Here is a 43899-nt window from a genome sequence, read left to right as displayed (position 1 = left end):
ACGTTTCATCATCATTCTAATTAATTGTGGTTAAATGATCTAAAAACCCCTCTGTAGACTATTTTCAGGACGATCTACTTACTTAGGATTGGAAAAGCAACAGCACACTTTGTTGGAACTGATTGATTATCATAATACGCATCTTAAAGATAGCCTGGAATGGGGAACGTTGAAAAACTATTTTACTACCCAAAGATATGTGAAAGAGTTTTTAACTGTAAAGCTTCGGAAAAAAGATATTTATCTTTCCCATCTTTCTTATCAGTTCATTACGGAGCTTGAAATGTTTCTAAAAAGCTATCAACCTAAGGATCATCGTAAACCGATGGGGCAGAACACCGTGATGAAGCATATTGAGCGCTTACGGAAGATGATCAACTTAGCTATTAAAAATGAATGGCTTGAAAAGGATCCCTTCCATAAATTTAAACTTAAGTTTGAAAAAAAAGACAGGGGTTGTCTCACACAGGAAGAACTAAGCCGAATTGAAGAAAAAGACTTTAGGCTGGAGCGTCTCAATCAAACCCGTGATATTTTTGTGTTTAGCTGCTATACGGGCCTTTCTTATGCAGAAGTATATGATCTCAAACCAGAACACATAGTCATTGGGCTGGATGGTGAAAGATGGATAAGGGGGCAGCGAAAAAAATCCAAAGAGTGGTTCAAAGTACCGTTACTTCCTAAAGCACTGAAAATTATTGAACGATACAAAGAAAATATTCTTGCCCAGGCCAATGGTAAAGTATTGCCGGTATATACCAATCAGAAGACAAACTCCTATTTAAAAGAGATTGCTTACTTATGCGAGATAGATAAACTGAACAGGGGTGGGACGGAAGTTTCGCAGGGAAGAAACAGCCCATGGGCATGTACATATGGGTGATCAAGGGTACATATACCAGTGGACAACCTCTTCTGGTCCAAGGTAGAAAGTCTGGTATTGTCCGTCTACTTCGCTAATAGAAACCACAAAATCTTTAATTCAGAATAATGATAAATCAACATATTCGCCAATCTTTTGCAGTGATACTGTTTCTCATGGTCTGCATTTCGGCAGCCTGGGCACAGCAGGGAAACTTCTCACTTTATCACCAGACACCTTTTCTGACCAATCCGGCAATGATCAGTACAGTGGAAGATGCTCGTATCTTTGCAAACTACCGTAACCAAACTATCAGCGCAGGTGAGAGCTTTCAGACTTCCATGCTATCAGGTTAAGTGCCTATCCGTGTGGGGCATCACCGCCTGGGGGTAGGTGCGGCCTTCCTCAACGATCGCTCTTCGGACATCGTACAGACCAACAGCGGTATGCTGGGGCTGGCCTACAGCATAAAGGTATTCCCGCGAAGCTCGTTGAGTATGGGCTTCCAGGGAGGCTTCTTTCAGCGTAGTCTCGGATTTAACTTTACTACCGATCAGCAGTATGTAGATGGAGTATTTGACCCTAATGCTGGCACTGGAGAAACTCTGATCAACAACACTACCAGCTACCTTAGCGGCAGCGGCGGGCTGCACTGGCAGTGGAAAGGTACAGATGGACAATTAAGAGCTTTTGCCGGGGCTTCTATCTTCAATTTTAATCAGCCTAATGCTTCCTTCATCACGGACGGACAGGACCAGGTACCTCTTTCCTGGAAACTCACTGCTGGCTACCGAGCTTATAGTCAGGGACGTTTCTCGGTCATGCCTACGTTTCGCTATGTGCAGGAGGCCCAAAATAGCTTTTGGAACGCAGGCTCCTGGCTGGGATATCAAATGAACCGTGAGAGACAGCAACAAGTAGCTCTCGGTTTATGGTACAATACCAACCAGGCAGGAGTGGTATCGCTGGAGTACCAGCAGGAAAACCTTAGCCTGGCTGCCTCTTATGATCAGCCTGTGTCCAATGAGCTCAATACTGCTCTTCAGACTGGTATCTTTGAGATTTCCTTATCGTTGCGAATTCGTAAAATCATGCAACCTGAATCACCTATAGTAGTAGACAAGGACTCGAAGAAAGAGATTGAAATTGAAGAAAAGGAGATGGAAAAAATAGAGGAAGAACTGGACCCTGAACCGGTTCCGCTGACTAAACCTGCTTCAGTAGAAAAGCTCGACAACCGTCCTATGGAAATGTCTAGCGCTAATCTGCCAAAGGTAGAGAAGAAAATGCAGCTAGCCGAGAAGGACAAACTTAACCTGGAAAAGACAGTACGATTTGAGTTCCAGACTGCTGAGCTTGACCAGAGTTCTAAGCAGTTTTTGAACCAGATTGCCGAGATCATGCGGAGTAATGAGTGGTTGAAGGTGGAACTCATCGGTCATACCTGCAATGTTGGTACTGAGGAACGGAATAAGGCTTTATCCATAGAAAGAGCCAAAGTAGTGCAGCAGTTCCTCCTACAGAAAAATGTGGATAGTTCTCGTATACTCATCAGCGGTGCAGGGGAGACTCAGCCTATCACGGAAAATACCACCGAAGAAGGTAGAAGTATCAACCGCAGAGTTGAATTCCGAATTATTGAAAATTAGTAAGATAAAATTTCTTAAAGGACTTTCCTTCCAGGAAACGAAGAAGGAAAGTCTTTTTCTGAGTTCCACATGGAAATTTGATTGCCTCCATCAACATAAATCATGAAAACCTTCATAAATTTTATTTAACAGTTTTTAACTAAGGCGTAATCACTTAACATAATGAAAAACCCTCATCTTACTGCGCTACTGTGGGGCTATTTTAGATAGAGGACAAACTTTAGGTTGCTGAGAGTCGTTTCTAATCGCTGGTCTTTTAGCAATCCAAGACACTTAGCCTTTCTTGATACCTGGTAAAAATAATAAAGTAAAAGAAACAAGTGCCCTTCTGTAGGGGTATCTTAACTAGGGGGTAAAATTTATGCTGTACATATTTTTAACTAACTAGATCAAGGAGATGAACATTGAGCATTTGGATTTTAAAATAGCCCATTTTATGGAACGCTGGGGCAAGCTAGCCCTTCGTATATCTCTTGGCATCATCTTTTTCTGGTTCGGTATTCTGAAGGCTTTTGAAATATCTCCGGCGGCATCTTTGGTAGAGGCTACCATCAATTGGCTGCCTCTGCTGGGAGGGAGCGATTGGGTAAAAATCGTTGGTTGGTGGGAAGTAGTCATTGGCCTGTTTTTTCTTTCCAAAAAGACTATACGTATTGCCATTGCTCTTTTGGCCATACAGATGGTAGGCACGATTTTACCTCTGTTCATTTTTCCAGAGGTCACTTTTCAGCAGGGACGTATTCCTTACGCGCCTACTCTGGAAGGGCAGTACATCATCAAAAACCTGCTGATTATATCTGCTGCACTTGTCATAGGAGGCACTGTAAAGAAGGGACAGGTCACGGTGTAATTCCTTTCAGATGGGACCAGAAAGATGCAGCACAGATATTTGCTGAAACCATTGCCACAGCTGACAAAGAGTATGACCTGGTGTTTAATGATTCGGCGGGCAGGATGGAAGGCACAGGCGTTGAGCTGATCCTGAATGCCTCTGATGTAGTTATCATTCCTTTGATTGCTTCACCTATTGAATCTGGTACGCTACAAAAGGGACCTGAGCACCGTTAGCGATCTTATCACCGCTGAAGATATGATTGACGAGTTCAATATGTATAGCAAAGAATTCAGGAAACTCATCAAGTGATGGCAAAGAAGCAACCCTCCGATAAGCTCCAGCGGATGATGAACATAGCCAACCGCAACAAAGTTGATCAATCAAACCAACCTGATAAAAAGGAAGAACCGCCAGAAGATAAAAGCAGGAGGCAAAGCCGGATCAGGCTGGACCTAAGCGGTCGCCGCTGCGAAAAAATAAAGCACAGTCAAACGATAAAATATTTAGTTCTATGGATGATATGTTGAACAAGCTCAAAGAAGAGAACAAGTCAGAAAGTGAGTATACACAGTTCCGGATGCGGAACACTGTCATTGAGGGTATGAAAGAAATTGCTGATAAAGAGGATATTTCTTCACATGATAAACTCATCCATGAGATTCTGGAAAACTTTATCAGTGCATACCAGGCGCAAAAAGGTAGTTAATTGATGTATGCTTTCATTCCATACATTTTTGTATTGACATTTGCATTAGACCTTGGGTAGGAGATTACCCGCTGTTTTATGTTAATGACCGCTCGGTGTGATGGTCCGGTGGTTTTGTTTTTTTGAAAAGTTTAATATATTTGTAACCTATAACGTAATAAGTTACGTATATAGGATTGTAGCTTGTACAAGCAGTTGGGCCTTCGGGCAAAAACTGAGACTACAAAAAATAAGAAAATGATTAAAAGTTTTCGCCACAAGGGTTTGAAAAAATTCTTTGAAAAAGGCGATTTATCAGGAATCAATCCGACTCACACAAAAAAGGTGAGAAAGATTATGGTTAGACTAAATTCAGCCACAGAGCTGAAAGATTTAAATTACCCAGGTGGCGGGCTACACAAGTTGAAGGGTGACTTAGAGGGTCATCTAGCATTAAAGGTCACCGGAAATTGGCGCATAACTTTTCTTTTTGAAGATGGAGACGTTTATGTAGTCGATTATCAAGATTACCACTAAATAGTTAAGACCGGCACTGAGTAAGCAGGTGCCGGTTAAAAACTTTATACACATTCGCACTATGACAATGATTATGTTCAATCCTCCCCATCCTGGAGAGATACTGAGGGAGGACTATCTTGAGCCGCTACAATTGACTGTAACGAGAACAGCTGAAGCGTTGGGCGTAACTCGTAAAAATCTATCGGAAATTCTAAACGGCCACACTGGCATTAGTCCTGAAATGGCTGTGAGACTGAGCAAAGCCTTTAATACTTCAGCTCAATTTTGGCTAAATTTACAGGTGCAGTATGATTTATGGAAAGCAAACGAAAAAATGAGTGATGTACCTGTTCAAGAACTGTATTCAGAAGAAATAGAGTAGCTGGTAAATAAATACCGGCTATTTTTATCATACAATTAAGTTTCTTGGGACGCTTATATTGCTTGACATAGCTTTGTCTTTACATCTGGAAGGGCATAGGTATACTATTCCTTGTGTACTTTCATATTCCCAGATTACATTAAAAAACAGTCACAACCAGAGCATACTTTATCTTTTACTTTTTTACCTCTTCTCTTTGTTATTTTTAGTTCATCAATCATAATTACAAAAAGCTTAGTGTTAAGTATTTATATAGGAATTCTTTTTTAAAGGTTTTTGATAATTTCTAAATGACCCGTCGTGACCTGAACAAACTAACATTCATTTGCCGAAAGGAGCAAATTAACTTCCATGTAAAAAAGATAGTGGATGGCAACTACTCTATTTTTATCTCTGAGGAAAGAAGATCCATTACACCCAACTTTAAATCTTATTCACTGGCAAAGGAAAAGATTGATCAGATACTATATCTGAGAGAGCACAATATGACTTATGATGAATGGCTGAGGGAAAAAAGTTAAATATAAAAGAAAAACCCGACATAGCCAATACCTATACCGGGCACCCTTCTTTCAATCATCATCAAGTCTAAAAAATGTTCTGTTGTCAGTTGAAAAAATAGTTAAAGAATATGCACTCTAACTATTTCAAAGGTATAGCACGCAGATCGGCTATGAAATAGAGATAAGTGATTGAATTGGCTAAGCAATTAGGGCTAATCATTATAGCCATACTTCCAGGGCAAAAGAAAAGCCCGGGTGGCTATATGGCAGTAGGATCCCCGGGCTTAGCTATACAAAATATATTTATGACTAATCCTTTTTAAAGGACTATGTAAATATCGCCGGTTGAACGTGATTTTCATTACGCAATTTCTCCCTAATCTTACCAGGTAATAAAAAAAAGTAAAGCAGCCCCAACGGAGTTGACATAATGCAGCTGCTCTTCTCAACATAGCATGATTAATAAGTATACCTACGATACAATACTAGAAAGAAGGAATGACATTGAGGTTAAGGCAGGATTACCATACTGTTATGAAAAGAAAAGCCCGGATCTTTATGCGATGGGATACCGGGCTTAACCATGTCCAAAAAAAAACAAAATCTATGTTAGCGTAAAGTACGCTACTGCTGCGATAAAATACCGCTGCAAATGCATGACAATATTACGGTGTAAGAGATTAGCTCTTACCCGACAGATTAATGTGAAATTGAAATTATGGTAAAAACACGGAAAACAATTATTTTGAAATCAAATTCTATGACTATTACCATGATTATGGTGTACATAAAGCAGAAAAAATGGCAAAGGTTGAGATAGATAAAATGCCATTGCCCGAATATATTGATGAGATCAAGGAATTTCTAAAAAGATCATAATTGGAGGACTAAACTGTGCATTAGTATTTTTCAAAGCGGGTTATATTGAAACTTGGGGAAGAGGTATCGCCAAAATTATGAATGCCTGCCAGGAAGCGGGTCTTCCTGCTCCTATCCTGGAAGAGTATGCAGGTGGTTTTTAAATTACCTTTCTTAAGAATATTTACACCAAAGAACATCTACTCAATCTTGACCTGAATGAACGGCAAATCAAAGCCGTATTGTATACAAAAGAGCATGGTCAAGTTACTAATGCGATTTACCAAGAACTGAATAATGTAAAGCAAACGGTATCTTCTAAAGAATTGCAGGATTTAGTGAAGAAAAAGATATTAACACCGAGTGGCAGCAAAGGTCGGGGAGCTAAATATTCACTAGCGAGATAATCGTTCCTGCAATGCTCTGTCAATATCCACCTGGCAAAGGGAGCCTCTATCATCAATACTTCTGTGATGAGGAGCGGGATGAAGCCTTACATTACGGTTAAACAAATGAAGATAATTTCTTAAATCTTCTACAGTCTCCAACGCTAAGTGACCCGAATAGACTATAGGACTTACGTTCATATTAATATAGACTTTGCCATTTTTCTATTTTCCTCTAATTACCAAGGTTTACTTCTGCCAGGTTTAGGGATTGGAGCCTCCACGGTTACTTTTCTTTTTATTAGTAGTCGTTTTTCTTTTGGTAGCTTGATTGAAAGTATTACTGCGCACCTGCCCCCGATCTCGCATTTCTTTTTGCTTCTGAAGCTGCTGCATCCTCTGAGTATTTTCTCTGCTGACAGGTTTCCATGATCGGGGCTCTCTCTTATGCCATTGGCCAGTCTGATCACGTCTATAAATATTCCCTTGCCGGTCAGTGTATACATTATTGGATGTCTTGGGGGAAGGTATAGCCTGCCGCCTTGTCCTATCGGCTGTACCATAGGTTTGTCGGTTACTTCTAACAATTGATGTGCCTTGTTGACTTCTTCCCCCGGAAGGAAGAATATATACTCTGTTAGATCTACGGGTAATATCTCTGGTATAGGTATCCCGGCGATAGCGGTATAAATTAGTGGGATAGTAGTACCTTCTCTGAATGGGAGAAACTCTCAGTCCAGTTCTGCTGGCCCGGTAAGATTCATAACGGGGAGGACGATATCTGGGAGGCCCCCACCATCCATAATACCGGTATGGACTTATCCAGTAATATCACCCCAGATCAAACCCCAGGCTTATGCTCCATCCTGTCCATGTATCGTAGAGCATACCAAAACCCCAGGTCAGCGGACGTGGATAGTAGTATCTTCTGTACCAGGGCCGATAGTAATAACCCGTGCCATACACAATGGTAGGGCCCCAAACGTAACACCCCAGATATGCAGGTGTGTACCCCATATAGATGAAATCAGGTGTAACATCATAAATATGAACATACCGTACATTGTATGCTGAACTACTTGGAGGAATTCTATCTATATCCGAAGGACGATCAACAGATAGTTCCCAAGGGCCAGTGGCATGTTCTGAAACAAACCATACACCATTTTCCACACAAAAATACCTTTCATTGTCTCTAAGTACAGTAGTTGATGCATTTATAGCTAATTCAAGACGAGTTCCTTCAATAGGCTCAAATTGAGGACTGCCGTCATATACTACACTGCATTGAGCTGCATGCCGGTCTACTCGCGCTGTTTGCGGAAATTGGGCATCCATTACTGCTTCTTCGGCTGCTTGTGTACCCGCTACATAAATCAGCACATTACCCTTTTCAGAATCTTCAGGTATCATAGCAAAATCTTCCGGTAAGGTATTGGAAGAATGATAGGACCATGGACCTTCCAAAGACTTAGCAGTATACCATCTTCCAGATAATACCACAAAATATTGCTGACTATCAATGTCCAGGAAAATCTCATTGTCAGTATTGCTAATATACAAAAGTCCTGTACCCTCTATGGAAACAAACTCGGGTTCACCCTTTGACTGTAAGAGTTCGGCTGGCATAGTGCTGACAAGAATTTCAGGAGGTAATGCATCTTCATAGAAGACATATTGAGAAACAGGAGTGTTCTCTTGCTGCTTTTCTATTTTCTTATTTAACTTTTTTATTCTTTTGGGAAGCTTTTCTATTGCCTTCCAACCCTGTGTGAGATTAGCCGACTGATACCAGAATTGGTCCCCATACAAATAGTAAAGCTGGTCGTCAGGGTTCAGGGCAATCAAAAAAGGAGTATTAATAATTCTATCTATAGAAAGTTCTTCATCAAAGGTATGGATAGGTTCACCATCTATCAGTACCAGCATCGTAGGCTGAGATCTGTAGAAAATTCTGGGAGGCGCGTTGTTAAATTCAGTTGAGGGGCTGATATTTGTTGTCCCCAGCGTAGCCAGTAAATCATCAAGAGCGATGTCTAAGTGCCATTGTGGAATCTGCTGTTCCAGAGATGTTTTCAGCGCACTTAGTTGACTTTCTTCTGTAGTGTCGGAAAATCGTATATGGGTAATGACAATATTTTCTAATGTAGCCATGCGTTCGTCTCTCTCTGTCAGCAATCGTGCTTCCATCCATAACACACCAAATAGAGGTTCATCATTATCATGCTGTCTGATTGAGATGGCAGCCCTTGATTTAAGCAGGTTGCCTTCCAGCGCCTTCGGTTGTAGCTGGTAGATAATTACTTTCTCCTCCTGCTCCAGTTGTATTTCTTTAGGCCATATACTCTGGGCTTCAGCGCTAGTAAATATTACAAAAAGCAATAAAAAGATCAGGCGTGTATTTATGTGTTTCATGACCTGAATAGATTTAATTAACACATTCTTTTAAGTTAGAAGTAAGCAGAATGGCCCTTCGTGAATGCATTAATTTAAAAGATAGAATTCCCCTAATCGCTAATCTTGATCAGCAGTAGCCATGATCTTAATCAGTGAAAATGAAATAGTATCTTCATAACTCACCTGCCCAATATAACTGAGTTTGTAATTACCATGAAAACGATATTGGTTCTCACTGACTTTTCTGGTGCTGCAAAAAATGCCGCTATGTATACCTGTCAGCTAGCTTCCCTGCTTGGAGGAAAAGTTTTACTCGTGCATGCTTTTCCCTTCCCCCTTCCTGTTACTGTTAAACCCATCACAGAGGTGCAACTGGAAGAAGCAAAAAAAGAACGTATGAAACAGTTAAAAATCCTGGCACATGAGCTGCATGAAAGTTACCCACTTTTGATTAAGCGTCGGATGATAGAAGGCTTCCTGATAGAGGAAGTGAATAAGCTTGTTGAACAAAATGAGGTTGATCTGGTAGTGATGGGATTGAGGAAAGAGGGCAAACTTAGCAGGGGAATCTTTGGAAGCGTGGCAAGCTTTGTCATAGAAAGGTCCACTTTTCCCGTGTTGGTTATTCCTGAAGGTGTTTGTTTCAAAATTGCAGAAAACATTGTCCTGGCAACGGATTTTCTCAATCTGGAAGATCCTCTCCACTTAAAACCTGTCAGGGAACTGGCAGAAATATTCAATGCTGAAATCAAGGTGCTACATGTGATAACAAAGATACATTCCCTTGACACTCATTTTGCCATTGCCAGGCTTCAGATGGATAGGTACTTCTATCCTTCCCCTTGTTCTTATCATCTTGAAGAGGGAGAGGATATACTGGAAAGTATAGAGAAGTTTCTGGACAAAGAGAGAGCAGGATTAGTCGCTTTGATTTCTCACCGGCATAGCTTCTGGGAAAAGCTGCTGAGAGGCACGCACACCAGAAAGCTGTTATTTGAAACAAACATACCCTTATTAGTAATTCATGATCCCCAAAAAGACAGGTAAACCTACTGCTTACTTTATTTTATTGCTTAAAGTTGATTTGTGAAATGTAAATAGTAAGAAAACTTTCTGTTCAGCTAAAATTTATAAATACCGCCACAGACCTTGGCAGTAGTAAATACGTATTGCTGTAGATAACTTCTTCTCCCTGTGCAATGAAGTCCTGAGGAGCAGTAAGGCCGGTATTAATGATCCTATGCCAGGGACCTTCAAGCTGAAAATTGAAAGTCAACGCTTCCCAATAAGCATTGACCATCACATACAGATCATGATCTTCCTGAGATTTACCGCGCAGAAAAAAAGCCAGTGATCTGGAATGGTAAGCAAGGTCAGGCTTATCGTTGATGCCAAACCACTGTACATCTTCTCTCCAGAATCTACTGCGGCAAAGTGATGGGTGAGCTTTCCTAAAGGCAATCATTTTTTGATAAAACTTAAAAAAATCACCATGCTTTTCCATCATGCTCCAGTTGACCCAGGAGGTTTCGTTATCCTGATTGTAAGGATTATTATTACCTTTCTGCGTCCGTAGAAATTCATCACCTGCCAATATCAAAGGCGTACCATTGGAGAGCATAAGTAGGACTATAAAGTTTTTTGCCTGTTGAATTCTCAATTTCAGTACGCTTTCAGTGAGCACTTCATCTCCTTCAATTCCACAGTTCCAGCTGTAGTTTTCGTTCTGACCATCAGCATTATGCCCTCCATTGGCAAAATTATGTTTGTAGTTAAAAGAAACCAGGTCATAAAGTGTAAAACCATCATGTGAAGTGATAAAATTGATACTTTGATAAGCGTGGTAAGCATGAGGAAGTGTATCTGAAAACAAATCATCACTACCGTATAGCCTGCTCATTAAGTGAGGGACCATACCCATATCTCCTTTGACAAACTTTCTTACTTCGTCACGATAAGCACCATTCCATTGCATCCACTGTAAGCCAGGAAACTTACTGCCCAATTGAAAGGTCCCCGATGCTTCCCAGGGTTCGGCAATGAATCGTACCTGCACAAGCAGAGGGTCAGATTGTATATCAGCAAAGATAGGAGGTTCTTCAAAACTGAGATTGCCATCTACTCCTCTGGAAAAGATAGAAGCCAGATCAAAGCGAAAACCATCTACATGCATTTCTTTTACCCAATATCGCAGGCTGTCAATGATCATGGATTTAACGTGATTATTTCGGGTATGCATGGTATTACCCGTGCCGGTATAATCACAATAAGGTTCAGGTTGTTCCTCACTGATCAAATAATAGGTACTGTTGTCAATTCCTTTGAAACTGTAGATAGGCCCAAAACGATCACCTTCAGTAGTGTGGTTATAGACCACATCCAGAATCACCTCTATACCGGCCTTATGCAGAGCTTTGACCATCTGCTTAAATTCTTTTACCTGCCCGCCTTCTTCTGTCTGACTCGCATAAGCATGATGAGGGGAAAAGAAATTGAGGGTTGAATAACCCCAGTAGTCACCATTTTGAGGGTCAAACTGGTGGACTGGCATTAACTCTACTGCCGTAATTCCTAGTTTTTTGAGGTAAGGGATCTTTTCTATTACACCAGCAAAAGTGCCTCTTTTGTCCTCTGTCACCCCTGAGCTTGGATGGAAAGTAAACCCTTTCACATGAAGTTCATAAATGATCAGGTCATGCTCATGAAAAGGCCTGATATCATCCTGCCAGTCAAAATGGTTGGTATCCTTGATAATCATGCCCAGTGGAGCCTGACCATCATTCATGCCAGGTAGGCTTGCAGCTGTACGGTCAAATGCCGGAGGAAAAAAGACAGCACGGGCATAAGGGTCAAGCAACACCTTATCTTTATCAAAAGTGTGCCATTCAAACTGTCCGGCAGGCTCGGGCCCATCAATTTTATAGGCATAGTATTTCCCTTCACGAAGCGCAGCGGCTTTGATGCGACAATGCCATATTCTATGGGATTTGTTATGCAGGTACTGCAAATGATAGCTTAACAATGGGGTAATAAAATTCTGACTGCTATAAATCAGTAAAGTCACACTGCTAGCATGTTTGGAATAGAGGGCAAAATTATAAGCATCTTCCTGAGGGATATAAGAAACGCCTAATGGGTGAGGTGAGCCTTCTGTTGCTGTCCAGGATAGCATAGATACATATGTCAATGTGATGACCTAAGGTGCAATAAGTTCATGTAATAAACGATGATGAGCATTAGTCTTAAGAATGATTTAGATCATCCCTCCTGAAGTAAATAAACCATATCTTAATTCATACATAGAATCAAATTTATCTGGTTTGGCAATTAAATAAGGGCTATCCGAGTAAAGATATCATACTAGAAAATCAATATTCTTCCACCTTCAAATTAAGAATTATGGATACGATGAGTAATACCATGGACGAATTACGAAAACATGGATATGTTGAAGATTTTAATCTGAATAGGCATGGCTTAACGCACACGAATGGCAATCTGCAATTATGGCCAGAGGAATTTGTCATTGATGATGTGTATAGATTTGAAGGTATGACAGACCCTGATGATGAAGCAGTACTTTATGCTATTTCTTCAGATAAGTATCATCTAAAAGGCATACTGGTCAATGGATATGGAATATACTCCGATGCATTCACAGATCAATTGCTGGAAAAACTAAGACATAGGAGAACACTGCTAACTGGATAAACCACATATTATCCAAAACGTACGATTACTTTTTACACTCAATGAAAATATAAGAAAATCAATGACAAACATTAGCAGTATCAGTGACCTACATCATTAACTTTATTTGAACCATAAGCTAAATTATGTTTCTTATTTGGTGACATAGATAGCTTGTCTGATTATAGAAGATCCCATATGTTGATAATAGACATGCTTAAGAACACATTGAATCATCATTAGTATTTTAATCACCCCGGTAACAGGAATATGGCTAAATGTAACTCAGCCGTAATTTAATAGAGCCCTCATGACACCTAACCTGGCGGATTATAGTAAAAGTTATAAAACCTTCTCTTGGGAGCAGGCACAACAAGAGCTGAACGGCTTGCCAGGGGGGAATGGTATTAATATCGCACATGAAGCTGTAGGTCGGCATGCTGGATCAGAAGGCATAGCCTTTCGCTGGCTAAGCAAGCAAGGTGAAGTTCGTGATATAAGTTATCGGGAGTTAGATAGGCAAAGCAATCGCTTCGCCAATGTATTGCAGCATTTGGGAGTAGGTAAGCGTGATACTGTTTTTTTACTTACCGGTAGAATTCCTGAATTATACATTGCTGCGTTGGGCACATGGAAAAATACCAGTGTATTCTGTCCTTTATTTTCTGCTTTTGGTCCCGAACCTCTGCTGCAGCGGTTGAGCAAAGGAGAAGCAAAAGTACTGGTGACCACTGAACGTTTTTACCAGAAAAAAATACAGGCGCTACACAGTCAACTTCCAGGTTTGCAGTATGTGCTGTTGGTAGATGCTAAAAAAGATATCAATCCCAATGTGCTTTCCCTGGACAAGCATATGAAAAAGGCATCTGATCGCTTCGCCATTCCTCCTACCAATCCAGAGGGTATGGCGACCCTGCACTTTACCAGTGGGACCACCGGAATGCCTAAAGGCGCTGTACACGTTCATCAGGCAGTCATAACCCATTATATTACTGGTAAATATGTGCTGGATCTGCATCCTGATGATATATTCTGGTGTACGGCTGATCCTGGCTGGGTGACCGGTACCTCTTATGGCATTATTGCCCCACTGACATTGGGTGTTACCAGCATTATTGACGAGTCGGATTTTGATGCAGAACGTTGGTATAGCATTCTGGAGAAACAGAAGGTCAGTGTATGGTACACAGCACCTACTGCCATTCGTATGCTGATGCGCCTGGATATCAAACCGCAAGAAAAATATGATTTATCGCATTTGCGCTTAATTCATAGTGTAGGAGAACCGCTTAACCCTGAAGCTATAGCCTGGGCAGAAAAAGTCCTGGGTATGCCTATTTATGATAACTGGTGGCAGACAGAGACTGGAGGAATTATGATCTCAAATTTTGCTGCTCTCCCTATCAAACCTGGTTCTATGGGGCGCCCTCTGCCCGGCATTGAAGCAGCAGTAGTGCAAAGGGTAAATGAGCATGAAGTAAAAGTCTTAGCTGATGGAGAAATAGGTGAGCTTGCTTTAAAACCTGGCTGGCCCTCCATGTTTCGTGGATATATCCATGAAGAAGAACGGTATCAAAAATGTTTCGTGGGAGGATGGTACATTAGTGGCGACCTGGCAAAAAAAGATAAAGATGGATATTTCTGGTTTGTAGGAAGAGCAGATGATATCATAAAAACCTCAGGACACATGGTAGGCCCTTTTGAAGTGGAAAGTGTACTGATGGAACATCCGGCAGTGGCAGAAGCAGCAGTGATCGGCATTCCTGATCCGGTGATAGGTGAAGTCGTTAGAGCGTATATCCTCTTAAAATCAGGTAGGCAAGCCAGTGAAGAACTATCGCTGGAAATCAAAGGCTTCGCCCGCCAGAAGTTGGGATCGGCTGTCGCTCCAAAAGAGATAGAATTCAGAGACCAGCTCCCTCACACACGCAGTGGGAAAATTATGCGCAGGCTGCTGAAAACCCAGGCTTTGGGTCTCCCTGAAGGAGATACCTCTACACTTGAAAAGAATTGATAAAAAAAGTTCAAATTCAAAACATTGTTACCATGAATACAAAGCGCATTTTCATCATTTTATGGTCTGCTTTTTTACTTTATAGTTGTGAGAAAAATGTGCAGGAAGAAAGTAGCACTCTTATCAGCGAATTAGAGGAAAGAGAGCAGCAGCTGTCGCAACAGCTTGAAGAAAAGGATACGGAATTCAAATCATTTGTAAATTCTGTAGCAGAGGTTGAAAATCAACTCCGACAAATTCATGATGCAGAAATTTCAATAGGTAATCAACTACCAGATGCATCACCACAGGAACTGAGCGAAAGGCTTAGCGATGATGTGAGTAGGATAGAAGATCTGATCGGCTCAAATCAGCAAATTATCAGTAACCTGAGGGCAGGTTTGAGAAACGTAGGCCGAGAAAAAGATACGTTGGTGCAGGAGAGACTGAAAGAAAAAGAAGTACTTGAAGAACAGATCAGGGTAAGGGAGCAGACCATTTCACAACTGAAAAAGCAGTTGGAAGAAACTCAGTCAACTTTAAAAAGTATGCAGACTGATTTTGAAACACTCACGCGTTCCAGTGAAGAGCAATGGGAGGCCTTAAATACAGCCTATTATGTCATGGGGGATTACAAAGATCTTAAAGATGAGCAAATTCTGGATAAGAAGGGGAAGTTTCTGGGACTTTTCGGTGGTGCCAAAATACTGAGACCTGATTTTAATCATCAAAAATTTATTCGTATCAATATCAGGGAGAAGGACAGTTTTCCGGTAGAAGGAAAAGAGCTTACCCTGGTTTCGGTGCATCCTTCCGACTCTTATTCTATTGAAAAAGAAACATCAGGGGATAAGTTAAATCTGGTGGTCTCTGACCCTGACAAATTCTGGGAGTCTTCCAAATACATGGTGATGCTGGTAAAATAGGAGCGGCTATGGATATTCAAAAAATACCGGAGAAGGAGTCTAAACCAAAAAAATCTAAGGGAAATCAAGAACATGCTTTGCATTTGCTCCGTCAGATGTTATTGATCAGGCGGTTTGAAGAGAAGGCAGGAGAATTGTATACCACCCTAAAAATAAGAGGTTTTCTGCATCTTTACATTGGTGAAGAGGCAGTAGCCGTTGGAGTGATGGAAGCATTGGCGCCGGAAGATGCAGTGGTGGCTACCTACCGGGAGCATGGTCAGGCGCTGGCCAGAGGGGTTGCTGCTAATTCAATCATGGCTGAAATGTATGGTAAGCAGGAGGGGTGCAGCCGGGGCCGAGGAGGTTCCATGCATTTATTTGATACCAGTACCAGATTTTATGGTGGTAATGCTATTGTAGGCGGGGGACTACCTCTGGCTGCCGGCTTGGCTTTGGCCGATAAGATGCAGCATAAGCATCAGGTCACGTGCTGTTTCTTTGGGGAAGGAGCCATTGCCGAAGGAGAGTTTCATGAGACCATGAATCTGGCAGTATTATGGCAACTGCCGGTACTTTTTGTCTGTGAGAATAATCTTTATGCCATGGGGACAGCCTTAGAAAGATCTGAATCCGTGACTAATTTGACTGAGAAATCCAAAAGCTATGGTGTTGAAGCAGATTCAGTAGATGGAATGGATATAATTGTGGTGGAAGAAACTGCAAAAAAAGCGGTCAATTATGTGCGTAGCCAGCAGAAACCTTATTTTTTGGAATGCAGGACTTACCGGTTTAGAGCGCACTCCATGTTTGATGCAGAGCTGTACAGAAGTAAGTCAGAAGTAGAAGAGTGGAAGAAAAAAGATCCGATTATCACCTTCATTCAGCAGATGAAAGAGCAGCAGTTGATCACTGAAAGTGACGTCAAGAGCCTAGAGAAGGCAGTAAAACAGGAAATACAACACGCAGTTGACTTTGCTGAGCAAGGAAACTGGGAGCCTGTTGAAGACCTTACCCGATTTGTTTATTCAGAACTGGAATCAAAATGACTACAGAAACTCTTGTAAACTCTCAGACCACCACCTATCGCGAAGCGATGAGGTCAGCTATACGAGAAGCCATGCTTCAGGATGAGCGAGTCTTTTTGATGGGAGAGGATGTAGGCAAATATGGAGGTAGTTTTGCTGTTAGCCGGGGATTACTGGAAGAATTCGGACCGGAACGCATCCGGGACACTCCTCTGTCCGAATCCGTATTTGTAGGAGCAGGGATAGGAGCTGCTCTGGGAGGTATGCGTCCCATTGTAGAAATCATGACTGTCAACTTCAGCCTGCTGGCACTAGATCAGATCATGAACAATGCCGCAACTTTACTGCACATGTCGGGTGGGCAATTCAATGTGCCCCTTGTCATCAGGATGGCTACTGGCGGTGGCAAACAACTGGCTGCGCAACATTCGCATAGTCTGGAAGGCTGGTATGCCCATATTCCCGGTATCAAGATATTGACACCCGCAAACCTGGAAGATGCACGCTGGATGTTGGAAAAGGCATTGGCAGATCCTGACCCCGTACTCATTTTTGAAAATTCTACTCTATATAATAGAGAGGGTATTTTGACTGAAGAAAAGGATAACATTGATATTGAACACAGCAAAGTGATGAGAACAGGGAAAGATGTCAGCATACTCACCTATGGCGCTAGCCTGTATAAAGCTTTAGATGCAGCTGAGCTTTTGGCCAGCGAAGGTATTGATGCAGAGGTGCTTGACCTGCGGGTACTGCGTCCTTTGGATGAGGAAACCATACTAGACTGTGTAAGCAAAACCCATAGGGCTATTATAGTGGATGAAGGCTGGCGAAGTGGAAGTATTTCCGCGGAGATCAGTGCCAGGATTACCGAAAAAAAATTCTATGAGCTGGATGCGCCGGTAGAGCGTATCTGCAGTGCAGAAGTGCCTATCCCTTACGCGGCTCATTTGGAAACGGCAGCGCTTCCGCAAACGGAAGTAATCATAGAGACCACCAAAAAATACATGCAGCGCTATGGGTGAGTTTAGAATGCCAAGTCTGGGTGCAGATATGAAATCAGCTATCCTGATGGGATGGCATGTGAAGGAAGGAGCGCATGTCAGTAGGGGAGATATCATTGCCGATGTAGAAACTGAAAAAGGAGATATAGATGTGGAAGTCTATGAAGATGGTATACTTGAAAAAATTCTGGTGCAACCCGGAGAGAAACTACCTGTGGGTACCCTGATGGCCTATTTTCGCTCAGAGGGTGAACCTTCCTGGGAACAGCTACAAATGAAACATGGAGAACACCTCATGAAGGTCGCGCCAGACATGGAACAGATAGAATTATCAGAAGATGCTACACCGGTAAGTACGAAGTCTAAGGCAAAACCGAAAGTGGAACCTGCTTTAGTGCAATCCATAAAAACTATGGACCGTATCAAAGCTTCGCCACTGGCAAGGATGATTGCCGCAGAAAACAATATTGACCTGCATGAAGTACATGGTACTAGGCCTAATGGAGCGATCGGACGTGCTGATGTAGAACGCTTTATGCATCAGAAAACCGAAAAAGCTCCATCTGAAAAGCCAGAAACCGTTGCACATGCACAGGCTTATTCTACCAACATTAGAAAGGCGATTGCCGCTGCCATGGCAAAGTCAAACCGAGAGATACCTCACTACTACTTGGATACCCACATAGACATGCGTCATGCTTTAGATTGGATGGAAGCAGAAAATCGTAAGCGTACTGTGAAAGAGCGGTTATTGATATCTGTTCTACTCGTCAAAGCAGTAGCAAAAGCCCTAACAGAAGTCCCTGAGTTGAATGGCTATTGGATTGAAAATGAACTGAGGATACAGGAAGCTATCCACATAGGTTTTGCCATAGCATTACGAAAGGGAGGATTGATCACCCCGGCCATTCATCATGCGGATACCAAAAGTCTGGATGAACTGATGGAAAATCTGAAAGATCTTACCCAAAGAACCCGCGAGGGAAGGTTGAGGAGCTCAGAGCTTACTGATGCCACCATAACCCTTACAAGCCTTGGCGACAGGGGTGTAGAAACCGTGTATGGCGTCATTTATCCCCCGCAAGTGGCTTTGGTCGGGTTTGGGAAAATCCTGGATCAGGTCTGGGTCGCCAATGGGATGATGGGCATACGGCCATTGGTACATGCCACTCTGGCTGCCGATCACCGTGCTTCGGACGGTCATCAGGGAGCGCTCTTTCTGGAAGCCCTGGCACATTATTTACAGGATATCCCCCAGTTGATAAGCTAATGACTTATGAAAGAAAAGATATTACAATTACTAAAAAAAACTGCCCCTGAAGCTGATTTAAGCAGTTTGGACCCCAAGGCTAACCTTAGAGAAGAGCTGGACATAGACTCAATTGACTGGCTTAACCTGATCGTGGCCATAGACGAAGAACTGGGCATAGATATTCCTGAATCTGATTATGATCAGCTTAGCAGTCTGGATGATCTGCTACAGTATTTATCACGGGTAAAGCATCAATAATCTTGAAGCTTAGCAGCATGGGAAATGATGAGCCAGTATCTTTGGAATGAAAATAAGGCTGTCTTCCTGAGCAAGAATGCCCAACAGGTACTGGAAAGCAGGTATCTGAGAAGGGATGAAAAAGGGAAGCTACTGGAAACTCCTGATAAAATGTTCAGACGGGTAGCCAAAGCCGTTGCACAGGCTGAGTTGAAGTACGGCACAGAAAGCGATGCAGCCTATTGGGAAGAAAGATTTTACCACCTGTTGAGCAGCTTATTGTTTCTACCCAATTCTCCCACCCTGATGAACGCTGGCAATCCCTCAGGACAATTAAGTGCCTGTTTTGTACTACCCATTGAAGATAGCCTGGACTCCATATTTACTACACTCAAACAGGCGGCTCTGATCCAGCAGAGTGGAGGAGGTACCGGCTTTAATTTTTCCAAACTGCGCCCTAAGGGAGATTTGATTCGCTCAACCGGTGGTACTTCTTCCGGTCCGGTATCCTTTATGAAGATATTTGATGCTTCTACAGAACATATCAAGCAGGGAGGCAAAAGACGAGGTGCCAATATGGGTATGATCAATATTGATCATCCTGATGTGGAGGAATTCATTCAGGCCAAAACGGATGAAGATGTGCTGCATAACTTTAATCTTTCCATAGGCATGCGAGATGCTTTTATGCAGGCAGTTGAAAAAGATGAGGTGTGGTCTTTGGTCCACCCTGTTTCAGGTAAAACGGTAAAGAGAGTCAAAGCGAAGCGTATTTGGCAACAGATTGTACAAAGTGCCTGGGAAAAGGGAGATCCGGGACTGGTATTTCTGGACAGCATACAAAGAAGTAACCCACTTAGTTCTTTGGGAGAAATTGATGCTACTAACCCCTGTGGGGAAATGCCACTGCTGCCTTACGAATCCTGCAATTTAGGTTCTATCAACCTTTCCCGCATGCTGATTAAAAAAAACGATGTTATTGCCATTGATTGGGAAGAGATAGCGCATTCAGTAGAAGTAGCTGTGAGATTTCTGGATAATGTGATTGATGTAAATCATTATGTTATTCCACAGGTAGAAGAAACTACTTTAGGCAGCCGAAAAATTGGATTAGGGGTGATGGGCTGGGCTGAGATGCTCATCCAATTGGGCATACCCTACCAATCTGTAAAAGCCTTACGGTTGGGCGGTCGCCTGATGAAATTTATCAATCAATATAGTCTTAAAACATCCATTCAACTGTCTGAGGAAAGGGGAACATTTGAATATTGGAACAAGAGCAAATATTTTCGTCAGAATATTTTTGTAAGAAATGCCACCCGAACCAGTATTGCCCCTACGGGTAGTATTTCTATCATTGCACATACTTCTTCCTCAATTGAACCGCTCTTTGCATTGGTCTTTCAACGTGAAAATGTCCTGAATGAACAAACGCTTCTGGAGATCAATCCGCATATTATTGAACACTTACAGCATCATCATTTGGATGATGTGTCATTACTAAAGCAAATCAGGCTATGCGGCAATCTCAGTGAAATAGAAGAGATACCTCAATCCACAAAAAAGCTCTTCAAAACTTCGCTGGAGATCCCTTCTCTTTATCACCTTAAACATCAGCAGGTTTTCCAGAATCATACTGACAATGCTGTTTCCAAGACGATCAATTTGCCGCATGAGGCTAGCGTAGAAGATGTAGATGCTATTTATAAAACGGCCTGGCAAATGGGCCTGAAAGGCATAACTATTTATCGCTATGGCTCCAGGAAAAAGCAGGTACTCACTACCGCCGTGGCTCAGAAAAGGCACCCGCAGATAGTTAAACAAAGTTGTAAGGTCTGTATAGATTGATATGCATATGAAAATAAAAATAACGATGATCTGGGTCATCGCTATACCTTACCGAAGTCATGGGTTACTCCAGACAATTCTATTTATCTTAAGGATGAGCGTGGATGTCAGAAAGATTTGATAATAAGGTTCTAATATTGTTAAAAGTATGAAAACTAATGATATGCTACCGCAGCTTTCTAGTGAAGAAACAGAAATTCCCTATGTCTCAATAGTAATTCCGCTAGAAAAAACCTTACCCGCCAGAAATCAAAATGAGGTGAGAATAAAGAACATGATTCACCGGGCAAAGACTCAATTGACAAAAAAATATGTTAAAAAAGATGTGTTTGACTTATTAATTGCAATTGAACATTTGCATGAACAAATTGATCCACACCATCATGTGGAAGGAGTAGGATTGTATGTGAGTAAGCATAGAAGTCAAATCTTATATTTTCCATTTCCGGTAGAAGAGAAAGTGCTGATTGATGATACTTTTGAAGTGCGGAATCTGATCTTAAATGCCTCCCAGCTTTTTAATTACTGGGTACTGGTCCTGAGCAATAATCATACACGTTTGTTAAAGGGTAAAGGAAAATCTCTTGAAGAAATTCAGGATGAGCATTTTCCATTAAAATATGAAGAACAGTTTGAATATCCGGGACGTCAGAAGCCCAGAATGGTCGGTTCTGTGGTATATGGTAGTGAGGAATCTCAACTAAAAGAAGAAAGACAACGCGAATACTTTCGCCATGTAGAAAAGCTATTGCATCCGTATTTAATGGAGCGGAGCTGTCCTTTGTTTGTAATGGGAGAGGCATGGTATCAGCCTCTTTTTAGCAAAGTGATCCATCATGCCAAGACTATTAGTGGCTTCATTGAAGGAAATTATGATCACTTAACAGCTGGAGTACTGGTGAATAAGGTATGGTCGGCTGTAGAAGCTTATCAAAAAAAAGAACAGGTAAGTATACTGAAAGATATAGAAGAGAAGATAGGTCAAAAAAGAGGATATATATCAGGGTGGAAGTCAGTTTTAGAGGCTGCTCAACAAGGAAAAGGAGCAAGGTTGATTGTAGAAAAAGATTATGTGCAACCGGCATTTTATCATGCAACTACTGGAAATATTAGTGTTGAAGGAGAGGATATCGTGGAGGAAATCATGAAAGTAGTTTTGAACAAGAAAGGTGAAATTACTTTTCTGGAGCATGGTCAATTAGAAAAATACCAACGTATGGCCCTCTTGACAAGATTTTAATACGGAATGATAAGGTTCTATACTTGATAAGCAATCAATAAGTTGTATGGTGGTTAGTTTGGTATTGTTAGGAAAAGTAAACCCTGAAGACTAAAGTAATTCAGGGTTTCTTTTTGGATCCCACTTATTGCTCTCGTCAATTATCCAGTATAATCCTTCTGATTTGCACATTAGAATGACTGATGACTTTGAGGTAGTAGATCCCTTTACGGTAAGCACTCAGATCCAGTTGCTCCTGTGTTTTCACAGCTTTGGTAAGGAGTATCTGTCCGGAGAAGTCTATTAGATTCAATTCTGCTTCCTCTACCTTCCCCTGGTAGTGTACATCAATCAGACCGGAAGTAGGGATAGGATATACTGCCAGAAGGGCATTACTTTCTTCTTCTGCCACAGTAAAATAGATATCCAAAGGTAGCCCTTCTTCCCCCTGGGCATGGGCTTTGGTATAAGGAGTAGCTTTGAGATGATAGTCACCGGCAGGAAAAACTCTTCCATAGAAATCCTGACCCTCGTTTCTGAATAAAGCATATGGTTGAGTATTTTCAATCTGAGTGTGGTTGATTGGGCCATATAGTTCCATTTTCACACTGCCTACAAACTCAGGATGAGTGAGCGCCAGTACAGAAAGAGAGCGATTAGCTAAGTCAGCTAAATTAATTACACTAGCCTGCTCAAGTGACATAAGCTGCTCATCGTTTGTGGCATCATAGAGCATAAAGGCGGTGACAGCCTCCTCCATTGCATCAGAATTGATGATAGAGAAATGAATACTAAGAGATTGTCCGGCATTCCCTTGGAGATTGACCGATGTATATGGAGTAGCAGTCAAATGATAATCCCCTACTGCTAATAATTCTCCCTGGATATTCCCTCTGGGATTATCTCCAAATAATACATGAGGAGCAAAGTTTTCGGTTTGTTTGTGGTTGAGAGGCCCCTGCAAATCAAAAGCAATGCTGCCCACATTTTCAGCAAGGGCGGCTATGCTCAGGCTTCGGGTAGGTAGCATAGCCAGATCAATAATATCTCCATCCTGAAGGAGTTGTAGCTCTTCATCATCATGTGCATTAACCAAGTTGAAACTTTGTACACTTAAACTACTGTATACCTGGAATGAGATGGTTTGGACATTACCAGCCTGTCCATTCAGGTAAGGGGTAGCGGATAGGGTATATTGCCCGGGCTCCAGGTGTTTTCCCCGATAATCTCTTGCAGTACTCCCAGGGATGGGATCATCTCCAAACAGAGCGTAAGGCAGTTTTCGTTCTGTCTGCACAGTGCTAGTAGTGATGGGGCCGTTGTAGATCAATTCTTCATTACAGAAGCTTTGCAAAGCAAAACTAGCACCTGTAGCTCCGGTAAAACCAAAATAGACTTGAGACGCTCCTTGAAAAATAGTGTTAACGATGTCTTCTGTGTGGGATAATACTAGCAATCCTTCTAAATAAATATTTAATTGTTTTGTTGAGCTATTCCAGACCACTCTGAATAGACGATCTTCTCCATTATTTAAAATAGGGTCAATATTTACAGGGCCATTAATAGGTACCGGATCTGCGTTTTTTACTAATGCAATATGACTTGGTGAAGGATCGTTAAATACTCCGAAGCCAGAATTGTAGATATCTAATTCTATACCTATAGAAGGAGTGATAACAGGATTACCTGGTTCTATAATAGTATAATAGTTTAAATCACTCCCTCCACTCTCACTTGAAACTGCTAATCCTGACCGCTGTAGAACAAACATCATTCCATCAGCCTCTCCCTCTTGATGAGTAGTAAAGTTAAAGTCAAAGCTATAGTTAAGATCAATTTGTTGTTTGTTCCAGCCGGCCCCCAATACGCCATATTCATAGGGAGTAATTGTGTAACAACCCTCTCCAGTAAAGAATGCATCTCCTACTACTTGATAATCATTAAAATTGTTAGCTGAAGAGGCAGGAGCATGGAATTCAAAGAGTACACTATCCACCTTTTCAGGAGAAGTATTGGCCCGGATGCTGAGCAACTGACAGTCTACTTCAGCCAGGTTGATCACATCACCTTCTTTCAATTCCTGAATATCTTCATCCGTCTGTGCATTGACCAAAGTGAGACTGGCAACCCTGGCATCCACTCCAGTACTGTCTTCTCCTTTTAGCTTTACGATCCAGTAGTCTACGCCTCCCTTGTCATCCTCACTCTTATCTCCTGAATCATCTGAACCAGAGGAGCCTGCTAATAAGTAACCGCCGTCCAGAGCGGAAATAGCATTTGCTAACCCATCGCTACTATTTCCCCCAATGGTTTTGTCCCAATGTTTGTTCCCCTGTGCATCAATTTTGACTATCCAGTAGTCTTCATAAGAATTCCCTTTAGTATCCTCACTTTTATCTCCTGAGGCATCAGATCGTGAAGTGCCTGCTAAGAGATATCCTTCATCTGGTGTAGTGATGATACTACTAAGCTCCTCATAACTCCTTCCTCCAATAGTCTTATCCCATTGCTTGTTGCCTTGAGCGTCAATCTTTACAACCCAATAATCAAATTCTCCTCTGGTATTTTCGCTTTTATCACCAGAAGACTCAGAGCCAGAGACTCCTCCAAGCAGATAACCTCCATCAGGTGTCTGTGTTGTACTATTGAGTTGGTCGTAACTATTTCCTCCAATAGTCTTATCCCATTGCTTGTTCCCTAAATTATCAATCTTTACTATCCAATAGTCAAACACACCCTTACTATTCTCGCTTTTATCCCCTGAAGCTTGAGATAAGGAAGAACCTGCCAGTAAATATCCTCCATCAGAAGTAGAGAGTATACTTTGGAGGAGATCGGTTTCGTCACCCCCTAAGGTTTTGTCCCACAGTTTATTCCCCTGAGCATCTATTTTGACTATCCAATAATCATGATTACATGCTCTTAATTCTTCATCTTCACAGGTTCCTTTATAATCCTCACTTTTATCCCCTGAAGAAGAAGACTGAGAGGATCCTGCTAACAAATATCCGCCGTCAGGAGTGGAAAGTATGCAGCGAAGTATTTCACCTCCACTTCCTCCGATAGTTTTATCCCACTGTTTATTACCAATGGAATCTATCTTGACGATCCAATAGTCATTCTCTTCATAAGGGTAATTGCTCTTATTATTCTCGCTTTTATCCCCTGAAGCATTAGAATCAGAAGTCCCTCCAAGCAGATACCCTCCATCAGGTGTCTGTATTGTACTATTGAGTTGGTCGTAACTATTTCCTCCAATAGTCTTATCCCATTGTTTATTGCCTTGGGCATCAACCTTTATCACCCAATAATCTGAATAGCCTTTGCTGGCCTCACTTTTATCTCCGGATTCATTAGACCATGATGTGCCTCCTAATAGGTACCCTCCATCGGTTGTTAAAATTGCCTTACTATGCCCGTCACCATCACTACCTCCAATAGTCTTGTCCCACTCAATAACAGGTGGAGCCGAAACATTTTCTACCATTTCAAAAGATACTGAAAGTACCATACCCTGTTGTCCATCAGTATAAGGAACAACAGTCAGTGTATACTCGCCTGGCAGCCACTTTTTCTCATCAAATCCTCCTGAATCATCTCCAAAGAGTGTGTAAGGCAAAATACTATCCATTTGAAGATGTATGACTGGACCATCAAGTGCAAATTGTACAGAATCCACTTCTTCAGGATAGGTATGAGCATGTATGTTTAGTGAGCCATTCCCTACTTCTGCCAGATTGATAAAATCATTATCTCTCAACCTTCTAATCTCCTCACCAGTTTGAGTGTTTATTAGGGTAAGACTAGTCACTACCGGAGCATTTAGAGGTTTGAGTTTTACAATCCACATGTCGCTATAACCATCACTATCCTCACTTTTATCTCCTGTAGCGCTGGAACTGGATTGACCTCCTAACAAGTAACCTCCGTCTGTCGTTGGGATTACATTGCTTAAATAATCATAATTATCCCCTCCAATGGTTTTGTCCCATTGTTTATTACCCTGTACATCTACTTTAACCACCCAATAATCATCAATTCCTTTCCTATCTTCACTTTTATCTGCAGAAGCATTAGAATCAGAATGCCCTGCTAATAGGTATCCTCCTTCAGGGGCAGAAACTACACTTTGTAGATAATCATTTTGATTGCCTCCCAAAGTTTTATCCCACTCTTTATTCCCATTAACATCAATTTTTACGATCCAGTAATCCCAATTCAGATCTTCACTATCCTCACTTTTATCTCCAGAGGAAGGAGAATTGGAATATCCAGCTAATAAATAACCTCCCTCTGAGGTGGTGATGAGATCTGAAAACACCTCATCTTCGTTACCTCCAAAAGTTTTGTCCCATTGCTTATTTCCATGATTATCAATTTTCACGATCCAATAGTCACTACTCCAACCTATACCTCTATTATCCTCACTTTTATCTCCTGAGGTACCAGATCGTGAAGTGCCTGCCAAGAGATATCCTCCATCTGGTGTTGAGATGATACTACCAAGCTCCTCAAAACTACTTCCTCCAAAGGTCATATCCCAGATTTTGTTACCCTGCTTATCTACTTTGACAACCCAGTAGTCCCTAGGTCCTCTACTATCTTCACTTTTATCTCCTGAAGCAGGAGAACGAGAAGTACCTGCCAAGAGATAACCTCCATCAGGTGTCTGTGTTGTACTATTGAGTTGGTCGTAACTACTTCCTCCGATAGTTTTATCCCAGATTTTGTTACCCTGTTCATCAATCTTTATTATCCAATAGTCACCGCCACCCTTATCATTCTCGCTTTTATCCCCTGAAGCATTAGAATCAGAAGTCCCTCCAAGCAGATACCCTCCATCAGGTGTCTGTATTGTACTATTGAGTTGGTCGTAACTATTTCCTCCAATGGTTTTATCCCACTGTTTATTACCTTGACTATCGATTTTTACAATCCAGTAGTCTGAAGCGTTGTAATCTAAAGTTTCCCCTCTACTATCCTCACTTTTATCTCCTGATTTATCGGAATTAGAAGTGCCTGTTAACAGATAGCCTCCATCAGGGGTAGAGATAACGTCTCTAAGGTAATCATCAATGCTTCCTCCCAAAGTTTTATCCCATTGTACTACTACTTGAGCGGTGGCAGTAGAAGTACAAATCAATAAGCTAAGGCTTACAGAAAGGATTGAAATGTAAAATAAATGTTTCATGGTCTTTTGAGTTTTTTGATGCAAGGAGAAATGTATGTATGGTCGTTGATCCAGGGAGTCAAAGAAACCCTGAAGATTCTCTTCAGGGTTTATCTTTTGCTTCATTCATCCTTCAGAATATTAAGGTTAGTATTCTAACACAATGCGTTTTACCTGTACGTCTTCAGCACTGGTTATTTTGAGATAATAAATACCTTTCCTGAATGAGGTCAGGTCCAATTTATCCTGAGTTTTCACAGGCCTTGCCAGCAGTAGCTATCCGGAAATATCCTGCAGACTTAGCTCCGCTGTCTCTATGCTACCTTGGTAGTAGATGTCGACCAAACCAGAAGTAGGTACCGGATAGACTGACAAGCGTGCATTACTTTCATCTTCCACTAGGGTAAAGTCAATTTCCAGGGAGGTTCCTTCTTCACCCTGGGCATGGGCTTTAGAGTAAGGAGTGGCTTTGAGATAGTAGTTACCGGCAGGAAAAGCGCGGCCAAAGAAATCCAGCCCCTTGTTTCTAAAAAGGGCATAAGGTTGAGTGTTCTCAATCTGTGTATGGCTCAGAGGTCCCTTTAGTTCTATCTTTACACTGCCCACAAACTCAGGGTGGGTATGTGCCAGTATATTGAGCGGATGATGATTCATTTCAGATAAGTTGACTATGCTGCCTTGCTCAAGTGTCATAAGGGAATCATCAGTAGTGGCATCATACAGCTCAAAGGCAGTCACCGATTGCTCCAAACTATCGGTGTTGATGAGGGTAAAGTGAATGCTTAGAGAAGGACCTATATTACCTTCTTTGTTTCTTAGTTCATAAGGAGTAGCGGTCAACTGATAGTCTCCTACGGGTAGTAATTTTCCTTGAACATCTCCTCTGGGATTGTCTCCAAACAGGACATGAGGAGCAAAATTTTCAGTTTGTTTATGGTTAAGAGGACCTTGCAGATGAAAAGCGATACTACCTACAGCATCGGTAAGGGCAGCGATGCTTAAGATGCGGGTAGGCAGCATAGCCAGGTCTATGTTATCACCATTATGAATAGTTTGTAGTTCTTCATTGTTGGCTGCATTAACCAACGCAAAACTTTGAATGGAAAAAGTGGCATCAGTTTCTTTTATCTTAACGACCCAGTAATCAGAACCTCCTCTGCTATCCTCACTTTTATCTCCTGAGGCATTGGAAAAAGATGATCCTGCCAATAAATATCCTCCATCCTCTGTCTGCATGACATTAGAAATACTTTGACTACTACTTCCCCCCAATGTTTTATCCCAGAGTTTATTACCCTGAGCATCTATTTTAGTTAAGGTATAATCTGGACCACTACCCAAAATATAACCTCCATCAAGAGTATTGATTGCTATCTTAGCACTTATAGGTTTTTCCCACTGTTTATTACCATCCTTATCTGTTTTTACAAGGAAATTTCCTGCCAGCAGAAAGCCACCATCAGCTGTGGAAATGGCATCATTGATTCTGTCTTCCCCACTACCTCCAAAGGTTTTATCCCACAGTATATTACCCTGTGCATCTATCTTAACAATCCAATAGTCCAAATGAAAAGCTTCCGACCCATATATTCCTGCTAAAATAAATCCGTCATCGGTTGTTGGAACTACACTGGAGAGAAATTCTTCACTACTTCTCCCAATTGTTTTATCCCAAAGCTTATTACCCTGAGCATCTATCTTAACAATCCAATAATCAAAACCACCTTTATTATCCTCGCTTTTATCTCCTGAAATATTTGAAATGGAATGACCTGCAAGTAAATAACCTCCATCTCTGGTGGGGATTGCATCTGAAATTTCTTCAGCTACATTCCCTCCCAATGTTTTATCCCATTGTTTATTACCTTGGGCATCAATTTTTACTATCCAGTAATCAAAATCGCAATCTGAAAACTCAATACAGTCTGTATTATTCTCCTCACTTTTATCCCCGGAGGCATTTGAATAAGAATTTCCTACTAATAAATAACCTCCATCCTCTGTAGGGATTGCAGAGCTAAGATAATCATTAAACTCTCCCCCAAAGGTTTTATCCCATTGTTTATTACCTTGGGCATCAATTTTTACTATCCAATAATCCGCACCCCCTCTGCTATTCTGGCTTTTATCTCCTGAAGCATTAGAAGAAGTACTACCAGCTAATAAATAACCTCCATCACCAGTAGGAATTGAGGTAGCAAGATTGTCATCAAGCCCTCCACCAAAAGTTTTATCCCATTGAATTTTGAAGCTGACCGATTCATTTTCATCTTCAACCACACTAAAGCTTATTTCTAGAGCTTCTCCTGCTTCTCCTTGCGCATCAGGTTCTGTGTAAGGAGTGGCTTTTAGGATATATTCTCCAAGACGAAAAACTTCTCCTACCAAGTCATTGCTATTGTTTCTAAACAAAACATAAGGCTTGGTATTTTCAATTCGGCTAAGGCTGAGGGGACCCTCTAGTTCTACTTTTACACTTCCAACAAAATCAGGGAGAGTATGAATAAGAACGGTAAACGCTTCTAATGCCTGTTCATCAACAACGATCACGGTGCTATCAATAAGATCCATGACCTTCTGATCTGTAACTGGATTATAAAGATCAAAGCCAGTGACTTGTGGATTCTTGATCTCTTCACTATGGATAATGGTGAAGTGGATGGTCAAAGAGGCACCTGCTGAACTTTGTTTCGTTCTATCAATGTAAGGAGTCGCAGTTAATTGATATTGACCAGGAGGTAGAAATCTTCCATAAAAATTACCTGCTGGGTTGTCACCAAACAGGGCAAAGGGGGGGGTGTTTTCTTCCTGACTATGATTGAAAGGGCCATTCAAATGAAATTCTATGCTGGCAACCCGTTCAGATCCTGGGATAGCTTGAATATTATATGTAGTGCTTGAAAGTGTTGCAAGATCAATAACATCACCATTATTAATCTTTTGTAGTTCTTCATTTGTCTCAGCATCAATTAAGGTAAAGCTTTTAATGCTTATATTTTCTTGTACTTTAACCAACCAAACATCAGTAGGGAATCCTGCCCATTCATTTTTATGATTATTCTCGCTCTTTTCTCCAGAAGCTTCAGAATCAGAATCTCCTGCCAACAGGTACCCTCCATCAGGATTGACAATAATATTTACCAATAAATCATCCCTATTGCCTCCTACGGTTTTATCCCAAAGTATATTACCTTCTTCATTTATCTCGACTATCCAATAATCAGTAAGTCCCCTGCTATTTTCACTCTTATCGCCTGAAGCATGGGAGTATGACCATCCGGCTACTATATAATTACCATCAGAGGTAGAAACAATACTTTTAAGTTCTTCATGACTATTGCCTCCCAGCGTTTTGTCCCACTGCTTATTTCCCTCTTCATCAATTTTTACTACCCAGTAATCACTTCCTCCTTTACTATTTTCGCTTTTGTCTCCTGATGTATTGGAAGAGGAAAATCCTGATAATAAATACCCTCCATCTGTTGTAGATATCTGGTCATTTAGCACATCCTGCCCATCACCTCCTACTATTTTTTCCCATAGATGATTGCCTTGCTCATCGGTTTTGAGAATCTGATAATCTGAACCATTCTCAATAGCAAGAAGATAACCTCCACCGGGACAGTAAATGCCATTTTTGGCATTCCAAGATCTTTGCCACTCTTTATTTCCATCCTCATCTATCTTGATAACAGACTCTCCAGTAAGCAAGTATCCTCCTTCAGGACTATGAATAATATGTTTAGCTCTTATTGGTTTTTCCCACTCTATATTACCTTCCTTATCTACTTTGAGAAGTGAGGAACCTACAAGTAATAAACCTCCATCAGCAGTGTTTACGCCATCATGATATGATTTTCCATCTTCAAACTCAATCTGCCATTGGTAGTTGAGATTCGTATCAATTTTATGTATCCAATATACATCTGCACTAAAATAACGATCTATAATATTTGAATAACCCAAAAGCACATAACCTCCATCCGAAGCGGGTATTGCATTATAAAGCTGCTCATCTCCATATCCTCCCAAAGTTTTGTCCCACTCTACCGATACTTGGGCAAAGGCATAGGAAGTGCAGATCCATAAGCCAAAGCTTACGGAAACAATAAGGGTGTAAAAAAAAATTTTCATAGGAAAGAAAATTTAAGATGAAGAGCAAAATTTTAACAGCTCAGAAATACAAAGTCAATATAAATACATAATGGCGCCATAATGGCACTATCATGATCTAGGTGCGCATAGGAGTAATTTGTAAGCCCACTGCTTATTATAAAAGTGCTTAAATCCTCTAAAAATCAACCTACTGAATTTCGTGAAGAAAGCACAAAAGTACAAGCAGTGTGATAGAATTTTTTTACAAGATTCTTTTAAAACACTTTAAGTATTTCCTGATTTTCATCAAAATGATCACCTGATGATAAACCTTCTATTTTTTTGAAAAATGGACTCTGTGCAGAAATACCCTGGTACAGAACATCCTGTACCTGAAATTTATCCTGGGCTACTGCAATGAGGAATTTGCCCATACTAGTATATACTACTGATCCAAGTGAAACCCGCGTATGCAAGCCTTCCGTCTGTAGCGACTCCAAAACATTGACCTGTTCAGCGAGAAAGTCCAAAGAAGAAGCAGTATTTTCTATTACCTGCATCATACCTTCTCTGGGACTTTCTGTTTTATCCTGTTGATCTAAATTAGCAGTGGAAGTACTTTCCAGTTGCAGCCTTTGGCTCTCATGTAAAGCATTGAATTGCTCCTTTTTTATGGAGAGACATTTTTCTATGATCTCTTTCTTCAAATCAAATTTTACGCTCATGTCTGTATGGGTTCAATAAAGCAGTCATAATAAGAAGAACCCTGGCAGTTCCTACCTAGAAACTGTCAGGGTGATACGGAACTAACTTTTCATTTTACTGAATGCTAATCATTTTTTTGGTTGTCTTCTTGGCTTCTTCTTTTTTGGGTATGCTGAGTTTGAGCACCCCATCTTCATATTTGGCTTTGATGTCGACGGTTTTCACTGATTCGGGTAATGTGAAAGAGCGAGAGAAAGAACGGTAGTTGTATTCCTGTCTACGATAATGTTTCTTCTCTTCTTTGTTTTCTTCTTCCTTCTCAGAACTTACAGTGAGTATGCCATTTTCTACATCAATATGAAAGTCTTTTTTGCTCATTCCAGGTACAGCCATCTCAATGTTGAAAGTGCCATCCTGTTCTTTGATGTTGGTTGCAGGTACGCGGGAGAGCCACTGACTATCAGCATTAAACCAGTCATCATCAAAGAAACTGGAAAAGAGAGAAGGGATATCACTCAAAATCCTTCTAGGTCTTGTGATAAGGTTCATGATGTATTTGTTTTAGTGAAACATTGAATAATAATTGATATAGACAAAAATACTTCAGAAGAGACTCTAATTTCAATGACATGGATTAGAGGTTTGGATGATTTAAATCATTGGCAATATGGTTTCTAGGGTTTTTCTTGTAAAAAGAAATTTTATTTTAAGATAACGTTAGCTGTAATTATGTACTGGCCGATGAGAAAAATCTATATTTTTGTCATTTTTTTATCTATAATTATGGGAATCTACCTCCTGAGCTTTGGAGTAAGAAACCTGTCGCAGAATATACTGATGTGGGTTGCTTATGTTCCATACTTCATCTTTGTATGGGGTATTGTAGGGCTTCTGGTAAATTTTGAAGCACAACGTAAACCTAATTTCTTCTGGCAAATTATCTTTCCTATTCTAATGGTAATTTTGTTTTATAGCCTGCTATTTGTACATGTGTTTTTTTTGGAACCAAATGTATGTCCTTGTTTATCATAGAATATATTCCTGTCGGAGTAGCAGTCAATGTATACACAAAAGCAGAGTAATACTAATAATATGAACATATCCACTACTGCTCCTAAGGAGGAAAAATATCCTGGCCTTAGCCGGCAGCAAGCTCAGAAAAACTTGCAGGAGTTTGGTAGAAATGAAATTATTAAGAAAACTAAGAATAGTGCCTTCAGAATTCTGCTAAGACAATTCACTTCTCCACTGATTTTACTCTTACTTGCTGCGGCTCTGGTATCTTTACTAATAGACTTTATACCGGAACAGCAGTCCCATGTAGTAGATGCCATTCTTATTTTTATTATCGTCCTTATCTCTGCGGCTCTGGGTTTCTGGCAAGACTATCATGCAGAGAAAACGATAGAGACCCTACAGAAGATGTCAGTACCACGTTCCAGGGTGTTGCGGGATGGCCAGCAAGTATCTATTAATTCCTGGGAAGTAGTACCAGGAGATTTATTATTGCTTGAATCGGGAGATATGGTCACTGCTGATGGGAAGGTTTTACAATCTTTTCATCTGGAAATGGATGAGTCTGTACTGACAGGAGAATCTGCTACTGTGAGAAAAGAAAAAGAAGATCTGCTATGTATGAATACTTATGTGACAGGAGGGCATGCAGAGGTAATGGTAACAGAAACGGGGATGCGTACCAAGATAGGGCAGGTGGCAGCAACTTTACAGGAATTGGAAAAAGAAAAGTCTTCTTTTCAAATAGAACTAGCTTTGCTAAGCAAATGGCTGTCAGGCATCACGCTGATTATTTTGCTCATTGTAGCTTTTGTCGGAGTTTTTAAGTTTGGTTTTTATACAGCCATATTGACTGCCATTTCTCTGGCGGTGGCAGCCATTCCGGAAGGATTGCCTGCTGTAGTGGTACTAGCTTTGGTAGCAGGTGCCAAAGAAATGTTCAGAAAGCACGCGCTGATCCGCAGGCTTACTACAGTTGAATCAATCGGAGCGGTAAACATCATTTGTACTGATAAAACTGGCACCCTGACATTGAATGAAATGGCAGTCACCACAGTGTATTATGATGGGAAAAGCAGGAAATTGGAAGATATCAAAGAAGAAATATCTTCAGATCCAGTAGGAAGGCTATTATTTCTTTGTGGAACACTTTGTAATAATGCTCAAATAGGGATAAACAAAGATGGGAAACCTCATTTTTACGGAGAGCAAACAGAAGTAGCTTTGAAAGAAGCAGGTATACACATACTATCTGAAAAGATATACAACCAATATGTGAAAAGAAATGAGCTTTCTTTCAACTCTCAGCGAAAAATGATGAGTGTAATGGTAGAAGAACCCCCGGGCAAGTATACCATCTTTTCAAAAGGAGCCCCGGAAGTACTTTTGGAGAAGTGCACGCACATCTACTGGGAAGGAGAAGTAATCTCTTTAGAGCAAGCTCATAAAGAAGATATTCTTAATCAGAATAATGCTATGGCTACAAAAGCATTGCGAGTACTAGGCTTTGCTTTTAAACCGGCAAATGATATCCAAAGGTTACAGGAAGAGGAACTCACCTGGATTGGTCTGCAAGCCATGATGGACCCACCACGGCCAGAAGTATCACAAGCTATCAGGGACTGTCAATCTGCTGGCATACGCGTGATTATGATTACAGGAGATAATCCGGTAACGGCCAAAGCCATTGCAGATCAGATAGGTTTAGAGACTCAGGAGGTGCTGGATGGAATTAGTATAGAAAGCATGGATGATACCAGGCTGAAAGCAAAACTTGATGCCCAGGTCAATATATTTGCCCGTACTAATCCTTTTCATAAACTCAGATTATTGGAAATTCTGGAGAAGGGAAATAGTGTGGCCATGACAGGGGATGGCGTGAATGATGCTTTGGCCATCAAAAAAGCTGAAGTAGGCATTGCTATGGGAAAAAAAGCGACAGAAGTAGCCAAACAAGCTAGCGATCTGATCCTGCTGGATGATAACTTTATCACCATAAGGGATGCTGTTAAGGAGGGAAGGACCATTTTTAACAACATCCGTAAGTTTATAAATTACCTGCTCACCTGTAATTTGGCCGAGGTACTTGTCATCTTTTTTTCTATGCTCTTTTTAACTTTAAATGAACCCTTACTTTTTCCTATTCAATTGCTTTGGGTCAATTTGCTTACCGATGGTTTGGTGGCACTGGCCCTGGGAGTTGATCCCGCTTCTGAGGATATTATGCAGCATAAGCCCAGAAGAGACAAAGCGCCTATCATCAACAGACGTTTGAGTTGGCTGATTGGCTTGATAGGAATACAAATGACACTGATTCTTCTCGGCATCTTGCTGATAGTTTATCCTTTAGGACTGGATACAGCCCGTAGTGTGTTACTTACCGCTATAGTATTTTTCAACTTTGTGAGGATAGTGGTCATCCGCTCGCAGGAGCAAATGGCCTGGACAGCCAATCCATGGCTGGTAGGCAGTCTAGTTCTTTCTATTGGTTTACATCTAATTGTACTGTACTCTCCACTCAACACCTACTTTTACTTGATCCCCTTAAATATATATGCCTGGCTTGTGATATTAGGGGGTATGTTGACAGGCTTTCTTTTGGCGGTTTATACTACAAAAATGGTTGTGAAATGGATTCCAGAATGATATGAGGTACCTACATTCACAAAGTAACTTTTTTAACTAACTTTTTAAGATGTAGAGTGATAAAGCAGTATAAAAAATTCACCTAACTAGTCAATGAGTGAAGGTTTTAACTTCAAAAATAAAACGGCCATATCAAACCGTTACTCACTTCAGGATAGAGGGTTTGAATCAGGAAAGTACATCATCAGGTATTAATTTCATATTTTTGTTCCTCACAACTTGATCATAAATACTGATGAAATCAAAACAGTACTATACTGATCAAGAATAATATGATGAATAGAATGATCAAGAAGATACGATTTGGTTTTGTGGTCTTACCAAAGGTCCAGTTACACAAATCTATACTGTGGTCTGCCCATCTTTCAAACAAGCTTTTCATAGCTACTGAGCTTAAGGTTAGTTAACAAAAAATAACTAATCAATCATGAATAGCCGATGATATAAATCATATCTGCTAATGATATTAAGCATCCATATTGGTAAAATATTAAATAACTTAACATTGGTAGAAAATCATCTTCTGTATGTCTCATTCATATCAGCATGATTTGATTTCGGCTTTTTTATTAAATCAGCCTCTTGAGAATTTTTTTAAAAGCCATTTGCATTCACCCCTTATAAGAGTATTCAAGAAAAATGAATTCATTTTTAGAGAAGGAGAATTGGCAAGAGCGGTGTATCTTCTTTGGAAAGGAAAAATAAATTTATGTAAGAAAAAAGAAGGCGCTAAGGAAAACAAACCAGAGACAACTTTTTATATATTAGATACTGTGGCTGAAGGGGAGTTGCTCGGTATTGTAGGTGTTTTATCTGGTATGACTTATTCCACCTCAGCCATTGCTGCTGTCAAAGTACAGACCATTAAAGTCCTAAAAGACGACTTTTTACAATTTTTAGCAGCTCATCCTTTGCACCAACTGACCATAGCCAAAAAGCTAAGTAGAAAGATCATATATTATGAAAGTATTCTATCTGGGAATTCAAAATTTTCCTAATTTAAATGTCTATCAAGTTACTTCAAATGGATAATATGATCTCAAGTAAAAAATTATTACAGGCACTATTTCAATCATGTGCAGAAGGAATTCTGGTGGTAGATGAACGGGGGAAAATTATTCTGGCTAATCCCCGTTGTTTTCAGATGTTTGGTTATTCAGAGATTGAACTTTTGGGTAAACCTCTTGAGATTTTGATGAACATAAACCTAAGACAAATTCATGCCAGATTGCGTGAAGGATTTTTTGAGCAACCTAATACCATGTTAATTGGCGCTAGGGATGAGCTTTATGGCCGTGCTTATAATGGAAAAATATTTCCAGTAGAAATTGGTCTAAGTCATATGGAGGTGGAAGGGGAAAAGTTTGCTATTGCATTTATTGTAGATGTCACAAAACAGAAAAAAGTAGCTGATGAAAATAAGCTGTTATCTAAAGTATTTCACGAGTCACTCAATAGTGTATTTGTTATCAATACCCGAAATTTTCAGATTTTAAAAGCCAATACATCAGCTCTGAGACTGACAGGGTATACTATGGAGCAGTTACAACAAATAAAACTCTGGGATTTAGAATCCGAAATTGATCAAACATCTTTCCAGCAGATGATAGCTCCTTTGTTTACTGGAGCAAAGAAGAAGGTCATTTTTGAGACTAAGTTTATACGCAAAAATAGATCTTCATTTCCAACTGAAATCCATTTGCAAATATTTGAACATGAAGAGCAGTTGGTAATAATGATGATAGGGATTGATATCACCGAGCGTAAAAAAGCTGAAGTTGCATTGAAAAGAGAGAAAGAAATAGCTCAAACATATTTAGAAACAGCAGCATCCATATTTCTGGTGCTGGATAAAGAAGGTAAAGTTATCCTTATCAACCGGAAAGGCTTAGAAGTGATAGGCTATGAAGAAGTAGAAGTAATAGGAAAAAACTGGTTTGAATGGTTTCTGCCTGCTGATGAAAAAGAAAGAGTATATGAAGAATTTTGTCAATTGATGAAGAATAATGTGAAATCAGTGGAAACGTTTGAAAATACTATACTTACAAAAAACAAAGACAAGCGCCTCATAGAATGGTCAAATGCTGTTGTTTATGACGATAAAGGGCTACCTGAAACAATTTTGGGCTCAGGGGTGGATATCACAGAAAAAAGAGAGGCAGAAAGAGGAATCATGAAGGCACTGATTGAGGGCCAGGAAGCAGAACGGGAAGGTTTAGCCAAAGAACTACATGATGGACTGGGGCAACATCACACTGCTATGCAACTGAATCTTAATGCCATGAAAAAATACTGTGTGGATGCTGGTCCGGAGGCAATGCAATTATTTGAGAAAGTAAAAATAATTTTGCAACAAACTATTCTGGATATGAAAGCCATGTCTCGTGATTTGATGCCCGGAGTCTTAAGAGATTATGGGCTGGTAAAGGGGCTAGAGCATTTATGTCAAATCCTGAATGATACTGGTTTAGTAAAAGTTAATCTTCAGGTATATCATATGGAATTACCATTAGATGCTACAACCAGCACTGGACTATACAGGATAGTGCAAGAAGTGGTCAATAATGCGATTAGGCATGGGAAAGCTAGTGAAATACAAGTGCAGCTTCTTGGACATAAAGAAAGTTTAGTGCTTTTGATAGAGGATGATGGACTGGGTTTTCAGCAAGAGGCTGTTATCTCTAAAAGTGGCTTTGGTTTGAAAAATATAGAAGCTAGAGTAAAAGCACTTCAGGGGACATTTCATATAGATTCACATCCGGGGCAGGGAACAACCATTAATGTTGAAATTCCACTTTATAGATAAAAGTGTTATGAACCCGATTAAAATACTCATTGTAGATGATCATAAAATGATACGAGACGGGATCAAAGCCTCCCTTACTGGTGTTGAAGATATAGAAGTAGTAGGTGAAGCAGGTAATGCTGAGGAAGCGTTAAGCAAATATACACTGTACCCTGAGCTCGACTTGATTGTGATGGATATCAGCCTGGGAGATGGAGAAGATGGCATTTCAGTGACCCAGAAAATCTTAGCACAAAATAAGGAAGTCCGCGTTCTTGCCATGTCTATGCATGATGAGGAAGCCCATGTGATTAAGATGCTCAAAGCTGGGGCATCAGGTTATATGCTCAAAGATCATGGTATGCATGATCTGGTAGAAGCTATCAAAACTGTAGCAATGGGAGATAGCTACTTTAGTAAGGCAGTTTCTGAGACACTTATGAAACAATTTATACGCAAGAAAGCAGTTTCTTCTCATAAGTCAGTTCCTGTGACAGATCTCACAAAAAGAGAGGTTGAAATATTAAAGATGATTGCTGAAGAGTATAATAATCAAGAAATAGCGGGCAAGCTTTTTATTAGCCCCCGAACCGTAGATACACATCGTCGCAACCTTATCCTTAAGTTAAATATAAAAAATACAGCCGGTTTGGTACGTTATGCTTTCACACATAAACTGGTTGATCTGTAGTTTCTCTTAAGAATTTTTCTTAAATTTTCTACGCAATTTTCATATTTCCATAAATACGCTTTTTCCTGCTGTTCTGTGTTAAAGTTATGGTGTAGCTTTATATCAATCAAACCACTTGTATCATGAAAGCTAACACACACAACCTGCTTGTTGATCAAAATTATTTTTTTACTGATGACCTTTCATTGGAGTTCAGTTTTTTGACAAATAGTTTTGAAAAAAACTTTCATAAAAAAGGAGAAGTGCTTTTTAGAGAAGGCCATCCCGCATGGTGTCTGTATTATATAGAAACCGGTATGGTAAAGCTTCACAAATATGGCATAGACGGAAAAGAGCAAATCATTAAGATAGCGCATGCTGGTGAATTTTTGGCATATGCTTCGGTGCTTCATCATACCAAATACAATGTTTCAGCTACTATAATAGAAGATGCTACCTTAACGGTAATCCCTAAAGAAGATTTTATGGAAATATTTGGCCAATCTCCACTCATTGCTTCACATTTCACTCAACTTTTGTGTCAGGACATTATTGATGCAGAAAAAAGACTTACTGACATGGCTTATAGGCCGGTGAGAGGAAGGCTGGCAGAGGCTTTGCTTTCCTTGGATAAGATTTTCCACCGGGACAATGAAGAGGAAGAAGACTTCATCAGTTTAAGCCGTCAGGATCTGGCCAGTCTGCTTGGTACAGCCAAAGAAACAGTCATCCGGCTACTTTCAGAATTTAAGGAAGAGATGCTCATTACAACTGATGGACCCAAGATATCTATCTTAAACCCCCAGGGATTACTACATATTTCTCTCTTTTATAACTAAAATATGCAGACATAAAATCTCAATGAAGTCATTCACCTACGTACCTAAACTAAAGTTTTATGGACTTAAAAGATATCAGTTCAATTTCTATTAAAGATAAGGTTAAGCTTCTAAAAGAAAGAGGAAATTATCTGGCTACGCGTACTTTGGAGGATTACTATATCAGATTATATACTTTCAAAGGAATTTATTTTGAAATTTGGTCCTCCAGCCATTTACCCTGGGATGCCATAGCCAAGGTCAAAATGTTAGATAGTTTTAAACAGTTGGAGTGTTATTTGCCTTCCGACTTTTTTGCTCGCAATAATAGATATCATCCAAACCTCAATCGACAAATTGACATATAAAGGCAAGTAAATACACCTCTATGCATATCTACCTGATTGATAATGATGAAGTTGATCTAATTATTGGAAAGAAGTTTCTGCAAATCTTAGCTCCAGAAGCTGAGGTTTCAACATTTCAAAACCCGTTGAAAGCATTATCAAAATTGATTAGCAGTACTAGTCAACCTGATGTAATCATTCTGGACTGGTATATGAATGAATTGGATGCAGAAGCCTGGATAGAATATTATATCACTCAAGTAAAAGATTTGGCTCCAGTATATATATACACAGCTTCCATCAACCCTCAGGATAAACAGAAGGCTGACAGTTTTGAAATAGTTAAAGGCTTCTATGTAAAACCATTTTCAAAATCTGCAATTGAAAAAATACTTCCTAAAAGCTCATTGATCAAGCATTAGCGTTTTATGAGACAAATGTCGTTTAGGGTTTAGAATCAGTAGGAAGTATGCGGGGAATGTAAATGGTTTGCTCCAGCAAATTCAGCTCAGACTTCTCTATTCCTTATTAGTTTATCTAGAGTTTTCTTCTTCAGATACGAATTTCAAACACCTAAGATAAACTTGTAATGAGTGGTGATATAGGTCACCACATTGGCTAATCCTGGTCATAGCGCTCCTTTTATATTAAAGTTATATTTAACAGCCAAGCTATAAAGACTAAACACAGGTGCTGGACTTGCTTTTTATAAAGCCTAAAATCATGAAATCTATATTGGTACCTACCGACTTCTCCGAGTGTGCTGAGTATGCATCAAAGATGGCAATACAGTTAGCCAGGAAAAGTGGAGCGATTCTACATTTTATCCATCTTATTGAAGTACCTGTAGACTGGCTGTACTCAGGAACTGATTTGGATAAACGTTATCCGGATATCAGTAACAAAGTAAAGAAAGCAAAGAATGCGCTGGATGGTTTGGTACGTGAGGCTGAAAGACAGGACGTCGTTGTCAAAACTAACATTGAGTATAATCAGGATTATTCAATAATTATCACCTATACAGAACAACATGCTATAGATCTTATCGTAATGGGTTCGCATGGTACCAGTGGCATTAAAGAATTATTTATCGGTTCTCATACCCAAAAGATTGTCCGCTTGTCACAGGTACCGGTATTAGTTATCAAGCATTCTATTAATAAGTTAGAAATTAAGCAGATAGTATTTGCTTATGATTTTGAGTCAGAAGCTCAATCTTATTTTCAAAAAGTAATAGATTTTGCTTCATTATTGGGAGCCAAAATTCATTTACTCTTTGTCAATACTCCTTTAAACTTCAAGGAAAGCCAGAGCATCAATCAAATATTAGCTGAATATGCTCGACTGGCCCCTCAAGTGGTGAGTTCCACCAATGTATATGACAGCTTTAGTTTTGAGAAAGGACTTATAAACTTCTGTCATGAAAAAGAGGGAGATATGATAGTCATGCTAACCCATGGCAGAAAAGGTATGTTTCGTTTGCTGAACAGTAGTGTTACCGAGCGAGTGATCGATCATGTGAATGTACCTGTGATGAGCCTGAATATTCATCATAAAGATACAAAGCATTAAAATATGCTGGTATCCACCAAGAGATAAGTGAACCCATAAGATAAATTAAGCTTGGAGTTATGGATTCAGGCAATATCATATTGATGGGGAGTAGAATTCACCCACAAATACTGATAGTTTTCTTTTTTCAGCAGCAAATACATACCTGAAGCCATAATAAGGGTACAGGGAAAAGCAGAACCCATACCTAAAGGAGCAATACTAAAAAAGAAGATAATCGCACCCACTGCTCCTATCTTGAAAATTATGCCCCTGAGTAACATAGAGAGAGCAATCAATCCCTGACCTACTGCAATACCACCCACAATCAAGGAGGTGTTTCGACTAAAAAAGCCAAGAATAAAATCTTTATATACTTTCAAAAAAGTGAGATCGGCATTGCCTAGATAAATTTCTGGTTGATAAATGGCGTTACGCATGTTTACCCAACTTGCCCAGGCGAAAAGCAGTGAAAATAGAAGTCGTCCGAGGCGGGGCTTTTTCCAAGAAATCCATAATAATAAAATAGCAGCTACATTAGAGATAATATAGGCTATAACATAATCTTCATTATCAAATCCTTTCATAGTCTTGGTGAAATTATATTGTCTCAAGTTCAATGCATTTCTCCAAAAAAGTAATGATATAGATCATCAGCAGAGCCAATGTAAATCATTTCATTGCAGTTTTATACAATTTAACTTTATCCTAAAAACAGAGAGCTTCATATTATGCCATTTCCGAAAGGATTGAAGGTATGTTTTCTAGTGTAATTATAATGAAATCTTATCCTAAACTTTGTCTGGCTATGTGGGCGGAATAACCTGTAAGATATATTTACATTGAAGTGGGCTTTTTTTACTAAAAAATACTCTAAATAATGAAAGTCATGAGAAGAAAATTAATCTATTTGTTCCTGCTTTTCCTGACAGCGATACCTTACTTTGGGCAGGCGCAGCAAGCTAGTGAGTTTCTGATAGGAACAGAAAATCCGGTAGGCATCTCCGGCTTTATTGGCCCATTAATTGAATTTTCTTCCCTTGAAAATGAATTTGTAACCAGTGGAGGCTTAGGCATAGGTTTGCTACTAGATCAAACTTTTTATATAGGATTTTACGGATTAGGTACTGTAAAATCTTTGGAAAAGTCACTACAGGGCTATCCACAAGTAGATATGGCTTTCGGGCACGGAGGATTATTGTTAGGCTATCTGCATCAGTCGCATAAGCTCGTGCATCTGGGCTTAAGTATGAAAATTGGTGGAGGCGGAGTATATCTGGCAGAAAGGCACCGGCATGAGTATATTTTTGAAGAAGAAAACAAGATTGATGAAGATGCCCTATTTGTTTTGACTCCTCAGGTTGAAATGGAGCTTAATGTAGCTCCTTGGATGAAGATAAATCTGGGTTTGGGTTATCGTTTTGTCTCAGGATTGGATACTCCTTATTTAAATCAACGTGATTTAACAAGTACGGTCGGAAGTTTAGGTTTTTACTTTGGCTGGTTCAGGAGCAGGCGTAATGGTTAATGAATTAACAAAGTAAGAAAAGAAGTAATCTTAAAATGGTATGTTTTATCCATAATGATTTTACAAACTCAATATGTTAGCTCTTCAGGTTAGCCCTCATCTCATTGATCATTTTTAAATAAATCTTTTGTTTTTATGAAAGCTTTAGAACGCACTTTTCTAACTTATTAAATAATCGTGCCTTTCCTGATTGTAAGTTGTGATTCTGAGGAAGATGATGAGTTTTCTTTGGATGGGAAAGGATTTCTATGGATTAAGCAAGCACCGGTATATAGTTTTTTTCATATTTCCGGTTATCTCTAACACAAGCGAAAATCC

Annotated in this window: 39 protein-coding genes and 1 pseudogene; 30 read left to right on the top strand and 10 right to left on the bottom strand. The window is 40.2% G+C overall.

The annotated features are described in order from the left end of the window. Positions 1–88 precede the first annotated feature (88 nt). The 11 genes and pseudogenes from WJR50_RS30230 (at position 89) to WJR50_RS34315 (ending at position 6457) form a co-directional block, all read left to right on the top strand. Entirely contained in the window at positions 89–883 is a 795-nt protein-coding gene (locus WJR50_RS30230; protein ID WP_341297068.1) for a site-specific integrase, read from the top strand. Between the two features lie 107 nt (positions 884–990). Beyond that, a pseudogene (locus WJR50_RS30225) lies at positions 991–1929 on the top strand (PorP/SprF family type IX secretion system membrane protein); the annotation flags it as partial. Positions 1930–1953: 24 nt separating this feature from the next. After that, entirely contained in the window at positions 1954–2511 is a 558-nt protein-coding gene (locus WJR50_RS30220; protein WP_341297069.1) for an OmpA family protein, read from the top strand. Between the two features lie 397 nt (positions 2512–2908). Then, positions 2909–3361, top strand: a complete 453-nt coding sequence (locus WJR50_RS30215) for a DoxX family membrane protein (RefSeq protein ID WP_341297067.1) — start codon at positions 2909–2911, stop codon at positions 3359–3361. Positions 3362–3441: 80 nt separating this feature from the next. Beyond that, entirely contained in the window at positions 3442–3579 is a 138-nt protein-coding gene (locus WJR50_RS30210; RefSeq protein ID WP_341297066.1) for a hypothetical protein, read from the top strand. A gap of 75 nt (positions 3580–3654) precedes the next feature. Further along, positions 3655–3873 (top strand): hypothetical protein, encoded by a 219-nt coding sequence (locus tag WJR50_RS30205; RefSeq protein ID WP_341297065.1) that lies wholly within the window; start codon positions 3655–3657, stop codon positions 3871–3873. Further along, a complete protein-coding gene (locus tag WJR50_RS30200; protein WP_341297064.1) occupies positions 3858–4052 on the top strand; it encodes a hypothetical protein in 195 nt (64 codons plus the stop codon). The genes WJR50_RS30205 and WJR50_RS30200 overlap by 16 nt, the downstream gene beginning before the upstream one ends. Before the next feature lie 237 nt (positions 4053–4289). Next, positions 4290–4568 carry a type II toxin-antitoxin system RelE/ParE family toxin gene (locus WJR50_RS30195; RefSeq protein WP_341297063.1) on the top strand — a complete coding sequence of 93 codons (279 nt, stop codon included), beginning with the start codon at positions 4290–4292 and terminating at the stop codon, positions 4566–4568. Positions 4569–4629: 61 nt separating this feature from the next. After that, on the top strand, positions 4630–4932 hold the full coding sequence (locus tag WJR50_RS30190) for a HigA family addiction module antitoxin (RefSeq protein WP_341297062.1): 303 nt from the start codon (positions 4630–4632) through the stop codon (positions 4930–4932). A 290-nt stretch (positions 4933–5222) separates the two neighbouring features. Further along, positions 5223–5453 carry a hypothetical protein gene (locus WJR50_RS30185; RefSeq protein WP_341297061.1) on the top strand — a complete coding sequence of 77 codons (231 nt, stop codon included), beginning with the start codon at positions 5223–5225 and terminating at the stop codon, positions 5451–5453. An 842-nt stretch (positions 5454–6295) separates the two neighbouring features. Beyond that, complete coding sequence (locus WJR50_RS34315; RefSeq protein WP_445223502.1) at positions 6296–6457, top strand: ATP-binding protein; 162 nt, start codon at positions 6296–6298, stop codon at positions 6455–6457. A 231-nt stretch (positions 6458–6688) separates the two neighbouring features. Here the strand turns inward: WJR50_RS34315 and WJR50_RS30180 are convergent, their stop codons facing one another. The 3 genes from WJR50_RS30180 to WJR50_RS30170 form a co-directional block, all read right to left on the bottom strand. Then, positions 6689–6880, bottom strand: a complete 192-nt coding sequence (locus tag WJR50_RS30180) for a hypothetical protein (RefSeq protein ID WP_341297060.1) — start codon at positions 6878–6880, stop codon at positions 6689–6691. Positions 6881–6918: 38 nt separating this feature from the next. Further along, on the bottom strand, positions 6919–7242 hold the full coding sequence (locus tag WJR50_RS30175; RefSeq protein ID WP_341297059.1) for a hypothetical protein: 324 nt from the start codon (positions 7240–7242) through the stop codon (positions 6919–6921). Between the two features lie 268 nt (positions 7243–7510). Further along, positions 7511–9094 (bottom strand): hypothetical protein, encoded by a 1584-nt coding sequence (locus WJR50_RS30170; protein ID WP_341297058.1) that lies wholly within the window; start codon positions 9092–9094, stop codon positions 7511–7513. Between the two features lie 195 nt (positions 9095–9289). Between WJR50_RS30170 and WJR50_RS30165 the strand changes: the two genes are divergently transcribed. Further along, positions 9290–10123, top strand: coding sequence for a universal stress protein (locus tag WJR50_RS30165; protein WP_341297057.1), 834 nt, complete (start codon positions 9290–9292; stop codon positions 10121–10123). 70 nt (positions 10124–10193) lie between these two features. On the opposite strand, the gene WJR50_RS30160 is transcribed toward WJR50_RS30165, so the two are convergent. Beyond that, complete coding sequence (locus tag WJR50_RS30160) at positions 10194–12248, bottom strand: glycogen debranching protein (protein ID WP_341297056.1); 2055 nt, start codon at positions 12246–12248, stop codon at positions 10194–10196. Between the two features lie 227 nt (positions 12249–12475). Here WJR50_RS30160 and WJR50_RS30155 point away from each other — a divergent pair, with 227 nt between their 5' ends. From WJR50_RS30155 to WJR50_RS30115, 9 genes are all read left to right on the top strand, one after another. Beyond that, a complete protein-coding gene (locus WJR50_RS30155; protein ID WP_341297055.1) occupies positions 12476–12787 on the top strand; it encodes a phosphoribosylpyrophosphate synthetase in 312 nt (103 codons plus the stop codon). 289 nt (positions 12788–13076) lie between these two features. Continuing rightward, positions 13077–14780 (top strand): acetate--CoA ligase, encoded by a 1704-nt coding sequence (gene acsA / locus WJR50_RS30150; protein WP_341297054.1) that lies wholly within the window; start codon positions 13077–13079, stop codon positions 14778–14780. Between the two features lie 32 nt (positions 14781–14812). Further along, positions 14813–15685, top strand: a complete 873-nt coding sequence (locus tag WJR50_RS30145; RefSeq protein WP_341297053.1) for a Cbp1 family collagen-binding glycoprotein adhesin — start codon at positions 14813–14815, stop codon at positions 15683–15685. A gap of 8 nt (positions 15686–15693) precedes the next feature. Beyond that, entirely contained in the window at positions 15694–16713 is a 1020-nt protein-coding gene (gene pdhA, locus WJR50_RS30140; protein WP_341297052.1) for a pyruvate dehydrogenase (acetyl-transferring) E1 component subunit alpha, read from the top strand. Beyond that, entirely contained in the window at positions 16710–17717 is a 1008-nt protein-coding gene (locus WJR50_RS30135) for an alpha-ketoacid dehydrogenase subunit beta (protein ID WP_341297051.1), read from the top strand. Before pdhA ends, WJR50_RS30135 begins: the two co-directional genes overlap by 4 nt. Beyond that, positions 17710–18966, top strand: coding sequence for a dihydrolipoamide acetyltransferase family protein (locus WJR50_RS30130; RefSeq protein ID WP_341297050.1), 1257 nt, complete (start codon positions 17710–17712; stop codon positions 18964–18966). Before WJR50_RS30135 ends, WJR50_RS30130 begins: the two co-directional genes overlap by 8 nt. Before the next feature lie 6 nt (positions 18967–18972). After that, positions 18973–19206, top strand: coding sequence for an acyl carrier protein (locus WJR50_RS30125; RefSeq protein WP_341297049.1), 234 nt, complete (start codon positions 18973–18975; stop codon positions 19204–19206). A 24-nt stretch (positions 19207–19230) separates the two neighbouring features. Next, positions 19231–21033: an adenosylcobalamin-dependent ribonucleoside-diphosphate reductase gene (locus tag WJR50_RS30120; protein WP_341297048.1), complete on the top strand. Its 1803-nt coding sequence runs from the start codon at positions 19231–19233 to the stop codon at positions 21031–21033. A gap of 148 nt (positions 21034–21181) precedes the next feature. Next, on the top strand, positions 21182–22273 hold the full coding sequence (locus WJR50_RS30115; RefSeq protein ID WP_341297047.1) for a baeRF3 domain-containing protein: 1092 nt from the start codon (positions 21182–21184) through the stop codon (positions 22271–22273). 136 nt (positions 22274–22409) lie between these two features. Here the strand turns inward: WJR50_RS30115 and WJR50_RS30110 are convergent, their stop codons facing one another. The 5 genes from WJR50_RS30110 to WJR50_RS30095 all read right to left on the bottom strand — a co-directional run bounded on the left by WJR50_RS30110 (position 22410) and on the right by WJR50_RS30095 (position 32771). Then, positions 22410–27443 carry a lectin-like domain-containing protein gene (locus WJR50_RS30110; RefSeq protein ID WP_341297046.1) on the bottom strand — a complete coding sequence of 1678 codons (5034 nt, stop codon included), beginning with the start codon at positions 27441–27443 and terminating at the stop codon, positions 22410–22412. A 126-nt stretch (positions 27444–27569) separates the two neighbouring features. Continuing rightward, positions 27570–27680: a T9SS type A sorting domain-containing protein gene (locus WJR50_RS34310; RefSeq protein ID WP_445223501.1), complete on the bottom strand. Its 111-nt coding sequence runs from the start codon at positions 27678–27680 to the stop codon at positions 27570–27572. An 18-nt stretch (positions 27681–27698) separates the two neighbouring features. Further along, positions 27699–31556, bottom strand: coding sequence for a PQQ-binding-like beta-propeller repeat protein (locus tag WJR50_RS30105; protein ID WP_341297045.1), 3858 nt, complete (start codon positions 31554–31556; stop codon positions 27699–27701). Between the two features lie 236 nt (positions 31557–31792). Next, on the bottom strand, positions 31793–32242 hold the full coding sequence (locus WJR50_RS30100) for a hypothetical protein (protein ID WP_341297044.1): 450 nt from the start codon (positions 32240–32242) through the stop codon (positions 31793–31795). Positions 32243–32336: 94 nt separating this feature from the next. Further along, positions 32337–32771 carry an Hsp20/alpha crystallin family protein gene (locus WJR50_RS30095; RefSeq protein WP_341297043.1) on the bottom strand — a complete coding sequence of 145 codons (435 nt, stop codon included), beginning with the start codon at positions 32769–32771 and terminating at the stop codon, positions 32337–32339. Positions 32772–33314: 543 nt separating this feature from the next. Here WJR50_RS30095 and WJR50_RS30090 point away from each other — a divergent pair. The 8 genes from WJR50_RS30090 (at position 33315) to WJR50_RS30055 (ending at position 42074) form a co-directional block, all read left to right on the top strand. After that, positions 33315–35882, top strand: a complete 2568-nt coding sequence (locus tag WJR50_RS30090) for a cation-translocating P-type ATPase (RefSeq protein ID WP_341297042.1) — start codon at positions 33315–33317, stop codon at positions 35880–35882. A gap of 527 nt (positions 35883–36409) precedes the next feature. After that, positions 36410–36880, top strand: a complete 471-nt coding sequence (locus WJR50_RS30085; protein WP_341297041.1) for a cyclic nucleotide-binding domain-containing protein — start codon at positions 36410–36412, stop codon at positions 36878–36880. Between the two features lie 26 nt (positions 36881–36906). Further along, a complete protein-coding gene (locus tag WJR50_RS30080; RefSeq protein WP_341297040.1) occupies positions 36907–38688 on the top strand; it encodes a sensor histidine kinase in 1782 nt (593 codons plus the stop codon). 7 nt (positions 38689–38695) lie between these two features. Then, positions 38696–39358, top strand: coding sequence for a response regulator (locus WJR50_RS30075; RefSeq protein WP_341297039.1), 663 nt, complete (start codon positions 38696–38698; stop codon positions 39356–39358). A 122-nt stretch (positions 39359–39480) separates the two neighbouring features. Then, on the top strand, positions 39481–40176 hold the full coding sequence (locus tag WJR50_RS30070) for a Crp/Fnr family transcriptional regulator (RefSeq protein WP_341297038.1): 696 nt from the start codon (positions 39481–39483) through the stop codon (positions 40174–40176). Between the two features lie 59 nt (positions 40177–40235). Continuing rightward, complete coding sequence (locus tag WJR50_RS30065; protein ID WP_341297037.1) at positions 40236–40523, top strand: hypothetical protein; 288 nt, start codon at positions 40236–40238, stop codon at positions 40521–40523. Between the two features lie 20 nt (positions 40524–40543). Beyond that, on the top strand, positions 40544–40924 hold the full coding sequence (locus WJR50_RS30060; RefSeq protein ID WP_341297036.1) for a response regulator: 381 nt from the start codon (positions 40544–40546) through the stop codon (positions 40922–40924). 301 nt (positions 40925–41225) lie between these two features. Continuing rightward, entirely contained in the window at positions 41226–42074 is an 849-nt protein-coding gene (locus WJR50_RS30055; RefSeq protein WP_341297035.1) for a universal stress protein, read from the top strand. A 65-nt stretch (positions 42075–42139) separates the two neighbouring features. Here WJR50_RS30055 and WJR50_RS30050 read toward each other — a convergent pair whose 3' ends face one another. Then, on the bottom strand, positions 42140–42640 hold the full coding sequence (locus WJR50_RS30050; RefSeq protein WP_341297034.1) for a hypothetical protein: 501 nt from the start codon (positions 42638–42640) through the stop codon (positions 42140–42142). A 302-nt stretch (positions 42641–42942) separates the two neighbouring features. On the opposite strand from WJR50_RS30050, the gene WJR50_RS30045 reads away from it, so the two are divergent. Further along, the gene (locus WJR50_RS30045) at positions 42943–43581 is read left to right on the top strand and encodes a hypothetical protein (protein ID WP_341297033.1); all 639 of its coding nucleotides are present in this window, start codon (positions 42943–42945) and stop codon (positions 43579–43581) included. Positions 43582–43899 lie beyond the last annotated feature (318 nt).

This window comes from Catalinimonas locisalis, from assembly GCF_038039535.1.
Taxonomy (GTDB): Bacteria; Bacteroidota; Bacteroidia; order Cytophagales; family Cyclobacteriaceae; genus Catalinimonas.
Note: the sequence above shows the minus strand (reverse complement) of the source record. Positions and strands in the feature narration are given on the sequence as shown.

Bases quoted from the DNA above. Each gene is read 5' to 3' on its own strand.
- WJR50_RS30055 (WP_341297035.1), top strand. From the start codon at position 41,226: ATGAAATCTATATTGGTACCTACCGACTTCTCCGAGTGTGCTGAGTAT.
- WJR50_RS30135 (WP_341297051.1), top strand. From the start codon at position 16,710: ATGACTACAGAAACTCTTGTAAACTCTCAGACCACCACCTATCGCGAA.
- WJR50_RS30065 (WP_341297037.1), top strand. From the start codon at position 40,236: ATGGACTTAAAAGATATCAGTTCAATTTCTATTAAAGATAAGGTTAAG.
- WJR50_RS30130 (WP_341297050.1), top strand. From the start codon at position 17,710: ATGGGTGAGTTTAGAATGCCAAGTCTGGGTGCAGATATGAAATCAGCT.
- WJR50_RS30100 (WP_341297044.1), bottom strand. From the start codon at position 32,242: ATGAGCGTAAAATTTGATTTGAAGAAAGAGATCATAGAAAAATGTCTC.
- WJR50_RS30180 (WP_341297060.1), bottom strand. From the start codon at position 6,880: ATGAACGTAAGTCCTATAGTCTATTCGGGTCACTTAGCGTTGGAGACT.
- WJR50_RS30050 (WP_341297034.1), bottom strand. From the start codon at position 42,640: ATGAAAGGATTTGATAATGAAGATTATGTTATAGCCTATATTATCTCT.
- WJR50_RS30160 (WP_341297056.1), bottom strand. From the start codon at position 12,248: ATGCTATCCTGGACAGCAACAGAAGGCTCACCTCACCCATTAGGCGTT.
- WJR50_RS30200 (WP_341297064.1), top strand. From the start codon at position 3,858: ATGGATGATATGTTGAACAAGCTCAAAGAAGAGAACAAGTCAGAAAGT.
- WJR50_RS30155 (WP_341297055.1), top strand. From the start codon at position 12,476: ATGGATACGATGAGTAATACCATGGACGAATTACGAAAACATGGATAT.
- WJR50_RS30125 (WP_341297049.1), top strand. From the start codon at position 18,973: ATGAAAGAAAAGATATTACAATTACTAAAAAAAACTGCCCCTGAAGCT.
- WJR50_RS30045 (WP_341297033.1), top strand. From the start codon at position 42,943: ATGAGAAGAAAATTAATCTATTTGTTCCTGCTTTTCCTGACAGCGATA.
- WJR50_RS30165 (WP_341297057.1), top strand. From the start codon at position 9,290: ATGAAAACGATATTGGTTCTCACTGACTTTTCTGGTGCTGCAAAAAAT.
- WJR50_RS30095 (WP_341297043.1), bottom strand. From the start codon at position 32,771: ATGAACCTTATCACAAGACCTAGAAGGATTTTGAGTGATATCCCTTCT.
- WJR50_RS30110 (WP_341297046.1), bottom strand. From the start codon at position 27,443: ATGAAACATTTATTTTACATTTCAATCCTTTCTGTAAGCCTTAGCTTA.
- WJR50_RS30220 (WP_341297069.1), top strand. From the start codon at position 1,954: ATGCAACCTGAATCACCTATAGTAGTAGACAAGGACTCGAAGAAAGAG.
- WJR50_RS30145 (WP_341297053.1), top strand. From the start codon at position 14,813: ATGAATACAAAGCGCATTTTCATCATTTTATGGTCTGCTTTTTTACTT.
- WJR50_RS30115 (WP_341297047.1), top strand. From the start codon at position 21,182: ATGAAAACTAATGATATGCTACCGCAGCTTTCTAGTGAAGAAACAGAA.
- WJR50_RS30205 (WP_341297065.1), top strand. From the start codon at position 3,655: ATGGCAAAGAAGCAACCCTCCGATAAGCTCCAGCGGATGATGAACATA.
- WJR50_RS30195 (WP_341297063.1), top strand. From the start codon at position 4,290: ATGATTAAAAGTTTTCGCCACAAGGGTTTGAAAAAATTCTTTGAAAAA.
- WJR50_RS30215 (WP_341297067.1), top strand. From the start codon at position 2,909: ATGAACATTGAGCATTTGGATTTTAAAATAGCCCATTTTATGGAACGC.
- WJR50_RS30185 (WP_341297061.1), top strand. From the start codon at position 5,223: ATGACCCGTCGTGACCTGAACAAACTAACATTCATTTGCCGAAAGGAG.
- WJR50_RS30170 (WP_341297058.1), bottom strand. From the start codon at position 9,094: ATGAAACACATAAATACACGCCTGATCTTTTTATTGCTTTTTGTAATA.
- WJR50_RS30085 (WP_341297041.1), top strand. From the start codon at position 36,410: ATGTCTCATTCATATCAGCATGATTTGATTTCGGCTTTTTTATTAAAT.
- WJR50_RS30075 (WP_341297039.1), top strand. From the start codon at position 38,696: ATGAACCCGATTAAAATACTCATTGTAGATGATCATAAAATGATACGA.
- WJR50_RS30105 (WP_341297045.1), bottom strand. From the start codon at position 31,556: ATGAAAATTTTTTTTTACACCCTTATTGTTTCCGTAAGCTTTGGCTTA.
- WJR50_RS30080 (WP_341297040.1), top strand. From the start codon at position 36,907: ATGGATAATATGATCTCAAGTAAAAAATTATTACAGGCACTATTTCAA.
- acsA (WP_341297054.1), top strand. From the start codon at position 13,077: ATGACACCTAACCTGGCGGATTATAGTAAAAGTTATAAAACCTTCTCT.
- WJR50_RS30060 (WP_341297036.1), top strand. From the start codon at position 40,544: ATGCATATCTACCTGATTGATAATGATGAAGTTGATCTAATTATTGGA.
- WJR50_RS30090 (WP_341297042.1), top strand. From the start codon at position 33,315: ATGAACATATCCACTACTGCTCCTAAGGAGGAAAAATATCCTGGCCTT.
- WJR50_RS30190 (WP_341297062.1), top strand. From the start codon at position 4,630: ATGACAATGATTATGTTCAATCCTCCCCATCCTGGAGAGATACTGAGG.
- pdhA (WP_341297052.1), top strand. From the start codon at position 15,694: ATGGATATTCAAAAAATACCGGAGAAGGAGTCTAAACCAAAAAAATCT.
- WJR50_RS30070 (WP_341297038.1), top strand. From the start codon at position 39,481: ATGAAAGCTAACACACACAACCTGCTTGTTGATCAAAATTATTTTTTT.
- WJR50_RS30175 (WP_341297059.1), bottom strand. From the start codon at position 7,242: ATGGTACAGCCGATAGGACAAGGCGGCAGGCTATACCTTCCCCCAAGA.
- WJR50_RS30120 (WP_341297048.1), top strand. From the start codon at position 19,231: ATGATGAGCCAGTATCTTTGGAATGAAAATAAGGCTGTCTTCCTGAGC.